This window comes from Eubacterium uniforme, from assembly GCF_900167115.1.
Classification (GTDB): domain Bacteria; phylum Bacillota; class Clostridia; order Lachnospirales; family Lachnospiraceae; genus Eubacterium_S; species Eubacterium_S uniforme.
Window position 1 is genome coordinate 115,343 of sequence record NZ_FUXZ01000008.1, and the last position, 55,729, is coordinate 171,071.

At 34.1% G+C, this 55,729-nt stretch carries 40 protein-coding genes, 6 tRNA genes and 1 rRNA gene (1 of these 47 only partly in view); 1 reads left to right on the top strand and 46 read right to left on the bottom strand.

All coding sequences use genetic code 11. The features are described 5' to 3' along the window. The 6 genes in view from B5D16_RS07265 to B5D16_RS07290 are tightly spaced (at most 21 nt apart) and all read right to left on the bottom strand, a layout consistent with a single transcriptional unit that may run on beyond the window. Window positions 1-1,652 carry the 5' portion of a DUF5702 domain-containing protein gene (locus B5D16_RS07265; RefSeq protein ID WP_078766331.1) on the bottom strand. It extends 325 nt beyond the left edge of the window, so only the first 1,652 of its 1,977 coding nucleotides appear in the window; its start codon is at window positions 1,650-1,652; its stop codon lies beyond the left edge, outside the window. Then, entirely contained in the window at window positions 1,652-1,852 is a 201-nt protein-coding gene (locus B5D16_RS07270; protein ID WP_078766332.1) for a Flp1 family type IVb pilin, read from the bottom strand. The genes B5D16_RS07265 and B5D16_RS07270 overlap by 1 nt, the downstream gene beginning before the upstream one ends. Window positions 1,853-1,857: 5 nt before the next feature. Then, the gene (locus B5D16_RS07275) at window positions 1,858-3,279 is read right to left on the bottom strand and encodes a type II secretion system F family protein (RefSeq protein ID WP_078766333.1); all 1,422 of its coding nucleotides are present in this window, start codon (window positions 3,277-3,279) and stop codon (window positions 1,858-1,860) included. 14 nt (window positions 3,280-3,293) lie between these two features. Further along, entirely contained in the window at window positions 3,294-4,121 is an 828-nt protein-coding gene (locus B5D16_RS07280; protein WP_159444327.1) for a type II secretion system F family protein, read from the bottom strand. Next, window positions 4,027-5,250: a TadA family conjugal transfer-associated ATPase gene (locus B5D16_RS07285; RefSeq protein WP_078766335.1), complete on the bottom strand. Its 1,224-nt coding sequence runs from the start codon at window positions 5,248-5,250 to the stop codon at window positions 4,027-4,029. The genes B5D16_RS07280 and B5D16_RS07285 overlap by 95 nt, the downstream gene beginning before the upstream one ends. A 21-nt stretch (window positions 5,251-5,271) precedes the next feature. Further along, window positions 5,272-6,264, bottom strand: coding sequence for a hypothetical protein (locus B5D16_RS07290; protein ID WP_078766336.1), 993 nt, complete (start codon window positions 6,262-6,264; stop codon window positions 5,272-5,274). 365 nt (window positions 6,265-6,629) lie between these two features. On the opposite strand from B5D16_RS07290, the gene trhA reads away from it, so the two are divergent. After that, window positions 6,630-7,319: a PAQR family membrane homeostasis protein TrhA gene (gene trhA / locus B5D16_RS07295; RefSeq protein WP_078766337.1), complete on the top strand. Its 690-nt coding sequence runs from the start codon at window positions 6,630-6,632 to the stop codon at window positions 7,317-7,319. 87 nt (window positions 7,320-7,406) lie between these two features. On the opposite strand, the gene B5D16_RS07300 is transcribed toward trhA, so the two are convergent. The 40 genes from B5D16_RS07300 to B5D16_RS07495 all read right to left on the bottom strand — a co-directional run bounded on the left by B5D16_RS07300 (window position 7,407) and on the right by B5D16_RS07495 (window position 55,625). After that, window positions 7,407-17,168: an InlB B-repeat-containing protein gene (locus tag B5D16_RS07300; RefSeq protein ID WP_078766338.1), complete on the bottom strand. Its 9,762-nt coding sequence runs from the start codon at window positions 17,166-17,168 to the stop codon at window positions 7,407-7,409. Window positions 17,169-17,201: 33 nt separating this feature from the next. Beyond that, a complete protein-coding gene (locus tag B5D16_RS07305; RefSeq protein WP_078766339.1) occupies window positions 17,202-23,846 on the bottom strand; it encodes an MBG domain-containing protein in 6,645 nt (2,214 codons plus the stop codon). Window positions 23,847-24,100: 254 nt separating this feature from the next. Next, complete coding sequence (atpC, locus tag B5D16_RS07310; protein WP_078766340.1) at window positions 24,101-24,502, bottom strand: ATP synthase F1 subunit epsilon; 402 nt, start codon at window positions 24,500-24,502, stop codon at window positions 24,101-24,103. A gap of 45 nt (window positions 24,503-24,547) precedes the next feature. Further along, on the bottom strand, window positions 24,548-25,948 hold the full coding sequence (gene atpD / locus B5D16_RS07315; protein WP_078766341.1) for a F0F1 ATP synthase subunit beta: 1,401 nt from the start codon (window positions 25,946-25,948) through the stop codon (window positions 24,548-24,550). Between the two features lie 63 nt (window positions 25,949-26,011). Continuing rightward, window positions 26,012-26,875 (bottom strand): ATP synthase F1 subunit gamma, encoded by an 864-nt coding sequence (gene atpG, locus B5D16_RS07320; protein ID WP_078766342.1) that lies wholly within the window; start codon window positions 26,873-26,875, stop codon window positions 26,012-26,014. A gap of 75 nt (window positions 26,876-26,950) precedes the next feature. Next, window positions 26,951-28,495, bottom strand: coding sequence for a F0F1 ATP synthase subunit alpha (atpA, locus tag B5D16_RS07325; RefSeq protein WP_078766343.1), 1,545 nt, complete (start codon window positions 28,493-28,495; stop codon window positions 26,951-26,953). Window positions 28,496-28,511: 16 nt separating this feature from the next. Beyond that, window positions 28,512-29,066 (bottom strand): ATP synthase F1 subunit delta, encoded by a 555-nt coding sequence (gene atpH, locus B5D16_RS07330; protein WP_078766344.1) that lies wholly within the window; start codon window positions 29,064-29,066, stop codon window positions 28,512-28,514. Then, window positions 29,051-29,572 (bottom strand): F0F1 ATP synthase subunit B, encoded by a 522-nt coding sequence (atpF, locus tag B5D16_RS07335; protein ID WP_078766345.1) that lies wholly within the window; start codon window positions 29,570-29,572, stop codon window positions 29,051-29,053. The genes atpH and atpF overlap by 16 nt, the downstream gene beginning before the upstream one ends. Before the next feature lie 18 nt (window positions 29,573-29,590). Next, window positions 29,591-29,845: an ATP synthase F0 subunit C gene (gene atpE, locus B5D16_RS07340; protein WP_078766346.1), complete on the bottom strand. Its 255-nt coding sequence runs from the start codon at window positions 29,843-29,845 to the stop codon at window positions 29,591-29,593. A gap of 259 nt (window positions 29,846-30,104) precedes the next feature. Then, the gene (atpB, locus tag B5D16_RS07345; RefSeq protein WP_078766347.1) at window positions 30,105-30,815 is read right to left on the bottom strand and encodes a F0F1 ATP synthase subunit A; all 711 of its coding nucleotides are present in this window, start codon (window positions 30,813-30,815) and stop codon (window positions 30,105-30,107) included. A gap of 56 nt (window positions 30,816-30,871) precedes the next feature. Next, window positions 30,872-31,261 (bottom strand): hypothetical protein, encoded by a 390-nt coding sequence (locus tag B5D16_RS07350; RefSeq protein ID WP_143405077.1) that lies wholly within the window; start codon window positions 31,259-31,261, stop codon window positions 30,872-30,874. Between the two features lie 23 nt (window positions 31,262-31,284). Beyond that, window positions 31,285-31,656, bottom strand: coding sequence for an AtpZ/AtpI family protein (locus B5D16_RS07355; RefSeq protein ID WP_078766349.1), 372 nt, complete (start codon window positions 31,654-31,656; stop codon window positions 31,285-31,287). Window positions 31,657-31,688: 32 nt separating this feature from the next. After that, a complete protein-coding gene (locus B5D16_RS07360; RefSeq protein ID WP_078766350.1) occupies window positions 31,689-32,177 on the bottom strand; it encodes a deoxycytidylate deaminase in 489 nt (162 codons plus the stop codon). A 51-nt stretch (window positions 32,178-32,228) separates the two neighbouring features. Next, a complete protein-coding gene (gene rpiB / locus B5D16_RS07365) occupies window positions 32,229-32,657 on the bottom strand; it encodes a ribose 5-phosphate isomerase B (RefSeq protein WP_078766351.1) in 429 nt (142 codons plus the stop codon). A gap of 60 nt (window positions 32,658-32,717) precedes the next feature. Further along, window positions 32,718-33,173, bottom strand: coding sequence for an arsenate reductase/protein-tyrosine-phosphatase family protein (locus tag B5D16_RS07370; protein WP_078766352.1), 456 nt, complete (start codon window positions 33,171-33,173; stop codon window positions 32,718-32,720). 10 nt (window positions 33,174-33,183) lie between these two features. After that, window positions 33,184-34,266 carry an L-threonylcarbamoyladenylate synthase gene (locus tag B5D16_RS07375; RefSeq protein WP_078766353.1) on the bottom strand — a complete coding sequence of 361 codons (1,083 nt, stop codon included), beginning with the start codon at window positions 34,264-34,266 and terminating at the stop codon, window positions 33,184-33,186. A gap of 231 nt (window positions 34,267-34,497) precedes the next feature. Continuing rightward, window positions 34,498-35,358, bottom strand: a complete 861-nt coding sequence (locus B5D16_RS07380) for a hypothetical protein (RefSeq protein WP_159444328.1) — start codon at window positions 35,356-35,358, stop codon at window positions 34,498-34,500. Between the two features lie 277 nt (window positions 35,359-35,635). Continuing rightward, window positions 35,636-36,088, bottom strand: a complete 453-nt coding sequence (locus B5D16_RS07385) for a LytTR family DNA-binding domain-containing protein (RefSeq protein ID WP_078766355.1) — start codon at window positions 36,086-36,088, stop codon at window positions 35,636-35,638. Between the two features lie 103 nt (window positions 36,089-36,191). Next, a complete protein-coding gene (locus B5D16_RS07390; RefSeq protein WP_078766356.1) occupies window positions 36,192-36,473 on the bottom strand; it encodes a type II toxin-antitoxin system YafQ family toxin in 282 nt (93 codons plus the stop codon). Beyond that, window positions 36,470-36,742, bottom strand: coding sequence for a type II toxin-antitoxin system RelB/DinJ family antitoxin (locus B5D16_RS07395; protein WP_078766357.1), 273 nt, complete (start codon window positions 36,740-36,742; stop codon window positions 36,470-36,472). Before B5D16_RS07395 ends, B5D16_RS07390 begins: the two co-directional genes overlap by 4 nt. A gap of 123 nt (window positions 36,743-36,865) precedes the next feature. Continuing rightward, the gene (locus tag B5D16_RS07400) at window positions 36,866-37,651 is read right to left on the bottom strand and encodes a TatD family hydrolase (protein WP_078766358.1); all 786 of its coding nucleotides are present in this window, start codon (window positions 37,649-37,651) and stop codon (window positions 36,866-36,868) included. 74 nt (window positions 37,652-37,725) lie between these two features. After that, on the bottom strand, window positions 37,726-38,589 hold the full coding sequence (rsmA, locus tag B5D16_RS07405; protein WP_078766359.1) for a 16S rRNA (adenine(1518)-N(6)/adenine(1519)-N(6))-dimethyltransferase RsmA: 864 nt from the start codon (window positions 38,587-38,589) through the stop codon (window positions 37,726-37,728). Window positions 38,590-38,693: 104 nt separating this feature from the next. Further along, on the bottom strand, window positions 38,694-40,637 hold the full coding sequence (metG, locus tag B5D16_RS07410; RefSeq protein WP_078766360.1) for a methionine--tRNA ligase: 1,944 nt from the start codon (window positions 40,635-40,637) through the stop codon (window positions 38,694-38,696). Between the two features lie 196 nt (window positions 40,638-40,833). Continuing rightward, window positions 40,834-41,685, bottom strand: coding sequence for a 16S rRNA (cytidine(1402)-2'-O)-methyltransferase (gene rsmI / locus B5D16_RS07415; RefSeq protein ID WP_078766361.1), 852 nt, complete (start codon window positions 41,683-41,685; stop codon window positions 40,834-40,836). Window positions 41,686-41,700: 15 nt separating this feature from the next. Next, window positions 41,701-42,015: an Ig-like domain-containing protein gene (locus B5D16_RS07420; protein ID WP_159444329.1), complete on the bottom strand. Its 315-nt coding sequence runs from the start codon at window positions 42,013-42,015 to the stop codon at window positions 41,701-41,703. Then, window positions 41,975-42,976, bottom strand: coding sequence for a hypothetical protein (locus tag B5D16_RS07425; protein ID WP_078766363.1), 1,002 nt, complete (start codon window positions 42,974-42,976; stop codon window positions 41,975-41,977). The genes B5D16_RS07420 and B5D16_RS07425 overlap by 41 nt, the downstream gene beginning before the upstream one ends. A gap of 33 nt (window positions 42,977-43,009) precedes the next feature. Next, window positions 43,010-43,783: a tRNA1(Val) (adenine(37)-N6)-methyltransferase gene (locus B5D16_RS07430; RefSeq protein ID WP_341465203.1), complete on the bottom strand. Its 774-nt coding sequence runs from the start codon at window positions 43,781-43,783 to the stop codon at window positions 43,010-43,012. A 158-nt stretch (window positions 43,784-43,941) separates the two neighbouring features. Then, entirely contained in the window at window positions 43,942-44,850 is a 909-nt protein-coding gene (locus tag B5D16_RS07435; RefSeq protein ID WP_078766364.1) for a PSP1 domain-containing protein, read from the bottom strand. Between the two features lie 91 nt (window positions 44,851-44,941). Continuing rightward, the gene (locus B5D16_RS07440) at window positions 44,942-45,973 is read right to left on the bottom strand and encodes a DNA polymerase III subunit (protein WP_078766365.1); all 1,032 of its coding nucleotides are present in this window, start codon (window positions 45,971-45,973) and stop codon (window positions 44,942-44,944) included. A 46-nt stretch (window positions 45,974-46,019) separates the two neighbouring features. Then, entirely contained in the window at window positions 46,020-46,619 is a 600-nt protein-coding gene (locus B5D16_RS07445; protein ID WP_078766366.1) for a guanylate kinase, read from the bottom strand. Window positions 46,620-46,708: 89 nt separating this feature from the next. Then, complete coding sequence (locus B5D16_RS07450) at window positions 46,709-48,115, bottom strand: aminotransferase class I/II-fold pyridoxal phosphate-dependent enzyme (protein ID WP_159444330.1); 1,407 nt, start codon at window positions 48,113-48,115, stop codon at window positions 46,709-46,711. A gap of 19 nt (window positions 48,116-48,134) precedes the next feature. Then, a complete protein-coding gene (locus B5D16_RS07455; protein WP_078766368.1) occupies window positions 48,135-49,271 on the bottom strand; it encodes an endonuclease/exonuclease/phosphatase family protein in 1,137 nt (378 codons plus the stop codon). A 172-nt stretch (window positions 49,272-49,443) separates the two neighbouring features. Then, entirely contained in the window at window positions 49,444-51,663 is a 2,220-nt protein-coding gene (locus B5D16_RS07460) for a leucine-rich repeat protein (protein WP_159444331.1), read from the bottom strand. Window positions 51,664-51,789: 126 nt separating this feature from the next. After that, window positions 51,790-51,862, bottom strand: a tRNA-Phe gene (locus tag B5D16_RS07465). 174 nt (window positions 51,863-52,036) lie between these two features. Next, window positions 52,037-52,118: transfer RNA gene (locus tag B5D16_RS07470), tRNA-Tyr, on the bottom strand. Window positions 52,119-52,136: 18 nt separating this feature from the next. Beyond that, a tRNA-Thr gene (locus tag B5D16_RS07475) sits at window positions 52,137-52,209 on the bottom strand. A 121-nt stretch (window positions 52,210-52,330) separates the two neighbouring features. After that, a tRNA-Met gene (locus B5D16_RS07480) sits at window positions 52,331-52,404 on the bottom strand. Window positions 52,405-52,438: 34 nt separating this feature from the next. Next, a tRNA-Val gene (locus B5D16_RS07485) sits at window positions 52,439-52,511 on the bottom strand. Between the two features lie 64 nt (window positions 52,512-52,575). Next, window positions 52,576-52,649 (bottom strand) — tRNA-Asp (locus B5D16_RS07490). Window positions 52,650-52,737: 88 nt separating this feature from the next. Next, a 23S ribosomal RNA gene (locus B5D16_RS07495) occupies window positions 52,738-55,625 on the bottom strand. Window positions 55,626-55,729: the final 104 nt, after the last annotated feature.

Here is a 55,729-nt window from a genome sequence, read left to right on the forward strand (position 1 = left end):
CCCAGCGATAATTTAAAATCCGTTCTTTTCTTTATCAATTTGCATCTTCCCTTCGCTAGCAAATTCCTCACATCCAATACGGATTCAGCATAACCCCAGGCTGCAACAATAAGCACCTCTCCAAGAACAGTAATCGCAGGAACACCTGTAAGTCCAAAGGTAGAAAGTGCAAGAGTTCTTGCTTCATTCAACATATCCGGATTACTTAATATAGCAATTACATTAGTCGCTTCACGAAGAGCAAGCAACTTAGCAACACTTTCAGATAAATTTTCTTTATCACCTTCATGACCACATAATATGTATTCCATCTCGTAGTTTAATAAAGAATCCTCTTTTTTATCAGTATATGAAGCAAATACATCAGCACAATATAAACTAAAAAGAGCTTCATCTATTTTTTTAATATTACCTTTTCCTTTATCCTTTATATTCGAAGGGCTCTCATCATCTCTATTAATTTTCAAGTTAGAAACTTTGGATACATCCATAACCTGTCCTAAAATAATATCTTCTGAAATATTCTCAACATATTTCACAATATCCTTTCCACTAACTCCATATCCATTTTTCTTTCCCATGCTTTTATTTGGATTATTTATAATACTGTCTAACTTTATGCCTTTTGTCAGATTCTTAATTGTTTTTGCTACATCAATGCTCTCTGTTAATTTATCTAATTTTCTTTCAATTATTTTTATCGCATTTTCCTCTGCAAGTTTTTTTGTTTTATCAAAATCTGATAAATCTATACCTTCTATAACCTCGATAACATCTTTAACATCATCATAGTTATCTAAAAGTTCATCTTCTGTTTCCGGTGTTTCTTCATCTGGCCAAATCTGTCCATAAATACTTTGTGCTTCTTCTTTGCCTTCCTCATATTCACTTTTACTATCTGTTGCTTTCTCTCCAAAAGATGATATATCTTCTAAATCCTTCTTTAGATTATCAACTTGACCAACCAAAATATTATATGCTTTTTCTAAGTCCTCAAACTCACATTCAGCTGCCTTGTAATCCTCAATTACTTCCCGCATATTTTTTACTGCTTTTTTTATTCCTCTTATATCATCCTTTATTTCATCGGCAGTATTCTTAATGTTTTCATATGCGTCATATAAATCAGAAGCTGCTTCTGCAACTCTTTCAATCTTTTTCTTTGCACTTTTCACACTTTTTATAAAAGAAGAAATATTTCCAATAGCTGTGGAATTACCATACTTATCTATTAATGCACTAGCTGCATCTTCTCCCACCTTAATCTTCATATAATCCGAAACTTCCTTAGCCATAAAACTTCCACCATCATCGGTTATGTGTTTTATTTCTTTACTAGGTATTTCATAATTTGCAACAGATAAAAGATCTATGTAATCACCTTCAAACCCACTTATATTTGCTAAAACATATTCATCGATTTTTCCGACAAGTTCATCATCCGTATTTACATTTAAAAACAAACCATATTCATCCACTAATTCATTTGCATAATCCCCCATGGCCGACTCGACTGCATTGTTAGTTACTATTGAAAGATTAGCCCCACAATACTCATACCTTCCCGCTTCTATAAGTGTTAATACAAGAGCAATTATGCAAGTAAAAGAAATGGCCGCATATATACTAATCGAACCTTTTTCTTTTTTCATTAAACATTATTCACCTTACTTCTTAAGCTCTTAAATACAATTGCTGCAACTGCTTCAATCTCTGATTTAAATAAAATCGCAAGACCAACTAAAACAACCACAATCAAAGTTACTTCAATTACACCCATTCCACATTCATCCTGTAAGCTTTGTTTTAAATACTCCTTAAGTTTTATAAATACCTCGTCAATTTTTCTCATAAATTTTACACTCCTTTCATGGACATAAAAGCAGGAACAACTATCATTACAAGAGTAATAATAAGTATTAAAATCATTGGTATTACAAGTTTCGTTCCAACTCTTTCTCCTTTTATCCTTAATACATTTTCTCTTTCCTTCCAAGCTTTATTAAGTTCATCACTTAATTCGTCACCCAGATTTAAATTTCCCCTTCTCAAATTTTCCGCTAACATCCCAGCAAATTTCGAATAACACATTTCATTACATCTTTTAGCGTAATTCTCATATGCTTTTTCTTCACCTTCTCCTAATCTAATTCTATAAAGCATATACTTTATTTCTTCATATGCATATCTATATTCCCCCCTTGCATCATACTCAAGAATAATCCTTTCTAAAGCCTTAACATTACCCAAACCTGCCCTAAGTAAGAGAGCAAATTTATTAAGTATTTTCGGATAGTCAGATACCATCTCTTCATGCCTATCCCTAAGCTTATCCTTTATATCCAAATCTCTTAAGAAAAACATAGCAAATGCATACAAAACTCCAATACCCAAAATAAAAATCCAAAGAATATTTTTCTTACTTCTAAACCCAATCTTTTCCTCATCAAGTTCTTCTGGTAAAACAACATAATCACTCGTCCTATCCTGTTCATCAATATAATTTTGAACCTTATCCTGTATGGATTGTTTTACATTTCCGACAGTTATATCAACTTTATAGTCTTTAGAAAAATCTTTATAGCTTATTGTTAGTATCATTTCACTACTAACCTTATTACTATCTATCACATCTATATTTATGCTTCCATCATAATTTATAACTTCACCCTGTACTTGCCATTGAGCAAGCATACCATCTGAATACTCAACATCCTCTATATTAAGCGATGTATTCACCTTATCCAAAGACTCATTTTTATTAAGCATGCGCTTTATGCAATCGCCTTTTCTTTTATCAAATAATTTATATGCTTCTTTTTTTGTGTATTCCTTTGATCCAATTAAAAGATTAATGTTCTCTTTTATATCTCCATCTGCAGTTAAATAGTACTTACTCTCAGGCATGTCTTCGCTTGGTCTTTTTATTCTTTTTATGTCCTCTCCCCCACTACTCTTAAGTAAATACACAACTACAAACATCAATACTAAGATTAGACAAATTAAACTTTCACATATCTTCTCCGCAACATACAGATAACACTTATTTTTCACATCACTAGTCACGTAAATCTGCCTATACTTATTAGCAAGTTTTCTTATATAGGGTTTTATAATCTTCTTAGGAATAAGGTCAACAATAAATAAACCACTTCCCAAGATTACATATAATTTATACTCCTTTTTATTAGCGCCTTTTAAAAATTTATTCTTATACCTAAATGTTGCAATGAAAAATATTAAAATCAAAATAATAAAAACGCTTATAACCTTACTCAATTCCTACTCCTTATCTATTCAAATTTAGTTTTTCTAAGTAATTTTATCCCTATATAAATAGCAAACACATACCCAGCCAGGCATATTGTCATAATAAATCTTCCAAATCCAACATATAAATACTTCATTATCTCTGGTGCTGCTACTCTCATATACAACATCATAAATATTGGAACGACGCACATAATCAGGTGTTCATATTTTTTCGAAGATATCAATACTTCAATTTCATTCTCAACATTTGTCTCACTAGATATATTATTAGAAACCGTTTTTAGAACATTACTTATGTTATCACCATATCTTTTGGTTATTTTAAGAGCACTAGCTAGATCATAGGCTTCAATTAACCCACTTCTTTTTGAAAACTCATCAAAAACATCCTCAACCATTACACCTAAGCGTAGTCTACCCTCCATTCTAACTATTTCCTTATACATCAGGCTGTCTCTACCATAAAGTATTTCTATTACATCCTTAGCCTTACTTACACTACCTTCTATGCTATACCCACTATCAACAGCATTCGCCATGGCATTAAGACATTCCATATACTGCATTTTTAAATTCTTTTTTCTAATTAGTATCAATTCGCCACTAAGTACTCTGATATATGGATATGCAAGCGGAATCAAAAATATGCAGAATAACAAATTATCATAAAAGATAAAAGAAACAACTGCAGAAAGAATCGCATAACTTAATAACATCAAGCCTAAATCCACAACAGATATCCTTATTATTTTTCTAGCACTTTCTTTCGTTTTTAATTCCTGCTGCTCTAAGTTTTCCTGTGTTTTTAAGTTCCGAGCATTTAACAAACTTTCCCAGGATTCTGCCATTTTTATCCTCTCCTTCTTCAACATATTTATATAATGTCTTCATTTCGATTTCTCCATCTTTAACACCTAATACTTCACATATAGATAAAACCTTCCTGCTACCATCTCTTAGCCTTCCAATATGAATTAAAATATCAAGACTTGCAGCTATCTGATTTCTAATCGCCACTAGCGGAATATCCATTCCAAATAAACACATAGTTTCTAATCTTGTTAACATCTCCTTCGGTGAATTACCATGCCCAGTACTCATGCTTCCATCATGTCCTGTATTCATGGCAGATAACATATCTATGCACTCACTTCCTCTTACTTCACCTACAATTATTCTATCCGGCCTCATACGAAGCGATGCCTTAATCAAATCCCTTATTGTAACTAAAATATCCTTATCAACATTTCCCGATCTTGCTTCTAACCTTACAAGATTTCCAATACCTTTAATTTGTAATTCAATGGAATCCTCAATGGTTATAATTCTCTCGTCCTTTGGAATAAAGTTTGAAAGAATATTTAAAAAAGTAGTTTTTCCAGTATTCGTTCCACCGCTTATAAAAATGTTATATTTTGCCCTAACGATCTCACTTAAAAATTCTGCAATTTCCTCATTCACACTTCCAAGTTCAATCAAACTATCAATATCCATCAAGCCCTTCTTAAACTTTCTAATAGTAAGAATCGGACCATTAATAGCTATAGGTGGCAAAACGATACTAACTCGAAACTTACCCCGAATACTTGCATCAACTATGGGACTTCTTTCATTAACTCTTCTGTTTACATTTCCGACTATTCTTTGAACAATATCCGAAAGTTTCTGAGTATCAGCAAATGCCTTCTCTATCCTTTTTACCTTCCCATCACTTTCAACATATATTTCATATGGCCCATTAACCATAATCTCAGTTATTCTCTCATCATTAAGAAGATCTTCTAAAATATCAAGACCTCGAATCTTATTAAATAGCTGACGTCTTGCTTCTATTCTCTCCTTAACAGACATCATAACTTTTTCACCGTACTCCTTTATACTTTCATCAATACATTCAAAAATATCATCATCTGTTATGTCATCAAAACCGTCCATACGTTCAAGCACATCAAGCTTTATTTCTTCAACATCAACCATCAAGCAATCCCCCAACACGTTTTAAACTATGCTAACTTCATCAATCAACTCCCTAATAAACTGACCAAAATCTCCTTCCTCTAATTCATAGAAATCATCAATTCTATCTGGAGCTTTGTACTCTGGTAAATCCACCGTAACAACCTTCTCCAAAAGGCTTTCATTACCACTCCCCAAAACATACTCAACAAACTCCTTCATCCTCTTTTTTTCATAAGTATGCTTAGGTGTTAAAATATAAATCACCTTACATAAATCCATAATGTAAAATGGATCTTCAAGCATATTTCCAAAATCAACAACAACCCTCTTATAGCCATGCGCTATGGCATACTTATTAATCGCATCACCCCACACACCAGAATCTATGCTTCTCAAATCCTTAGCATACCTAATAGGTAATATCACATCCAAGTCATCCTTTTTATATATGTTTTCAACATACCTAACGTGATTCCCCATTTTTAATTGTTCATACTCATACATTAAATCTGCCAAATCCTTAATATGTCCTGACTCATTCTCCAATATATAAGTACCAAGTCCAGAAAATTCTTCCAAATTTATGTAAAGTGTCTTACATTTCTTCGACAAAGAAAGCGCGTATCCCAAAGAAAAATCAAGTTTCCCGCTCATCGAGTATGGACTATACACACCAATCATTCCTTCAAAGCCATTCTTATTATGTGTATTTAAATATCCATACATTCCAGAAATCTGACTCACTATTTTATCCATGGAATCATACTTATATATAGAGAACTCATTCCCTTCCGAAACCATAGACCCATCGCTTAAAACAATCTTCCTGTCAATGTCATAATCATCAAATAAGCCCAAAATATCCTTTCTCCCAATTAATACATTAACCTTTTTATTCAAAAGAAAATCTTTAAGCAAATCCAAATTTGAAAAAACATATACATCAAAAGCCAGCACCTTTTTTCTATTTAAATAATCAGCAAATGCACTCGTATACGAGACATCTTCATCGAAAAGTGCCAAAATGTCCAAACCACACACCTCCTTTTATACATAGGCATACTTCCCCTGTGTCAATATTTGCAAGTTACTTCTTGACTTGTTAGGCACATTATAAGCCCAAGCGAAAAAGATGTCAATATTACTTATCGACATCTTTTAACCCAAGTTATAAACATTAATTTTTTGACACAAAATCATTTGTGGATAATTTGTGGATACAATTTTTTGACACCATTCTGATTTCTTAAGAAATTCTTTCTTTCCTTGACTTTGAACACTATTGAGTTATACTATATGATGTAGTATTCATTACTACATGTTGTGACACACTTGCAAAAATAGAATTTGCTGATATAATAAAACTTATCACGAATACAATGAGAAGAGGTAGGATTATGGCTAAGAAAAAAAGAACAAAATTAGCAGACAGAGTTCTTCCGAATTACACAAGAGGGGAAGAAATCTTTAATATGGTTTCGCATATCGTCGGTGGCGGATTTGCGATTATTTATATGATACTTTGCATTATTATTGCAGCTGTATATGGTGATGTCTGGGGTGTTGTAAGTAGTTGCGTTTATGGAATTACAATGGTAGTACTTTACTGTATGTCATCTATTTATCATGGACTTCCAAAAGGAACTCCAAAGAAGGTTATGCAGATTCTAGATCATTGCACAATCTACTTTATGATAGCAGGAACTTATACACCAGTCATTCTTGTTTCAATAAGAAGACACTATCCTGTAATTGCTTGGACCATGTTTGGAATTATATGGGGACTTGCAGCAATCGCCACAGTATTTACTGCAATAGACTTAAAGAAATATAGTTTGTTTTCAAACATCTGCTATCTCGGCATGGGATGGTGTGCTATTCTTTTTGTAAAACAAACTTGGAATTCAATTGGCCAAACCGCATTCATTCTTATTCTTGCAGGCGGAATTGCCTATACAATTGGTGCTGTATTATACGGCCTTGGTAAGAAACACAAATACATGCATTCAGTATTTCATGTATTAATTGTTATTGGAACATCATTTCAGTTTTGGGCAATTATTAGATATGTATTGCCTGTGAAATAAAAATAATTCACATTAAAAGGGTGGGGAGTTTTCTCCCCACCCTTTTATCTAATTATCACATATTGTGATTCAATATTTAATTGTATTTTAGCTAGCTCTATTATTTCCTTTAATATCCTTAATAGTTCCGCCGTTGATTGGCTTAATATCCATTAATTCATTATTAGTTCCTGATCCATTACTAAATGTACCATTCTCGAAATCTTTAGTAGCTGTGCCTTCGAATGTAAGGACATTCGTTCCCTTTCCACCTGTACAAGTTACATTGTTAATTGGCATGTATTTTGAGAATTTGCTTGTATCCACTGTAACATTACTATAATTACTAACTAATTCATCAAATACTACTGAGAACTTAACCTTATCACCCTTCTTATAATTTGTAGTTGCTGCTGGTGCAATACCAATCTGATCTGGGCCTATTGAATCAGTAAACGATAATGTAAACTCATGTTTCTTTGTCCAGAAACACATATCTCCTAAACACTCATGATCTGTTTTACCATAGTAATAAACCTTACCATTATCTAACTTATCCCAAGGAACATATTTTGGACCACCTACATCAGCCCATTGATCACCAGCATCTTCATCTAACCATTCACCACCCCATCTTTCAATATTAAAATCATTACCAATCTTATAACCTAAATAATATTCACACTCTGTAGTATCCCAATCCTCATCAGAATCAGCATAAACTCTAATCTTTAACTGAGCATTTGTACTAGCCTGTCTTAGATAAACTCCTCTTTCTGAGTTCGTTATATCACTAATATCAATAGGATTTGATGCCGTACTTTGAGCTTCATTAAATTTCTTATTTCCATTAGGATCATCCTTTATACTTACCATATTTTTGTAAATTATAGAATCGGTTAATAATTTATTCGTTGGCATAGTCATTGTTCTTTTTGCTTCTTTAGTTCCATAAAGACCCGTTACAGCACCTCTAGCACTTTCAATTCTATATATTTCTGCAGTATAATATCTAGTATTTGTTCCATTTAGATTATATAAGTGTGCATATATACCATTCCTGTCTGCTGGAGTTTCATGTCCATAGTAACGGATAGATGCTTTTTCACGCTTAACAGTAAATTCAACTTCTGCATTACCTGTTGCTGAATCAATTGTACCCATATGTTTCTCATTATTCTCTAATGAATAACACTCATTCATTCCATCAAAGAATGCATATGTATTTTCTCCACCAACGTGGTAGAAGTTATTCGCTGATGTTTTGTCTTTTTCTTCTCCAGCTGCGCCAACTACTTCAACTGTTCCACCAATTGCAGTTCCATTAACTGTTCTATAGTATACTCGCTGTGGATCATCTGTAACCTTAACACCAGTAGGGATAGTTCTAGTAATCTTAAATACTGAAGTTCCATCACCTGTAGGTGTCTGAGCCGATGATGATTTAAGTGCAATACTATATGTACCTGCATATCTCCACTGTGCAGTTAATGTTTTGTTTCCAACTTCACCTTTAAGTTTAAGTGTTCCGCTTTCAATCAATTCACCACTTGCATCGCTCCAACCTAAGAATTGATAACCTTCCTTGATTTCTCTTGGAACATTCAATGTCCAGTCTTCGCTTTCTACAGAATAGGCAACTGGATTACTTGTACCATTCTCATCTACGTCTGCTCCTACTAGAACCGATTTATAAGTAATTGAATAAGTAATCAAGCTCCATACTGCATATAGATTTACTATCTCTTCGCCATTATATAATTCATTATGACCACTTGTAAATGTATAACCATCTTCGAAAGCAACGTCGCCGCCCTGTGTCTTTGACCAACCTTCAAATGTATATCCATTTCTATAAAGTCCTAAAGAACTAATAGTCTTTAATGATTTCGTTTCATCAAAAGTAAATATATTGTCTTTATCTGTATTAAACTCTAAACCTTTTGAATCTTTTCCACCATTATAATATAAGTTAATCTTATATTTTCTTGGAATCCATCTAGCATATAATCTAACATTATTAGCTACTGGTTTCATACGTTCAACACGGTCATCTTCATTATATTCATTAGTCTTATACCATCCTCCGAAATCATAGCCATATCTATTAGTTGTTGGTGGTTGAACTTCAAAATTATTATCCTCAACAGTCCATCTGATTTCATCAACCTTTGCGCCATAGAGATTTTCAAATATAATTCTATATTCTATCTTTTCCCATTGAGCCACATAAGTTAATTCTTTCTCTGGCATTGTCTCTGGAAGACTATCAATGATTTCACCACTATTAACATCTTTCCAACCTGTAAATCTATAGCCTTCATTCTTTGGAAGAGCTATCTGTGTCAAATCTTCTCCGTATTCAAAATACTTAACGAGATATAATCCGCTATAGCTATATAACTGTAATGCATATTTAATTGATTCCCAATTAGCTGTAAGAACTATGTCAGGATCAGCATCTGCTGCGATTACATATTCCATGTATAACTTATCACTCTTGCCATCTGACCATCCTAAGAATTTATAACCTAATCTTTGTGGAGCCTTAATTATAGTCTCCTTACCAAGTTCAACCATTGTAGGATTATCATTAACATCAGTATCATTAATACCTATATATGTAATTCCTGCCTGAACATATTTCCAACTAGCATATAATAAATGATTGCTTGCGTTAGAAACTACAGTATCATTAGTTACCTTGTTTCCACCCTCTGCCTCATCATACCATCCTAAGAATTCTGCATTAACCTTAGTTGGAGTTGGTAATTCACCATATTTATCTCCAACATTTACGATTCTCTCCAATTCGCCCTCAACTATGCCATCCATAGTATCAAATGCAATCTTGGTTTGTTTTGCAGTCCATATAGCACTATAAGTTACATCTTTCGCTCCCATTGTACCTTCTGGTGTATTATCCCAAACATATGAATAGTTATCTCTTTCCATAACTGGAACAACTATAGCTTGTCCATAGAATACAGTGCCGCTAGTATAATCATTAGTTGCACTACCACCATTTAAGTTCCAAGTAAGCTTATATTTATCACGTGGATATCTAACATCCACACTAACTACTCTTCCCTCAGCAAATGCTACTGTTTCAACATTTGCAGGTTTACCAAAGTGTTCATAGTTCTTTACAACTGGAGTATATTCATCACCATCATTACCTGTAACAACTTCTCTATCTGCAAGTATAGTATATTCTCCATTTGTATCCTGTTTGTAATGATTTACAATTATACTTCCTTCTGCATTTGCCCAAGCAGCTTTAAGAGTTAAATTACTATTAGGCATTACAGAATCTGTATATTTCTCACCATCATTTAACCATCCAGCAAATACAAATCCATCTTTTTGTGGAGTTGTAACATCAATGTTTTCACCATAGTATAGATTGATTTCTACTGTGTCCTTACCAGAAATGCTTCCTCCATCTAAATTCAATGTGAGTTTGTACTGCTTTCTTGTATATACATAATCTACTGAGCTAGATCCATCACCATTAATTGTTACTGTCTTTGCAGATGGTGAATCAAATCCTTCAATATTTTTAACACTTGGAGTTACTTCAGCACCCGTTTCTCCTGTAAAGCTTTCTGTAGCATAAAGTGTTCTTCCTTCACCGCCAATATCCTGTGTATAGTGGTTAACCACATAATGCACTCCTTCAATTGGACTCCATTTTGCAACAAGGTTTAAGTCACCTTTTCTTCCACCTGAAAGACTTACAACCTTTTCATCACCTGAGAACCATCCCTCAAATGTATAACCAAGCTTCACTGGATATGCCAATGCCTTAGCAGGTTTATCTGAATAGTATGTATCAGGATTTGCTCCTTCTTCAATGGTTCCACCATCAAGATTATAAGTTACTGAATATGCTTTTGATTTCCACTGTGCAACAAGAGTTATCTCAGCATTTGCTAAAGATGTTAAGTTAATAACTTCTTCCTTAGCCTGATATGTTTTACCACTTGCATAGTCTTTCCAACCAGCAAATTCTACATCACCACTTGCTGCCGTAGGTGCATCATATAAATTAGCTTTCTCATCGAAAGTTAATACCTGCGATGCATTACCTGTTAACATTCCACCATTAGCATCGTATGTAACTTTGTAGCTATTAGCCATAAGTCCGTCCGTTGTGTATGTAACATCATTCTTAACTGTTACAACAACGAATCCATTCTCTTCATTTACAAATACATCATTACCTGATGCATCCACTGAAATACCATCAAGGTAATCTCCGTTTACATCCTTAAATCCAGGGAATGTATATCCTTCCTTAACTGGAATAGGAAGTGCAATCTTTCCACCGTAACATACGTCATAATCACCATAAACTGGACTTTCATCAGTTCCATTAGTTGTAAGTTTTACTGTACGCATCTTACGTGAATAATATACTTTAACTACTCTTGATCCATCTGCTTTAATTTCTGCTGGATTACTTTCAGATACTGGTGCGCCATCTGTCTTCATTCCATCATAGAATATAACATCTTCATCACCATCTTTTTGTGTAAATAACTGATCAGCTGTTCCAACCTTTTCACTTTCTGTACCATATTCATCAACCATGTTAAACTTCATAGTCTGATTTCTTACAGCATCTTCAGTGATAGCATCTCCTGCTTTTCCTTGTCCATAAGTAATAGACTGAACTGTATATGCACCGCTCAACTGCTGTACATAATATTCAACACGATAAAGGATGTTTGTTCGAGGCTGCCACTGTGCAATATATGTTGTATCCTTTCCGTCAGCTTTCTTAATTGCACCTGCAATACCATTCTTATCCTTATCTTCGCTATTTTCATTGTTACTTATGATTTCATCAAGGTTAACTACTTTTCCAGTCTTTTCATCCTTCCATCCTGTAAATTCATATCCATATGCTGAATATTCAGGTGCAAATATTGGATCACCATATTTTGTTGTTAATGTAACATCACCTAATAATCCTTTATCACCTGTCTTAAAAGTAGTTTTACTCCTGCTAATATCATAATAGTATCTAAGTACTGCCGCTCCACTTGGAAGTATTGTTACTTCCTTGCTTTGTGGAGTATCATATTTAGCATATTTCTCTTCTTCACCTTCAATGGACTTCTTGTATGCTCCTGGTGCTAGTACTTCTGGAGTAACTGTTGTATCAGTTGTTCCTCTGTAAACCTTCTTACCATCAAGAATATATTCGCCATCCATATCCGGATTTTCAATATAATAATATACTGTGTATGGTGTGTCTGTAGCTGGTTTCCAATGAGCATAAATTTCTACATTCTTATCCGGCATTGTTTCTGGGAATTCATAAGATGTTCCATCTGATAAGTACCAACCATCAAATACATAACCTTTCTTTGTTGGATCTTTAGGTTTTCTTATTTCTGTTCCAATCTTACCTACTATTGCTTCAACATACGAACCACCATTAGTGTTTGGAGTAATAGCATATCCATCTAAATAATTATCCCATGTTATATGAATAGTTCTTGTCATCTTAGCATATGATAACGGAATTGCTCCATTCTTATAATAGAATGTTGCATCAGTTTCTGCTTCCATGCCTTCGAAACCGTCTTTTAACTGAATAATGTGTTCTTCTGGAACATATTCAAACCACTTATTTGTAAGTTCAACACCATAACTATCATCATCATATGTTACCGCTGAGAAATCACCTTCATCAAGTGTTAATGTATTAATTTCATACCAAGCATCAGGTACTTTAAACTTAGTAACATACTGTCTTAAACTTATATCAGGCATATCTTCCTGAAGTGTATTAAAGTCAAGTGGTACTTCATTCTCTCCCCAAGACTTTAATGGGAACTTCTTTTCAAACAAGGTTGTATCCCATGAATATAGTTTGCCTTTAACTAACTTAGTATTCTTTCCAACTGATGCTCCAGCACCTAGTTCTAAGTAAATGCCAACTTCTACAAATAGTGCACCTGCTGCATTTTCCTTCTTCTTTCCATCTTTTATATTAATGTGATAGTAGAAGAATCCGCACATATCAAGATATGCGCCTAATGCAACTGTAAGAGATGCCTGTCCAAGATAGCCCTCCACTAATTGCAACGACAGTTCTACCTCAAAACCTACTTTCAGTTCAAGGGTTCCCATTACATAGAACTTAAAATCAAGTTCTGCCGGAATTATTTCTACTGTATTAGTATCACATTTTCCTTTCAGTACATGAATTGCATATACCGTCTTCTTACACTGAATATTTGAAAATTCAATACCTAATGATACAACAACATCTACTGTTACAACGAACTTAACTTCTAAGCCAAATTCAACAATACCTGGGAATAATTCATATTTTGCTTCAAATAATGTTTTTTCCACAAGAGTTATTGCATCATGCTCTTGTTCAAGCATTTGCTTATACCTAAGAGCAATCCAACTTGTTACTTCTTCTGCTTCATCAGCATCTTCAACTTCATCAGAATCCATCAAAGATTTCAATTCTTCAGAAATATCACTATACATTTCCTTAACATCATCAGCAACAACACCCATACCATCATCCTGGCCTGCTGTATAAACTAATGCGTTAACATCAATTCCTGTATATGTTCCAGTTGTAAAACTTGGTGAGAATACAACATCTTCTGGAAATGGAACTAAGTAACTTGTATTCCATTCGATGCTTGCATCAAATCCCATGTCTAACTGGATTTCCTGTACGAAGTCTGCCTCAACTTCAATCGTTAACTTATTCTCTTCTTCAGCTTCTTCATCCTTGTCATCTTTATCTTTGTCATCTTTATCTTTGTCATCTTTGTCCTTATCATCTTTATCTTTGTCATCCTTATCGTCTTTGTCCTTACCATCTTCTTTACCGTCTTCTTTACCATCTTCCTTGCCTTCTTCTTTTCCGTCTTCATCATCTCCGCCTCCAAAAGATGGAACAGTAACTTCTATTTGGAATTTAACATAAAGATGAACACCTATACCACCTGGTAATTGATCTGCACTTCCAACTGATACATCAATATCCTCTAGTGATACTTCTACAGCGCCGTCATCATCATCATCGTCACCACCAAGACCAAACTGCTTGTAGGTTTCTAACATTTCTTTATACTTATCGCTGTAGTCCTTATATTTATCATAAAAGTCCTCTGACTTTTCTATAACGTCGCCGAGATCATCATTTCCGTCTTCATCATCTTCTTCGCCGTCGTCATCATCACCGCCAATATCACCTTTTACAACAATATCTTTATCTTTAAGTTTTTCGATTCCTTTTATATCCTTAAATCTCTTTGTTGCCAAAGCAGTTTTAGCTAAATACTTACCAGCCTCTTCAACAAATCCACTCTTCTTTGCATCCTCTAAAGACTGATCTTCTATCTTCTTAATCTGCTCCGGTGATAATTCATCCATAATATTAATAGGATTTGAATAACTTGTTTCACCTGAATCAGCTATATCACTTAATGAAGCTGCTTTAGTTTCAAATACAATATATTCGCAATCATCACCAACTGCATCTTTTGTAATACCAGTTCTAAGAATCTTTGTTACTTCTTCATAACCGCCAACACGCTGCATGTCATCAGTTCCATAGGTTCCCTTATAGAATGTGATAAAATCACCTTCATCTAAAGTAGTCTTTGAATCAAGTTTAATGTCAGCAAATTTATCATCAGACCACTCAAGTTCTGATAAAGGAATTTCACGAGTATTATCTAAATCATCAATTTCTAAATCCGAACCTGCAGGTATTGGAAGAATTTCAGGCATTCTGATAATATCTGAAATCTCAGCATTACCAAAATAATACTTATCATCTTCTACTTTTGTAATAAATACATAAGCAATATGATTTTCACCTTCATCAAATTTTTCTGGATTACTCATTGCTTCTACTGGATCCATTCCACTATAAATTGCAACTGTAGTTCCAGCCTCAATCTTTTCTTCCTTACCATCCTTGAATACAAAGTATCCATTAAGGCCATTTTCATTCTCTGTTACATTACCTTCAGAATCAACTGAATAGAGCATGCTATCAATATTATCAAGCTTATTACCCTCAGCATCAGCTAGTGTATCAAGATTTGTAGTAGGAATCATTATTACATCACTACCTATAGTCATACTCTTCTTTTCCTTAGCAGCAACGTTAACATCAAACTCTCTAACAGAATTTGGTTTACCTTCAAATGACAATGTTGCGTTACCATTTTCATCTGCATCTGGAAGTTTAATTATATAACTAGCACCATCTTCAAATCCGTCTGTCACTTCACCTAATACAAATTGTTTACCTGAAAGTATATATGTACCATTCTCACCACTGATTGAAATATTATTATCTTTAATTTCGTAATCTTCAGAACCAGAATGAGTTACATTAGTTACTTCTATCTGACTTAATACTTGTTCCTTTGTTAAACTCTTATCTGTAGATTTAACAGTAAGTGTATAAAAAGGTGAAGCATCCTTAACTGCAGTTGTCTTTATGACATCTTCAGGAGTTTTTCCTAAAACCAACTCTGATTTAGCATAAAGTATTAATGTAGTATCAATTACATCATCATCAAGAGCTTTCATCATAAATTCAGAATCATAGAACCATCCTAAGAATGTTCTTGTTTCTTTATATGATGGTTTTGGAAGTGATTCAATGGTTGTACCTTCTTTAACCACAACAGGTTCAAGAGTACATCCACCTTCATTATCCACAAAACTTACATGGAATTCTTTTTCCTTATCACCTTCGCCGCCCTGACCTTGATCATCTTTATTTTCTGGGTCTCCTTCACCTACTTCTGCACCATTATCGTCAGTAGTAGGTGTTTCTATTTCTGTACTTTTTTCATCTACAGGTTTATTTGACTTACCATTAACAACAGTGACTTTACAACTATATGTTGCTCCACTTTCAACCTTTGCACTAATAGTTGCTACGCCTTCTGCCTTTGCAGTAACTAAACCCTTTTCATCAACAGATGCAATATTTTTATCCGATGTAGACCAAGTGATATGCTGTGAAGTACCAGCAAGAGTTAATGTTGCCTTTTGATCAACGTCCATATATAACTCTTTTGCACCCATAACTGGTTCTTCAACTTTTATCTCACAAGTATATGTCTTTCCACTTTCATCAATCGCACTTATAGTAACAACACCTGCTGCCTTTGCAGTAACTACACCTTTTTCATCAACAGATGCAATCTCACCATTCTCAGATGACCATGTTATTTTTTGTTTTGTATTTTTGATTTTTAGCGAAGACTTATCACCCTTAGCTAAAACAACCTTCTGTATATTAATTGAAGGATTTTCAACTGTAACCTTACATGTATAAGTCTTCTTATTCTTACCAACAACTTTTATTTTAGCAATGCCTTTTTTCTTGGCCATAATACTAACTTTGTATTTACCCTTTTTCTTGGCATTTGCTATTTTTTTATTCTTTGAATAAACTTTCTTAATCTTAGCTCCACAAAGCTTAATCTGAGCTGTTCTGCCCTTAGAAATATTAATTCTTTTCTTACTAAGACCAATTCGTACTTTTACTGTACAACTATACTCTTTACCATTAGTTCCTGTAACAATTATTGTTGTCTTTCCTGCCTTTTTGGCTATAATTGTTCCATCTTTTCTTACTTTAGCAACTTTCTTATTTTTACTTACAACACTCTTTATCATGTCACCATTTAGTGAAACTTGCTTTTTATCCCCAACAAGCATGCTTGCCTTACTAAAGCTTAATCCGATAGGTTCAGCTGCATAAACACGACTCATAGGTTCAAGTGATGAAGCCAACATGCAGGTTACTATAAAATAGCACAAGAACTTTTTAAACTGTTTTATACCCTTTTTCATACACTAGTCCTTTCTGCTAAATAAGCACACTACTTACCCTACAGTTACACTAATCTTTTTCTTCTTACCATTTCTTGCCATAACATAAATTATGCATTTTCCTTTTTTAATTGCATTAATTTTACCATTCTTAGAAACGGTAGCAATCTTATTGTCACTTGACCAGTATGTTAAATATGCTTTCTTTCCCTTTCTAATCAAAGTCTTAGTTTTGTTACTGTCTTTACCTTTCTTTACAACCTTTACTTTTGCCTTAATCTTCTTAGATGCACCAGTTGCTAAATTGATATTTGTAAATCCAACAACAACTCTCTTTGCATTAATGCCATCATCATTTAACTTAGAGCATTTAAGTTCGAAACTTCTACCAATAACAATTTCTTCACCATTTATTACCTTATAAGCTTCAACATATGCTCTATAAACCTTCTTCTTTCCTTTAAATTTGAAATTGTTTAATCCATCTTTCTTAACTACTTTTCTAAATTTACCTTTACTAGTTGCTCTATATACATAATAACCATCAGCGTCTATAGCCTTTCCCCACTTAAATACAAACTTATCACCTTTATATCTTAATGATAATTTCTTGTTCATACTTGGAGTTGCGTTACTATATACTTCCATTGCATTTTCATCTGTTACATTATATGTAAAGTTATAAACCTGACCTATAATCTTATCTGATAAGTAGTAATTAGCATTATTAAACTGCTCAACTCTTGCAACATATTCGCATCCAACCTTTAATTCCTTAGGATCTAATGCCTTCTTAAATTTTGTATCTTCTTTACCATAAATACAAATTACAAGTTTACCAATATCATCACCATTAACTATTCCACCTGCTTCTAAAAGCTTAGCTTCTGGAAGCATTTTAGTCTTATTAAAGCTCCATCCAATTGCTGTAAGTTCTGCAGGTCTAATTTTAGCCATTACTTCTGTCTGCTGTTCATCTTCTGCTAAGCAATAGTTGTCAGCATTTGTATTTTCATCACCTGCAACTAATCCTGCAATTGTTAATGCAACTTTCTTATTTAATACCTTACCATCCTTATCTAATAATACGTCCTCTGCTTTAGCCTCTTTGCCTGTTATAATGAATTTGCCTGTAACTTCTACTGCAAGTTTTTCACCTTTAATTCTTCCTGCAAATTCTGCCTTTGATGTATCAAGAGTTGCTACTGCATTACCATCATATGTTTTATCCTTAGCTGTAATTCCTGATACCTTAACAGCTCTCTGTAAAATCTTACCTCTTAATGAGTTAACACTTTCTTCATTATCAATAACATAATTATATAAAACATCAGGTGTATCCTGATTAAGAATAAATGCGAAATTGCCTGTTGTTACTTTCATGTCTGTTGCGATTTTTTCTGATGTCTTTCCATCTGTTGACATCTTTTCAACAAGCATTACATCCTTCTGTTCATAATTTGCTTTATATCTAATAAATGTATCGTTTGTATTTGCTAATATTTCATTAACTGCTTCTATATCAGAATCTTTTATTCCTTCAAAGTTTGCATTTTCAAAGTTAAGAATAGCAACGTTGGTTCCGTTATAAACCTTATCAACTACTCTTACTCCATGAGTAATGCTTACTGTAGCTGGAACAATTTCAAAATCAGCAGTTGCACTTACAGCATAGAATCTATCTGTTTCTTCCACTGTTACTCTTACACTATACTTTCCTGATTCAACAGGTTTTTCATCACTAACATACTTCTTACCACTTAGTGATGTACCAATGTATCTATAACTAATTTTTTCAGAAATTGATCCTGATTCTTCGGTAACTTCTGCATCATTATATAATAATTTTGCATCCGGAATAGTTTCACCGTATTCAACCTTAATAGCTTTTCCATCATTACCTGTATAGTTAGTAATCTTTAATGTAGCATCCTGTTTATTAACGTGATATACAAATCTATATGTAAGGCTTTCATCATCTGTGCCAACCGAATAATTTCCACTATCAGTTGCCGTTACCTTAGCAACATATTCCTTGTTATCTAATAAATCAGATTCTGCTAAAGGATTCTTAAAATCTGTATCATATACATTGTAGAATTTAACTACAGGTGCATATTCATTAGTATCTCCTTCAATTGTTCCACAATCAGAAGTAAATACTGCTTCTGGAATTTCAAAACGATTATCATCATTAAACTTCCATTCTATTCCTGAAAGCTGCTTTGGAAGGATTTTGCCCTTAAAAACAACATCACCATATGTGTAATTTGTTTTTTCAAATACACCATTAAGTTCAATTTCTTCCATAGCAAATGCTCCAGTCTTATCACAAACTTCATCATCATCACCGTATTCAACGAGACCATCTGCAAAGTTTGCTGTTTCTGGTAATTCTGATTCCTTATTAACTACAATTACATCACCTTCTTTAACGCCGATACACTCTGCGTTATTCCAGTCAAGTGATACTTCACCATTACCATCATATACCTTATCTTCTGCAACAACTCCACCTATTGATAAATCAGCTGGTGTAATAATTGCATTAGTTTCCTTCTGTTCGCCATCACTTACTATTGTGTAGTTAGCGATATCTGTATTTGCATTTGCTGAAGTAATCTTGTAGTTTGAAATAATTACTTTCTTCGCTACTGCGTTGCCTTCTTCATCAACTCTTACGTCTTCTGCTTCTTTTTCGTTTCCTGTTACAGCAAATTCCGCTGTTGCAGAAATTTTAATCTTCTCACCTGTTGCAACACCTTCAAGTACCATGTTTTCCATATCAAGTGTTGCTACCTTACTTCCATCATAAACCTTATCAACTGCCTTTATTCCTGAAACCTGAAGTTCCATAGGTAAAATCTTACCCTGTAATGAAGTCTGATTTCCTGAATCAGCAATAACAAAGTTCTGTAAAATATCAGGTGTATTCTCACCATAAATAATTGAATAATTGCCTGCTGTTACATTCTGAATATCAACTACCTTATTATATTCATTATCAAGTGTCCACTTAACATCCTTTCCTTCAAAAGTTGCATCATATGAAATGTATCCTTTTTCTGGATTATCAACGGTTGTAAGTACATCCATAATTGCATAGTATTCATCTTCAGTTACGCCTGTTATCTTTACATTTGTAAAATCTAATACAGCATTAGTTTCGCCATTATAGAATCTATCAACAACCTTTACTTTATCGCTTAAAACGATAGGTTTCTGCTTAATAACGAATGGCTTAACTACAACACTTTCTAAGTAGTGATCTGTCTCTTCAAGTGTTACTGTTAATGTATATTCACCTGCTTCTGTAGGCACTACATCTGAATCATATTCTCTACCATTTTTCATTAAGCCCTGATAACGATATGTAAGATGATTTTCCAATGTATCTGAAAGATTCTTCTTAATATCTTCATTTATAAAACTAAAGTCTGGTGTATCAAGTACTTCATCATAGAATACTGAATAAGGCACGCCATCAACTTCTTCATAATTATTTATTACTAAACTACTTGGAAGTTTATCAATATTCCAAGGAATAAGACTTTCGCCTGTATAATTTCCTTTACCTGTAATCTTTACATATCTTCCGTTCTTGTCATACTCTAATGCCCATACTGATTCTGAAGGAGTATAGTCTTTTTCCTTAACTAGTGTTTCTCCTCCATCCTCTGTACTCCAAATAATAGTTGGTTCTTCAACTCTTCCTGAATAAGGAATCTCTTCTGCCCAAATTTCCTTATCTTCATCATCCCATTTACCAACCTTTAATTCTGACAAATCACGTGGAATTACAGTAAATGTAGATGTTAAACTTCCCTCTGCATCTGAAAGAACATAATTTGGATTACTAATTTCAGTTACGGTAATTGTTACTTCACCATCACTTACATTAACAACTCCACTTCCCTGTTTATAAGCATTACCAAATACGTCCTTACCTTCAAAAATCCAATTGGTAACTTCACATGTATCTTCAACACCTTCTTCATTACTACATAAGTTTTCAACTGTAGCTTCTGGTGTGAAATCTTTAGCACTATATGTATAAACTGCTCCATCCTCTGCCCAAGCAAGATATACAGGAGCTGGTGCAACATTATATTCATGTGAAGGTGTTGCTGTTGAATATGCTAATGTTTTATCAATTGTATAATTCGGATTATCAACGCCAACTGCCTTTACAACATATTCGCCTGCTTCATATGGTGCTACAGATGATGCATTATATTCATATCCACCTTTTGTAACTCCGTTATATGTAACGCCTGTAACATTAACATCATCACCATCACATGCATTATTAACTGTTCCTATAAATGTATTCTTTGTACCATTGTATTCAAGTTCTGATGGATTCAATTCTGTTTCATCAACACTTGCACCTGAAACAGTCCAATCTATAGAAACTGTCTTTGGATAGATTGTATATACAAATGATTTTGATGCTGCTGTATATCTATTTGTTTCATTTACAGAAACAGTAACGATATATGTTCCAGCATCTGTAGGAGCCTGTAAGCTCTCTGCATATACCGTACTTCCTGTACCCTTATACATAACTTTAAGATTTGAACCATCTTCTAATAGATTTGTAACATCTCTATTATTATCAATATCATTAATTACAAAGTAGAAATTACTACTATTTTTACCTGCTGTTATGCCATAAGGATTCTTATCATAAGCCTTTTCTTCTGACTTAACAATTTCAATTTCACGTACTGCTCTATCAATAGACCATGAAAGTCTCTTAACACCAGTATAGTTACCTGTACCAGAAATTCTAATCTGATACTGTCCAACTTCTTTGATAACTACTGAATTTGGGTTAACAATATAATCTGTATTTGCTTTTAATGTTTTAAGCATTTCAGGATGGTTAGGTGTAATTGCTGAACTATCCTGTACAGACTTAGTTATATCATTATCTTCAACGTATCCTTCTTCTCTCCATTTAACCATTGATGGACTAATATTACATAAAACTGTATCATCCTCAATTGATCTTGGATAAATATATTCCTTACTACTTACCTGACTTTGTACCTTCTGCATATTCTGCAAAGTTACCTGCTCTGTAGGTGGAACAACTTCATAATTAGGATCACTAAGTGAAAGACCTGTACTTGTAAAAGTAGAACCTTTATCAACAAGACCAACATTTAACTGTGTTTTACCCTGATCGATAACTACTATTTTCTCTGCTATATCCCCAAGAGTTGTGTCATCTGTTCCAACATAGGATACATCTGCACTCTTCTTATAATTCTTTCCATCAGCAAATGGATTCACGTAAACACCTGATGTATCTGCTCCATTATACTCAACAGTAAAATATGCCTTAGCATAAGGAACTATTTCATTACCTAATTTAGCTACATCAGAAGCTACAATACCTGAAGTATCATTTAGGCTATCATTTACACAGGTAATTTCCATACCACTATAATCTATCTTAGCATCAGCCCAACCATCATAAGTTTTTCTTTCTGCCTTAAGACCATTTATTACAACTTTTCTCTGAGAAATGTTAAAGTATGTAAGAACCTTATTGTTATTCTTAATTGCATATCTAGCTGCGTCTTTTGGTTTATCTGTTGCAGCAGCAGTAAATGCTGCATACTGTGTTTCAACTGATTCTAATTCCTTATCTCTATAATCAGAGTTCTCATCATTTAAATATTCGCTATATTTTGATTCATAATACTTAAAATTCTCCGGCACAATATCTATAGGACTAATATTAATTGCATTTAATCTAGTTTCATCATTGTTAACTATAATTGGATGCTCATTTCCATCATATGTCCATGTATAAGTATTATCACTATTATTTCTAGAAAGATAACTATATTCACCGTTTTCATCACTTACTTTACCAACAGCGAATGACATCATAGTCAAATTGTGTAAATTAACACTTTCAATATTTTTCTGACTCTGTTCGATAAGCAATGAAGGATTTGTAGTAGTATTTTCAAACCAAACTAATCTTTCTTCGTTACTAACTCTAAATCCTTTTGCAACACCGACATTTTCACTATCAACATTATTATTAATATTTAACTGAACTACACTCTTTCTAACTACATTAAGTAAAGCCTTAACATTAGCCTCATTTGAATAAGGTTCAGTAGCATTACACATAATACAATTATCTCCACCATTAACCTGAAGAATTGTATTATCTGTAACAGTCAATGTTCTCTTTTCTTTAGCTTCAGGATTCTGCATCTTAATACCATAATACTTGTATCCTATCTCGCTACTCTTTTTGGTAGTAATCTTCAAAAAGCCGTTGCTACCTTTCTGTGTCTTAACTGTTAAATTACCCAAAGCCTCAATACCAACCTTATCAGTATTAATTTCCGCACTACCCATAAGGACTATAGTTGTATCAGCTTTTACTTTCAATGCACTTACACTATCTCCACCGATATAATTAATCTTAAATCCATCTGATAGTGTAAGAGTATTGGTACTATTATTCCAGTTATAGCCATCGTCTGACAAACTACCAACATCTCCTGTTATCTGCTTAGTTAAATCAAGGTATGCAGTTCTTGTGATTCCTGCCGCCTTTACTGTTACTCCTGTCAACTGTAGATTTGCAACTACCATCGTGATGCTTAATACTACAGCCATTATCTTTTTAGATAATGTACTTTTTTTGCCTATCCCTATCATCATATATTACCCTCCTTTTTGGTAATTAATCCTTCCTACGTGTTCGATTTTTTCTTTCTATACTTTATACCTCCAAAATATATTTTCCGATCATCATTACATAATTCTATTGTACAACATTCACAAAAAAAAAGAAAGAATTGTTTGATTTTTGACAAATCGAACAAAAACACGCAAAAAAAGAAAGAATCCTACTGGATTCTTTCTTCTTTCGTAAACGAACATTAACTGTTACTTCGTAGTTTTCTTGATGAAAACTACTTCGCTGCCTCCAAACGTACCAACGACTTCTTAAGGGCCATTTCAGCGTGTCTAAGCTGGCTTCCTGAGCCACCTTCCTTAATCTTACGTTCTGCGCGAATCTTAGCCTCCATAGCACGATTCTTATCGATTTCATCTGGCCACTCAACAATCTCTGCCATTATTCTAACTTCATCAGGAAAGATTGTAATAAATCCTGAATGAAGCGCTGCTTTCTTTACTTCACCATTCTGATGAATCTTTACAAGACCGGGCATAACCACGGCTGTAAGAGGAATATGATTTTTATATATACCTATATCTCCTTCTGATGTTGTAAGTTCCAAGAACTCAACTTCATCCTCAAAGAAGACTCTCTCTGGCGCTATAATTTTTAATTTAAAATTCTTATTTGCCATAGTCCATACCTTTCAAAACTTAGTATCAATCTGATACTATCATCTCTAATCTTCCTTCTTGCTTTCCTTATACTTTTCAATAACACTATCAATGTCACCAGCATTTAAGAAATAGCTTTCTGGAATATCGTCATGCTTACCTTCAAGAATTTCCTTGAAACCTCTAATAGTTTCTGCAATTGGAACATATTTACCAGGAAGACCTGTAAACTGGCCAGCTACATGGAATGGCTGAGATAAAAATCTCTGAACCTTTCTTGCTCTTGCAACAACCATCTTATCGTCTTCTGATAATTCATCCATACCAAGGATTGCGATAATATCCTGAAGTTCCTTATATCTCTGTAAAATCTCCTGAACGCCACGAGCTACATTGTAATGCTCCTCTCCTACAATTCTAGGATCAAGAATTCTTGATGTAGATTCAAGCGGATCAACAGCTGGATAAATACCAAGCTCAACAATCTGTCTTGATAAAACTGTAGTAGCATCAAGATGAGCAAATGTTGTAGCTGGAGCTGGATCAGTTAAGTCATCGGCTGGTACATATACAGCCTGAATAGATGTAATTGAACCTTCCTTTGTTGAAGTAATTCTTTCCTGTAATGCACCCATTTCAGTCTGAAGTGTAGGCTGATAACCTACGGCTGAAGGCACACGACCAAGAAGGGCTGATACTTCTGAACCTGCCTGTGTAAAACGGAAGATGTTATCGATGAATAAAAGTACATCCTTACCACCTTCATCTCTAAAGTATTCAGCCATTGTAAGACCTGTAAGACCAACTCTCATTCTGGCTCCAGGTGGTTCATTCATCTGACCAAATACCATTGTTGTTTTATTAATAACTCCTGATTCAACCATTTCATAATAAAGGTCATTACCCTCACGAGTTCTTTCACCTACACCAGTGAATACTGAATATCCACCATGCTCTGTAGCAATATTTCTAATAAATTCCTGAATAAGAACTGTCTTACCAACACCGGCACCACCGAAAAGACCAATCTTACCACCCTTCTGATATGGGCATAAAAGGTCAACTACCTTGATACCTGTTTCAAGAATTTCTGTTTCTGTACTCTGATCAGCAAATGTTGGTGCCTTTCTGTGAATAGGCATAAACTTCACACCACTAACCTGAGCTTTATTATCAATTGGTTCACCTAATACATTAAACATACGACCAAGTGTAGCTTCACCAACTGGTACACTAATAGGTGCGCCTGTTGCAATGGCTTCCATACCTCGTACAAGACCATCTGTTGGACCCATGGCAATACATCTTACAACGTCATCACCAAGGTGCTGTGAAACTTCAACTGTTAAAACCTTGTCGCCATTGTTAATTCTAATGGCTTCATTGATTTCAGGAAGGTTACCTTCCTCGTATTTTATATCTAGTACGGCACCAATAACCTGCGTTATTTTTCCTTTGTTTTCCACGCCTTACTTCCTCCTGGTATATTTATATACACTTATATACTTTTATCTTTATCTTCAGTAAGTTTATCCTATTGATTCTGAACCAGCTATAATTTCTGTAAGTTCCTGCGTAATAGCACTCTGTCTAGCTCTATTAAATTCTAGTGATAACTTTTCTATCATATCTTCAGCATTCTCTGTAGCAGAATCCATAGCTGTCATTCTAGCACCATTTTCACTAGCCATTGCCTCAAGCAATGCACCATAAATAATGCTTGTAACATACTTAGGAATAATAATATCAAGTGATGTATGCTGATTAGGTTCATAATTCATCTGAACGGCACCTTTTTTCTTTTCAATTTTTTCCTTATCAACAGGAAGCAATTTAAGAAGTTTTGGCACCTGACTTACAGTATTTTTAAATTCAGTATATGCTATATAGATTTCGCCGAACTCACCATCCATAAAGTCTGATAAAACTTCAGCACTAATCTTCATTGCATCTGAATAAAGTGGCTGTTCAATAACATCTAAGAATTCTGTATCAACTTCAAACCCTCTCTTACCAAGGATTTCTGCGCCCTTAAGTCCGACTGCATAAATCTTTGTTTCACTAGGTATAAAGCTTTTATCTTCTAAAACAGTCTTACAAACATTATTATTATAGCCTCCTGCAAGTCCTCTATTTGAAGAAATAAGAATTACTGATTTCTTTTTATTATTCTGTATATTTGGAGAGCTTAAGTATTTGCTGGTAAAAATATCTGTAATTGAGAGCATGTCCACAATAACGTCATACATATTTTCAAAATATGGCTTGGCATTCTCTGCTGCCTGTCTTGCTTTTTGAAGCTTAACAGTGGACACCAGTTTCATAGCCTTAGTAATCTGGCTAGTACTCTGAATACTGGTTTTACGTCTCTTAATATCTCTCATCGAGGCCATAGCGACTCTCCTTTCAATAATCTACTTAGTAGCACAATGATACTTACATATCACTGTATCATGCATTCACACTTCTTACTTATCTTCTTCTGAAGCTTCCTCGCCCTCTTCCGGCGCAGTGAAAATAGCCTTAAACTCATTAATAGCCTGAATGAGTTTTTCTTCCATCTGAGGTTCAAGTTCCTTCTTCATCTTAATGATAACTGGAATGTCTGAATACTTTGTCTTAATAAATTCAAATAAACCTTCTTCAAATGCTGCGATTTTATCAACAGGAATATCTAAAAGGAATTTATGTGTTGCAACATAAATGATAATAACCTGATATTCAACTGGAAGTGGTTTATACTGAGGCTGCTTTAATACCTCACGAATTCTTTCACCCTGATCAAGTTTCTCTTTTGTGTCTGCATCAAGTTCTGATCCAAACTGAGCAAATGATGCAAGTTCACGATACTGAGCAAGCTCAACTCGAATAGGTGCTGCATACTTCTTAATAGCCTTAATCTGTGCAGAACCACCAACTCGCGATACTGAAAGACCTGCGTTAATAGCTGGTCTGAAACCTGCATTGAAACTTTCTGCTTCAAGGTAAATCTGTCCATCTGTGATTGAGATAACATTTGTTGGAATGTAAGCTGATACGTCACCAGCCTGTGTTTCAATAATTGGAAGGGCTGTAAGTGAGCCACCACCAAGTTCATCCGCAAGTCTTGCTGCTCTCTCAAGTAATCTTGAATGTAAGTAGAATACATCACCTGGATAAGCTTCACGTCCTGGTGGTCTACGTAAAAGCAATGAAAGTGTACGATATGCAGCTGCATGCTTACTTAAGTCATCATATACAACTAATACATCCTTTCCCTGCTCCATCCATTCTTCACCAATTGCACAACCTGAATATGGTGCGATATATTGTAATGGTGCAAGTTCACTTGCAGTAGATGCAACTACTGTTGTGTAATCCATTGCGCCGTATTCTTCTAAAGTTTTAACGATATTTGCTACTGTAGATGATTTCTGACCAATAGCAACATAGATACAAATTACATCCTGACCCTTCTGGTTGATGATTGTATCAATTGCGATAGCTGTCTTACCAGTCTGTCTGTCACCGATAATAAGCTCACGCTGTCCTCTTCCGATAGGAACCATGGCATCAATAGCCTTAATACCTGTCTGAAGTGGTGTGTTAACTGATTTTCTTGAAATAACACCAGATGCTACTCTTTCAATCTGACGATACTTAGTAGTTTCAATTGGTCCCTTGCCATCGATAGGCTGACCTAATGCATTAACTACACGTCCAATCATAGCATCACCAACAGGAACTTCTACAACTCGTCCTGTGGTTTTAACCATATCGCCTTCGTTGATACTACCCTTATCACCGAGTAAAACAACGCCGACATTATCTTCCTCAAGGTTAAGAACCATACCCAATACTTCGTTAGGGAATTCTAAAAGTTCACCCTGCATTGCGTTATCAAGTCCGTGAACTCTGGCAATACCATCAGCAACCTGAATAACCGTACCAACATCGGCAACGTCTAACTTGGTTGAGTATTTTTCAATCTGTTCTTTTATAACCGAGCTAATTTCCTCCGGTCTTAACTTCATGGAGATATCCTCCTTCTTATTGCATTTCTAACATTATCTTTGAAAGTTCTCTTGAAATCTTCTCAAGTTTTGTTTTAAGGGAACTATCCACAACCCTGTCCCCAAGTCTAATAATAAGTCCACCTAAAATGTCCTTATCAACAACATACTTAACTTCAAGAGATACATATTCTGTAGTGGATAAAATCTTCTGCTCGATTTCATCCTTATTTTCTTTACTTAATTCTTCTGCAGAAATAACCTTCACAATACCAATTTTCTTAAGTTCCTTTATTTTCGAAATAAAGAAATCAAGAACACCAATCATATTCTTCTGACGATTATTCTTTACCATAAGCTTTATAAGTCCTATCAACTCACCATCTAGCTTATCAGCAAATACTTTATCAATAATATCATTCTTCTCTTCTTCAGTAATTCTTGGATTATTAAGCATTGTTAAAAGATCTTTTTCTTTCACTAAAATATCCTTTAGTGAAATGGCTCCATCATACAAGTCATCTACTTTGCTTTTCTCTACTGCCGCATCAAAAAGAGCCTGTCCATATACTTTTTCTACTGATTTTGCCATGTACTTTCACCTATCTCTCTAAGTGTATCATCTATAAGACTCTTGCTCTTATTCTCATCAACTTCTGCTTCTAATACCTTACTTGCAAGAACTGTAGCAACATCGATGATTTCATTCTTAATATCATCAGCTGCTTTCTTCTTTTCAAGTTCAATCTGATTATCAGCTCTCTTAAGAATTCTACTTGCTTCTTCTTTTGCCTGTGCAATAATGAGTTCTTCATTTTTAACTGCACTCTTTCTTGCCTTAGCAAGAATTTCATCAGCTTCCGCTTCTATATTAGCTATTCTGTTTTCATAATCCTCTTTTAAAGCTTTTGCATCTTCCATATCTTTTTTAGCCGAATCAAGCTCTGCTGCAATTCTCTCTTCCCTCTTCTTAAGGAGGTTTCTTGCAGGTTCAAAAAGATTATATGATGCAACCAAAAACAAAATAAATATATTAACGGCTAATACAACTGCATCAAATAAGAGCTGTGGATCTAAACCAAACAGCCTTTCTAACATAACTGTGCCTCCTTAGATTTATTTAAATGGCTTAACGAACATCAAAATAATTGCTACAGCGAAACCATACAAACCTGTTGTTTCTGCTACAGCCTGTCCAAGTAACATAGTTGAAGTAATATCTGATTTTGCTCCTGGATTTCTACCTACAGCTGCTGCTGCCTGTCCTGCTGCATAACCCTGACCAACACCAGGTCCAATACCAGCTATCATTGCAAGTCCTGCACCTACAGCTGACATAGCATTAATAAATTCTGCTCCACTAATATTCATTTTTGTTTCCTCCTGAGATTTTTTATTTCATTTTCCTATATTTTTTCCTTTTATTGAAATCAGTGATTAAATTTGCTCCGCAAATTTCACTGATTATTTTTTGAGTGATTACGGATTGTTACGTTGCTTCGCAACTCACACAATCCTACATAAATTCGGATTCCGCTGATGCTTCGCATCGCTACTTCCTCATTTATGTTTAATTTTCAAGGTCCCAATCTCTTTCTTGCAAGCAAGAGAGCTTGTGACTTTGAAAATACTAATCACTAATTTTGTCATTAACATAAACCATCGTCAACATACAGAATACATATGTTTGGATGCATCCTGAAAAGATGTCGAAGTAAACGTGAAGTGCCGCTGGCATACCAAGTTTTACAAGCAATGGTAACATACCATAAATAAGTCCCATCATAACCGTACCTGATAAAATATTACCGAAAAGACGGAGTGATAAGGAAAGTGGTACTGCAACTTCACCAATTAAGTTAATTGGGAAAAGCAAAGCAAATGGCTCAAAGAGCGATGTGAAATGCTTAACCTTATTCTTTTTAATACCATTGTAATGAATTATTCCAAATGTAATAAGACCAAGCGGAAGTGTAACACCATAATCCGCTGTTGGTGGTCTAAGACCAAATAATCCAGATAGGTTTGAAAGAATCAAAAACATAAATAATGCACCGATGTAATTTCTAAATCGTGCACCGTTCTCTCCCATGATTCCTTGCACCATGTTATCTATGAACTCCACAATTAACTCAACGAAATTTTGAAATCCTTTAGGTGCTGTATCTGCCTGTGCTGCTAAGAGAACTTTCTTCGCAGCAAATACAAAAATCAAAAAGACTATTGATATTAATAACAAGCTAATATGTGTTGTTGTAATGTACAACTCTTGTCCAAATAACTTAAACTTATAAAAGCCGTTTATCATAAAATCGGCTTCTGCCACAATAGGCTTAATCATATTAACCTCCTTTTATAATTATTTCTCTATCACATAAATTCCTATATTATTCATTTCTAATCATTTATAAACTTTCCAACTATTCTATCCATAAGTGGTTGCATATATGTTGAAAACTTAAGAGCAAATACCCCGATGATAAATGTTACTGCATTCCCAAAATCAAATATCCAAAATAACACTAGTAAAACTACCAACACTATTACTCTTAATATGTACTTTATTCTTGTATGCTTTAATGCTTCACTTTCTGTCATGAGAACCGAATCCTCCACCGAAGCATTGATTCCAAGGAGCATAAAATATGCATACATTAATCCAACCAAAAGTCCAATACTATTGTATATCTTCTTATCCGGTATGATCAAAATGATTATCTCGGTAATTAATCCACAAATAAGTATCCCTACTGCTAAATCCATGAACATTCGGCTATACTTTTTCACTATTTTCTCCTTTTAAAGTAAAACTACTTATCTATTTCACCATCTTCCTCAGATGATTTTTCTGTCGAATTAACATTTCTATAAACTCCACCTCTACGAACAGGAGTTTTTTCATGCTTCTCCATGAACTTCTTCATGATTTCTTCATCTTCAAGTTCTTCCTTAGTTTTCGCTTGATTTTTAGCATTATCAAAAGAACTCATCACTATACGAAATGTATTTCTATATCCAGCTATAATTCCAAAAACTAATCCAATTATTGAAAAAACCATAATGTCAAAATGCTTATCAATTAAAAGTCCAATACCAACGCCTAAAAACACAGGAACCATCATACTAATTCCAAGTTGAGATATAAGCGCTATATTTTTAAACATTTCACCATTTTTCTTCATGATTTAATCCTTCAATTTAACTAATTGAAATCCTATAAGTCAATTTCAATCTTTCTTCCAGAGAACTCATATTTCTCATAAACAACACCTGCTGCATCAAGCATTTTCTTAGAAGCAACAACCGCTGGTGTGTCATCATATTTATCATCCGCATAAACAATCTTAGTTATGCCCGCTTGGATGATAGCCTTTGCGCATTCATTACAAGGGAAAAGTGTAACATACATCTTACTTCCCTCTAAACTTCCGCCTCTATAATTTAAAATTGCATTAAGTTCACTATGTGTAGTATAAAAATACTTATTTAAAACAGGATCTTTTTCGACCCTGTTCCAAGGAAATTCATCATCACTACATCCTATAGGAAGTCCATTATATCCCATTGATAAAATCTTATTCTTAGGGCTAACTATACACGCACCCACCTGAGTATTTGGATCTTTCGACCTCATACTAGATAGATATGCAACTCCCATAAAATACTCATCCCAAGAGATGTAATCCTCTCTCTTTTCGCTCATGATAAACCTCCATCATATACATAACTCTCAGCAAATGCATTACTGAAAAAACTAATCTTCAATCTTTGAAATTCTACGAATGTGTCTTTCTTCATTAGAAAATGGAGTATCAAGGAATGTATCCATAATCTTAATAGCAAGACCAGCGCCAACAACTCTTCCTCCCATGCAAAGAATATTTGCATCGTTGTGAAGTCTTGTCATCTCTGCGCAGAAACAATCTGTACAAACTGCAGCTCTAATCCCCTTAACCTTGTTAGCTGTAATTGAAATACCAAGACCTGTACCGCAAACCAAGATACCAAGTTCACATTCACCATCAGCTACAGCGTGAGCTACTAATTTACCATACTCTGTATAATCACAAGAATCCTCTGTATATGTACCGTAATCCTTGTACTGTATTCCTCTTTCATCAAGATGAGCCATAAGCTCCTTTTTTAATTCAAATCCGCCATGATCGCTACCTATTGCTATCATAAGATCCTCCTGTTTTTCCTCATTATTCTATCTGTTAAAATCTAAGTACCCACCTAGATTTTATTCACTATCTTCTTCACGTAATTTTTCAATTACCTTTTTAGTTAATTCCTCGAGATTTTCATAAACCCTTCCATAGTCCATAAGTTCACCACCGTATGGATTCTCCAAGTCACCATCATCTCCAACGAACTCCTTAACTGTATAGACATTAACTGCGTTAGTATAATCATCATAAATAACAGTCTTATATTTTTCATCCATTGTAAGAACCAATGTCTTAGAATCAAAATCCTCTTCAGTAAGTTGAACAGAAACTCTATCCTCTAGGTTGATTCCTTTACTTGCTGCTATTGCAACCATCTTTGGATTCATAGGTTCTGGAAATAAAACAACTAACCCTCTTGACTCTATCCCAGCATAACTGCCAAGCATCTTCTTCATAATCTCACAAGCAAGTGGTCCTCTTCCTGTATCAGTTTTTGAAACAAAAATTATCTTCGTAAAATCTAACATAACCTTTCTCCTAAACCTCGCATATACTATATCCGCACGCCTTAACAAGTCTATTCATAATTGCCATGCCAAGCCCCTCATCGGAATATGTTTCTCCCAAAATTACATCTACTCCTAATTCATCACACTTTCTTAATACAGCAAATAAATTATGAGCTATAGTTTTTTCATCCTCTCTTTCCCCAATAGAAAGAATGTAAAATCTCTTAGAATACTCCTCATTTCTAAGTTTATTCTTGTAAATATCCTTATCCTCATCGGTTGCAATTATTGCAACCATCTTACCTTGCAATATGCTTTCCTTACTTTCCTTAACAATGGCACTAATAACGCGATCACTCTCACCACTATAAAGGATAAAATCAGCTTTAGGTGCATAATGCTTATATTTCATACCTGGAGCCTTTGGTATTAAATCCTTATCTGGCTTTTCTAATATAGCCGGATCAACACTAACACTACCGCAGGTTTCCTTAATCATATCTTTAGTTATAAAACCCGGTCTAAGTATAACTGGCATTTCTCCTGTAACGTCAACAATAGTTGATTCAAGACCGATTCCAACATCGCCACCATCTATAATTAGAGCAATTCTACCTTCCATATCGTAGATTACATGCTCACCCTTTGTAGGTGATGGTCTTCCCGATATGTTAGCACTAGGTGCTGCAATTAATACTCCCGACTGCTTAATAAGACTTCTTGCAATCTTATTCGATGGCATTCTCACACCAACAGTATCAAGTCCACCCGTTGTTCCATTAGGAACAATGTCCTTTTTCTTGAAAACCAAAGTGAGTGGTCCTGGCCAATACTTTTCCATAAGCTTTGTGGCCATATCTGGAATTTCTCTTGCTACTTTTGATACATCAGAAATCTCTGCCACATGAACAATAAGTGGATTATCAGATGGTCTTCCCTTAGCCGCATAAATTCTTTTTGCAGCTGTTTCATTAAGCGCATCTCCACCCAATCCATAAACCGTCTCCGTAGGAAATGCAACCAGCTCACCGTCCCTTAATGTCTTACAGGCAATTTCCAATTTATCGTAATCTATATTATTTTCATCTAATTCTATAATAATCGTTTCCATATTTACTTAAAATATTCGTCCAATTAATCTTATCAAATGCTATATTTTTCAAGTGTTTTTTTACACTTTACATTTCTAAAATATCACTCGTTACAGTATATCATATTTTTAGTCAATATTCAATTTACATAAATGAATTGATTATAAGAAAATATGCCTATTATTTAACAAAAAGACGAGTATAAGAATACTCTTCTACTCGTCTTTCTAATTTAATTACATAAAATCTAACTAATATAATTTTTCATATATTTGGTTATCATTTTCATCTCTCACTGTTACTACGTCTCCTTCACAAGTAACATTTTCATCATCTGACATTAAATATCCTATAAAACTATATCCATACACATCTGTTATCTTATAGTAAATAGATATTTCTTTTCCTTCTACTTTTTTATCATATTTAAAACGACAACCATTATCTGAATATAATTTATTCTTATCCAGATTTTTCTCATCAACAATTTTTCCGTCAGACTCTACATATACCTTAGCCTCCTTTATTCCATTATCGCTAAGTTCTTTATCTAATCCTGCATAAATTAAAGCATTCAACTTTATCCTTTTACCATTAGCCGACTTTGACTCCTCTTCTTCTTCCATTGAATAATACGTATCTAAAAGGAATTTTGTGTAAATAAAACAATCATCATCCTCGAAATCATTCATAAAAAAAAGTATGTCCTCGCTATAATCATCATAGTTTGGTACAATTTTCTCACTTTCTTTATTCCCCTCTGAGTCCTGTTTTACACAAACTATTCTTCCATATTCACCAAATATATCCAAACCAACACTTCCCTTTAAATCCCCATTTTCATCTTTAGTTAATGCTACTTTCTTTTTTTCTTTTCCCACCAAAAGATAATAATTTGAATCTTTATCGTATTTATTCAAACATACATTAAATATAAAATTTGCCGTTCTATGGTCACCTCCCAAAGCGCCAAAATCAACGTCTAATTCCGAAACCATATTATTCTTTCTGTTTGCATTTTCATTAGCTTCTTCAATACTAGCCAATCTATCATTAATTTCCTCTAAATGTTGCTCCGCTAAATATTGCTGATCATCCAATTTTTCTTTCACATCTGATATCTTTGATTGGATTGAACTTAGACTTCCCCAAAGCAATACAAACACTATCACCTTCGCTCCTGTATGAGAATCGGGAATTCGTCCATCTTGTATATCCGAATTATAACTCTGATTTTTTAATTTTTTATTAATATAATTTGAATAAAGCCTTTTATATGCTAACAGTATAATTGCGGGTATACCTATAATTATTACAATCAAATATAAATATACTAATCCTTCACCTATCATTTTTTAAATCCTTTCTATTCTTTCATTTTGATACACACTAAATATGAAATACATTTTTAAAGCTATAATAATAACCTCTTGTAACTTCTAATTTTTTCCCATCCACCATAATCAATGTAAACTTCATTGCAAACGATGGATTAATCTGCTTTATTTTTGCATTTGCTACAATAACTGACTTACTAATTCTAGTAAATTTCTTAGGTTCTAGCATCCCTTCTAATTGGTACAAAGGATCTTTTCCTAGATACAAACCATCATTAGTCCTTATCTCTATCTGATGACCAAAGCTTTCTATGTAGAGTATTTCATCTACCGAAATATAAGCTTTTTCGCCAGTCTTTTCATTTTTAGTTGTAATATGTTCCACATACTTATTATTCTGAATCAAAGTATATTCCGCATCATCATCTATCTCTATACCCTTAGATTCCAATAATTGTATGACTTCTTCCATATGCTCATCTGAAATGGCCAGTCGTATTTTCATCTATTCTTCTTCCATCCTTTCCAAAGCAACATTATACAGATTCTCAACAAAAAAGCAAGAAAATGGGCATAAGTTACACCTTATGCCCACATAAAATACATTATTATCTTTTAAACAAATCAGAATGTGAACCTACTCTGTTCAACACAAGAACCAAAATATCATCTACAATTTCATACATAAGCAGCCAATCCGGTTCTATGTGGCATTCTCTTACTCCCTTATAATTTCCACTCAATTCATGATCTTTATATTTTTCCTCTAATTTTTCACCATTTGCAATCTTATCAATCACCAAAAATAGCTTATCCAAATTCTTTTTTTGTTTTTTCGCTAATTTTATATCTTTCTTGAACTGAGTAGTCAACTTTATTTCATACTTCATACTCCTAAGTCTTCCCTCAATTCTTCAACACTATGATAACTTTTAGATTTCTTACTTTTTGCAATCTTTCTTCCTTCCTCTATAGCTGCAATTGTGGTTTCATTAGGTTCCTCTAATTTTAACGAAAATGGAATACCATGTTCCCTAATTGCAGTTCTTAAAAAAATATTTATTGCAGAAGTCATTGTCAATCCAAGTTCTGAGAAAATAGCATCAGATTTATCTTTTACATCTTTATCAATTCTTATATTTAAATTTGTTGTAGCCATATTTACACCTCCTCTTCTTAAGTACAGATTATCATTTTTTTCGTGCATTGTCAACACATCGTCAACATGCATAAAAAAATTGGCGCCACAATTTGTGACGCCAATTTTTTTATATATTTTTAACTACTTTATACCATATAACTTACACGCGTTTTCAAAAGTAACTCTTTCAACCTCTTCTTCACTAATTCCCTTTATCTCTGCAAGAGCCTTAACCACATATTTTATATATGTTGAATCATTACGTTTTCCTCTATGTGGCTCCGGTGCCATGTATGGACAATCTGTTTCAAGGACAATTTTTTCAAGTGGAATTTCTGCTGCTACTTCCTTTAACTTCTTCGCATTCTTAAAAGTAAGTACACCACCAATTCCTATATATAATCCCATATCCACATATTTCTTAGCCATCTCTACAGAATATGAATAACAATGCATAACACCCTTAAGTCCATGTTCAGCATACACCTTTAAAATCTCATATGTATCTTCAGCTGCATCTCTACTGTGAATTATAATTGGCATCTCAAGTTCCTGCGCAAGTTCTAACTGTTTTGCAAACCATTCTTTTTGCAAAGTACGCGATGGTTCCTCCCAGTGATAATCAAGCCCAATTTCACCAATTGCAACAATTTTTTTATCCTCTCTTGCACTGTCATCTATTATATACTTTCTAAGTGTTTCTATATCGTGTTCTGACATCTCTTCCACTTCACTTGGATGAACACCAACTGCTGCATATATAAAATCATAGTTATATGCAAGTTCAACAGCCTCCTTTGTAGAAACCATATCTGCCCCAACATCAACTATTTTATCAACATTATTTTCTTTCATACTTAGTAGCAATTTGCTCCTATCCTCAGCAAATGCCTTATCATCATAATGTGCATGTGTATCAAAAATCATATAAAACTCCGTTAATTACTATTCCTTATAAAAACATAATGAAATCAATTATTACATAAAAACATATCTATATATTATCTACTACCTAATATATCACTTAACTTAGCAAATTCTTCAAGACTTAATTTTTCACCTCTAATATTTTCATCAAGTCCCATTTCCTTAAGCGCTTCCACAACATCTTCTCTTGAATAACTTAATTCAGGACTATTCTTTATACCATTAGATAATGTCTTTCGTCTCTGATTAAATGATGCACGAATTAACCTAAACATTAACTTCTCATCATTAACATTAACTCTTTCATCCTTATGAAGAGTAAGTTTAATTACAGAAGAACCCACCTTTGGTCTTGGAATAAAACAATTAGGCGATACTTCTACTAATACTTCAGCTTTTGAATAATACTGAACTGCTAGTGATAATGCACCATATTCCTTACTTCCAGGTCCTGTTTGCATACGATCTGCAACTTCTTTTTGAACCATAATTGTGATACTTTCAAGTGGGACGTGTGATTCAAAAAGCCCCATAATAATAGGAGTTGTAATATAGTAAGGTAGATTAGCAACAACCTTTATAGGCTTTCCATCATTTTTCTCTTCAGCTATTTTCTTAATATCAACTTTAAGAATATCTTCATTTATGATTGTAACATTATCATAAGAACTTAATGTATCATTTAAAATAGAGATTAAATTCTTATCTATTTCAACAGTTACAACTTCTCTTGCTCTTTCACATAAAAACTGTGTCATCGTACCTATTCCAGGACCAATTTCAAGAACCATATCATCTTTTGTAATATTAGCTCCATCAATTATACAGTCTAATATATTTGCATCTATAAGAAAGTTTTGACCAAATTTCTTCTGAAAGGCAAAATCATATTTATTTATAATTTCAAGTGTTTTTTTAGGTGTTCCTAAATCCGCCATCCTTACTCTCCTTTACACAACTTATCAGTTGTTATTTTACCCTTTATTCATATGCATTTCAAGTAAATAAAAAAGGGCGATTTAAAATCGCCCTAATAAACATATTAACTAATCTCTGATCCGCTAATAATATCCTTATCAACTGTAAGTACTGATAAATTACCTTCATCATCACCTGCTGCAAGAATCATACCCTGTGATTCTACACCGCATAACTTAGCTGGCTTAAGGTTTGTAATAACTGCAACCTTCTTTCCAACCATATCCTCTGGTGAATAATAATTTGCAATACCAGATACAATCTGGCGTACCTCATTACCAACACGAATCTGTGAAACTAATAATTTCTTTGATTTCTTAAGTTTCTCACACTCTAAAACTTCACCAACCTGAATCTGAACTTTGGCAAAATCATCAATTGAAATTTCTTCTTTCTTCTCAACTTCTGGATACTTAACGTCATCATTTGCTCCATAAAGTTCATTTACCTTTGCCATAACTTCTTCAGCATCAAGTCTAGCGAATAAAATCTCTGGCTTATCAGTTACTTTATTTCCACTCTTATACTGTTCATATACATCCATCTTATCAAATGGTACTGCTTCTGTATTAAGCTGTTTATATATACTTGCTGCTGTATCTGGCATAAATGGTTCAAGAAGTGATGCACCAATTGTAATTGAATTAACAAGATTATAAAGTACTGTCTGAAGTCTTGGCTTTGAAGCTTCTTCCTTACCTAAAATCCAAGGAGTTGTTTCATCAATGTACTTATTACATCTCTTGAATAAATCAAATACTGCTGTAATAGCATCAGCAACTCTTAATTCTGCCATCTTATCCTTGGCAGTAATAGATGTTTTAAGTGCTACTGCCTTTAAGTCTTCATCAAATCCTTCGCTATCATGAACCTCTGTGTTAGTTACAACTCCATCTAAATATTTATTAGTCATTGAAATTGTTCTATTTACAAGGTTTCCTAATGTATTTGCTAAATCAGAATTGATACGTTCAACCATTAATTCCCATGTAATTGTACCATCATTTTCAAATGGCATCTCATGAAGAACAAAGTATCTAACTGCATCTCTTCCAAACATATCTACTAAATCATCAGCATAAATCACATTACCCTTTGATTTACTCATCTTTCCATCACCCTGTAATAACCATGGATGACCAAATACCTGCTTTGGAAGTGGAATGTCTAATGCCATAAGAATACATGGCCAATAAATAGTATGGAAACGAATAATATCCTTTCCGATAAGGTGTAAGTCTGCTGGCCAATACTTTTCAAACATGTCATCACTATTTCCATCTAAGTCAAATCCAAGACCAGTGATATAGTTTGAAAGGGCATCAATCCAAACATAGATTACATGCTTGTCGTCAAAATCAACTGGGATACCCCATTTAAATGAACTTCTTGATACACATAAATCCTGAAGACCTGGTAAGATGAAGTTGTTCATCATTTCGTTCTTTCTTGATACAGGCTGAATAAACTCAGGATGTGTATTAATATGCTCTATAAGTCTGTCTGCATACTTACTAAGTTTGAAGAAATATGCTTCTTCCTGTGCAGGCTGAACCTCTCTTCCGCAGTCAGGGCACTTGCCATCTACAAGCTGTGACTGTGTAAAGAATGATTCACAAGGTGTACAATACATACCCTCATAGTGTCCTTTATATATATCGCCTTTTTCATAAAGCTTCTTAAAAATCTTCTGTACTTGTCTTTCGTGGTCTTCGTCAGTAGTTCTAATAAATCTGTCATATGATGTGCCCATCATATCCCATATCTCCTTAATCTGACCAGCCACATTATCAACAAATTCTTTTGGAGTAATGCCGGCTTCATTAGCTTTTGTTTCGATTTTCTGACCATGCTCATCTGTTCCAGTCTGGAATCTAACATCATATCCTTCAGCTCTCTTAAATCTAGCAATACTATCAGCAAGAACTGCTTCATATGTATTACCGATATGTGGCTTTCCTGATGTATAAGCAATGGCAGTTGTAATGTAATACGGTGTTTTGCTCATAACTTCCTCCTTTGTAATATTTTTATATTTTATAAATTAAAATCTTCCTCTTGTATATAGCCTTTTTCAGCAAATGCTACGTATATACAACATCTATCTAGTTTACCACCTAAATATAATAATTTCAACTAATAGTAATATATTAAACCCTGATATCTATCCTATATAAGCTTAAGTTATCACTATAGTATTATCACTAATCTTCTTGTATGCACTCCTTATACACTTCTTTTTTTGAAATTCCTCTATCCTTAGCCACCATTTTCATGGCTTCTTTCTTCTGAATACCTTGATTTAAATAATAATCCATATGCTCAAGAATAGACATTTCTTCCCATTTCGAAATTTCTTCTTCCTTCTTTTCCTGATAAGACTTTCCTTCTATTACTAAAACATATTCACCCTTAGGTGTTTTATCCTCTTCATCATAAAGTTTCAAAATGCCACTAAGTGTAGTTGGAATCATCTCTTCATGAGTTTTAGTTAGTTCTCTACAAATACTAACTTTTCTATCACCAAGTGTTTCAAGTAATAATGAAACCGTTTTTAATAATCTATGTGGAGCTTCATATATAATAATTGTTCTTGTTTCATCTTTTAAATCTTCAAGAACTAAAGCTCTTTCTTTTTTATCACTTGGCAAAAATGCTTCAAAACAAAATCTTCTTGTTGGTTTTCCCGACATAATAAGTGCATTAATACAAGCTGCTGCACCAGGGCAAGGAACCACCTTTATTCCTGCTTCAATACACTGCTTTACCAATTCCTCACCCGGATCTGAAATACCTGGTGTTCCAGCATCCGTAACAACAGCAATGTTTTTCCCAGCTAATAATTCTCCCACAAGGTACTTCGCCTTATCTACTTTATTAAATTCGTGATAACTTGTCATAGGTGTCTTAATATCAAAATGATTTAACAACTTTATACTATGTCTTGTATCCTCTGCCGCTATTAAATCAACCTCATTTAATATCCTAACAACTCTATATGTTATATCTTCCAAATTACCAATAGGAGTTGCACACAAATACAAAATGCCGCTCATACATATCCTCCAAATTTATTTAATGATTACCTTTATTTTTTTACTATTTATTCCGTTATGTGCTTTTGCCCAAATATAGCATTTTCCCTTTTTTAAGGCTTTCATTTTTCCCTTTTTATTATTTATCTTTAACACTCTTTTATTCGAACAATACCATCTTATTTTTTTACTTAGTATCACTTTACTACTATATATGACTTTTGCACCTTTACTCTTTAGTTTAAACTTTTTTGCATTATCTTTTTTTAATACTATTTTTTTATAATTATCTAATGTGACTGCTATGGCGTTAGATTTCACATTTTTTGTCTGGAACTGCCCACACTTCATAACTAACATTACATACTTTTTTCCCTTTACCATTCTTCTTTTTCTTTGCAACTACTTTATATCTATATATTTCATTATTAACTATAGATTCTGAAAAACAATTATTATCATTACCATTTAAAGTAACAACTTTCTTATATTTATTTTTTTCATTATCATATTTATACACTATATAACTATTTGCTTTTTTTACCTTCATCCATGTAAGCAACATTTCTTTATCATTATTAATTGGTCTTACATATAAACCTTCTAATTTCTTTGAAGATTTATTATTTAATTTGATTGCGTTTTCTACATATGGTGTTCCATTTTTAATATACAAAGAATTATCTCCATCTAAAAAATAGTAATCCTTATTTTCCATATATATTTCCTTTTCCATATCACAAATAGAAACATCTGTTTTCCCACAAATTCCACTCGTTAAAAGGCTATCATCCTTATCTTCCAAGACAGTTTTTTCAGATAAAAATCCATCTAACGTATACCATATATCATTTGCATTCATGCATATCTCACATGAAAATTTCTGAGAAATTCCACTTATTTCAACCCTTTTCTTTATCATATCTATTACCACACTGGCTTCATCATTTAATGTTACTAAAACACTTCGATCCGAATTTGCATAACAAATTGCTACGTAACTATATCCCTTTGTAGCTTTCTTAATATAATATATGTCACTTTTTCTCACAGTTAAAACTACATCTGCTGGCATTGTAGCTGTATATTCCTGTATTAATATATTCATCGTCCCTGATAATTCACGCTTATCACCAATTATCAAAGTTTCTCCCTCTTTATTTGTAATCTCTATAGGGCAATCCATCGATAATTGGATCTCAGCTTTTTCAATTATATCAGCTTTTACATATACTGTATTTGCAAATATAAATGCTGTTACACAAATAATTGCTCTTATTATATAATTAACCACTTTTCCAATACTGTACATATATTTATGCTCCTTAATTATTTATTACTCCTATTATTTTTCCTTACCATATATTTCATATATCTCGTCCGTATATGAACCATCTTTATTATAAACAATTAAAGGTTCTTCAACCTTAAGAAATGGTTTACCTCCACGTATCCCCTCTATTAGAACCATATTAGCTTCTTTATCAACATACGGATAAACAAATCTAATTCTTTTTGGTTCAATTCTATATTGCTTCATAAGCATTATAATATCTAATAATCTATGCGGTCTATGAACCATATAAAATCTTCCACTTGGAACTAAGAGTGCTGCACTTTCTCTAATTAAATCCTCAAGAGTTAAAAGTAATTCATGTCTTGCAATCGCCTTAGGTTCATCTGGATTTTTTATACCATGGTTTTCATTCATATATGGTGGATTAGATGTAACTACGTCAAACTTTGCCTTCCCATATATCTTAGAGGCTTCCTTAATGTCACCCTTATCAATTTGTATTTTATCTTCTAATCCATTAAGCATAACCGATCTTTTAGCTCTATCAAAACTGGCTTCCTGTATTTCTAATCCAAAATACTTTTCACCTTCATTTTTCGCTTCTAAAAGAATTGGAATAATACCATTCCCACATCCTAAATCAATTGATTTTTCGCCTTCATTCACACTAGCATATCCACTAAGCAAAACAGCATCCATTCCAAAACAAAATTCTTTTGGATTCTGTATTATTTTATATCCATTTCTTTCAAGATCATCAATTCGTTCATTTTCTAAAATTTTAACATTCAATTTTAATATATCTATTCTTTTATCATCCATATTTTCCCTATATAGTTTAAAATACATATAATTAACTTAATAATTATATGTATTTTAAATCATCACTTATTTTATTCTACTGTATCAAATAATATACAAACACCTATAAGTCACAAATCCATCATTCAATACAGCTTAGTATCAAATCACTACTAACATTAATCTTCAAGTTTCTGCTTTGTTTTATCCTTACGTTCTAATTCTTCAAGAGCCTTAAGTTCAACATCACTAAGATCAACTTTTTCTTTTCTCTGTTTATGCTTAAACTTAAGTTCATCAACCTTATACTCTCTGATTTCTCTTTCATCATTTATCTCAACGATAATCTTTACACTCTGACGAAGAACATTTACACTCTGAACCTGTCCTCTTAATCCATCAGAGGTATTAACGTAATCACCAACATCTGGAAGTTTTGAATTTAAGTATTCATATGTTTCCTGTTCATTCTTAAGACAACACATAAGTCTTCCACATATACCAGAAATTTTAGTTGGATTAAGCGATAAGTTTTGATCTTTTGCCATCTTAATAGAAACTGGGGCGAAATCAGAAAGGAATGTCTTACAGCATAATGGTCTTCCACATATACCAATACCACCAAGTGTCTTTGTTTCATCTCTAACGCCAATCTGTCTAAGTTCAATTCTTGTTCTAAATACTGAAGCAAGATCCTTAACTAACTCTCTAAAGTCAATTCTTCCATCAGCTGTAAAGTAGAATAATACTTTGTTATTATCAAATGTATACTCAACTCCAATAAGTTTCATCTCAAGTCCATGTTTAGCAATCTTCTCAAGACAAATACCCTTTGCCTTCTTTTCTTTTTCTTTATTTTCAAGCACTTTCTCATCATCTTCAGGTGTTGCCACTCTGATGATATCTTTAACTGCTGCAACAAGTTCTTCTTCATTAACTTCACGTTTTCCTAGAACAACAGAACCATATTCAACGCCCCTTGCTGTTTCAACAATAACATGATCTCCAACCTTTACGTCTATATCCTTTGGTCCAAAATAATATATTTTACCTGCCTGTCTAAATCTTACTCCAATTACTTCTTTCATCTATATACCTCAATTCTTTATTATTTATAAATATTTTAATATTTATAATTTATATTAAATATTATATATTCCCATGTGATTTTGAATGTTTTTATCTTATATATCCATCCCTAATTGTCATATATAATATTTTAAATGCTGTGTCAAAACTAACATTAAGTGCTATTTGTGTTTTAGTATCTTCAATAGTTTTTAATATCATTTCAATGCTTCTATAAGAGTATCCTCTAGAAAGTTCTCTTATATTTTCAACTTCATCCCTAAATATAATCTTACTTTCATCACCACCACTTTTGGCTACCAAAATATCTCTAAACCACATGGTTAGTAATTCAAAATAATAATTTATATCATCCTTAAATTCCGAAGTCTGCTTAGTTATATTTCCAATCTCAGCCATATCTTTTTCATGAAGAAAACTCATAGTCTTAACAAGATGATCCTTCATTTCATTAAATGTAGGCGACTGGGAAAGTTCAATTGCCCTACCTAAATTTCCCCTAGCAAATGAAACCAATACATCCGCTGCATAATCAGGAATCATATTATTCTTCATAAGATAATTCTTAATAGTTTCATCATCTATTGATGCAACCTCAAGTCTTATACTTCTTGATAATATGGTTTGTAAGAGAGCATTTTCATTACTAGTGAGAAGAATAACAACACCATATTCAGGTGGTTCTTCCATTGTTTTTAAAAGCGCATTCTGTGCAGCAACATTAAGAGTTTCAGCTTCATCAATAATGTAAACTTTCTTTTTACAATGATATGGTTTTACTACTATATCATTATTAATCTGATCTCTTATTGCATCAACTGGAATCTCTTTAGCTTTCTTCTTTGTACCATCCTTATTATCCTTACTTTCCCTAACAATCCATCTAATATCAGGATTGTTTCCACTTAAAGACATCTTACATGAATGGCACTCCATGCACGCTTCACCATTAATTGGGTTTTCACATTCTATTGATGCAGCATACGCATTTGCTAACATCTTTTTACCTGAATACTTTTCTCCGCTAATGATATATGCATTAGAAATCTTTCCTAAACTAACAGACTTCCTAAAATGCTCTATTAATTTGTCCTGTCCTAGAATCTTCTCATAAACCGACATTTATATCCTCATATACTTAGTATCTTTATGATACTATCTAAATCTATCAACCAATATTTTTCATTATATCTTCTTTGATTTCAGCAAGACACTTATCGAAATCCATATTTTCATATTTTTTTGAAATGCCTGCCTTCTCTAAATTTTCCTCAGAGAAATCTTCGCAGTCAGCTAAAAATCTTCTACACATTTCTGCGTACTTAGGTGCATCCTGCTTTCTTTCTCTTTTTAAGGCTCTTGCTAATCTTTCACCATCTTCAACCTCTATGTAAAGTGGGATTACTATATCACTACCATAGTATTCCTTCATCTTTACAAATGATTCAACAGTTCCAATATATATGTAATTAATGTTTTGTTCTATGTTTTCCAAAATCTTTTCATCTTTAGCAGTAAAGTAATACCAATCACCATGAACAGTGTGATAACAACGTTCCTCAATAATCATGTCTTCATTTCTAAGTTTATTAAGTCCTGCTTCATCCGTAAAATGATATTCCACACCTTCACTTTCATGAACTCTTTTTGGTCTAGTAGTATATCCTACAATTGATTTTAAATTCAAATCTTTATCAGCTATTAACTCTTCAAAAAATGAATCCTTACCGCTTCCACTTTTTCCAATCAAAACATAAATCTTAGTCATATGCTTCTCCCAACTAAAACTAATATAGATAGTATCAATTAACTACTATGTCAATAATCATTATATATTTATCTCATAACAATCAATAACTATACTTGATAAAATCTAAGTCCTTCGGCCATATCTTCTTCTATATCAAAGATTAAATCTTTGGTTATTAAATCACCAACTGCCACTTTAGGCGATCCTGGTGGATATGCATAAATAAAGACTTCAGATCTTTTACCAATATTTTCTCGTAAATACTCTAAGTCTATAGTACTTGCCTTTTTGTTTATCTCATCAAATTTCTTTAACTTCTTAATATCTTTTTGAATACATCTATCTATATCATCAAGTGCATAAAATAATCTTTCAAAAGCCTTTGTCTTATCTGCGATTGAAGTCATCAAAACCACATAATCCGTTGTGGCCATTTCTACTTCTATTTTATGATTATATCTTAATACATTACTAAGAAGTATTCCAAATCCATCATTAAAAGTTTCTTTAAATTTTTCCTTATATTTATCATTTAAGCAAACTATTATTTTTGATTTATCATGAGCAAATGCATCCTTATATCGATTAAACTTAATAGCCTTATAATACTTAGTAGCATTTTGATAAAAAGTATCTATTCTATCAGAAAAATCTTTTAATTCTTCCCTGCCATGTTTTTCCATATATGATATGCAATTTTCTATACTTGCCATAAGAATATATGATGGACTACTACTTTGGAATATTCCTAAATATTCTTTTATTTTCTCAATATCAACTCTATCTGAATTAACATGAAGTAACGCAGTCTGAGTAAGTGAAGGCAATGTTTTATGAACACTTTGAATCACTACATCTGCACCACATTTTAATGCTGATTTTGGAAATCCATCCGCTAAAAAGTGTGCTCCATGAGCTTCATCCACAACTAATAACACTCCATTTTTATGGCATATTTCCGCAATTTTTTTAACATCTGAAACAACACCTTCATATGTTGGCGATGTGATTACACATACTTTATAATTTTTATCTATTGAATTATTATATTCAATTTCTTTTAAATTATTATCTGTTTCATCACTCTTTTTTAAATCAAATATGTTCCAAACTTCTTCAGCCTTTATCTCACCATTTTCATCAGGTGTTAAATAACTGGCTTCTATTTTTCTTAACTTTATCGCATTATAAACTGACTTATGACAATTTCTAGCCACTAAAATCTTATCGCCAATGTCAGTTAATCCGCATATAGCTGCAAGATTTCCACAACTACTTCCATTTACAAGGTAAAAGGTTTGCTTAGTTCCATAATATCTGGTAGCTTCATCCATATATTCTTTTAATATTCCTTCTGGATGATGCAAGTCGTCAAAGCCTTCTATTTCTGTAATATCAATACCGTACAAATTCTCGTAAGTATTTGCTGCGAGTCTTCTTTTATGTCCAGGCATATGAAATGGGTAAATTTCTGATTTGAAATTTTCTTCTAATTTATCAAATAAATCTCCCATCCTCATATCACCTTTCTTTTTATTCACTTAATAATTTAAACTTCATTTTAACTGGATTATGATCAGAATATTTAAAGTCTGCATCAATGTTTTCATAATTTATAATTTCAACATTATCTGAAACAATAAATGTATCCACTATCCAAACTTCATTCTCACCACGTTTATATGTCTTATCCGTATTTCTACATGTAGCAACGATTTCTTTCATCTGCTCATCATTTAAAGTCTTAAGTCCAATTGTAAATCCTTCCGGAATCAAATCTTCAGGAAATGGTGTTGTCCAACTATAATCACCTGGCTTATTACCAAATACTTCATCTGAATTACCAATCATGTCATGATTAAAATCACCACCACATACAACGTAATTTCCAGCTTCATATTCTTTCTTCATATCATCTACAAGCATCTTAACCTGATTAGTCCTAATGCTGTCATCATCAGTATAAGCTGACATATGAACATTAAATAAAACCAATTCCTTACCATCTACATTAGTTGGAATTCTTGATATACTATAACATCTATCAAGATCAAAATACTTATCAGGAAATCCTGTAGGAACAGGAAAACTTCTTCTTAATGAACTATCAATTCTATATTTAGAAAAAGTTGAAATACCTGCATTTGACTTTCCATGAGGTTCAGTTATTGGATAAAACAAATACGCTGAATGATAGTTTATAGCGTGTACACTTTCAAAATTAGCAAATGCGTCCTGTATCATCTCTAACTGATTTACATGATAACTTCTCGTTGAATCAGTATCAACTTCCTGGAAAAATGCAAAGTCTGCATTTTGATAAAGTATAGTGTTAATTGCACCTTCAGTATTATCTAAAACATGCTGTTTATCAATGGCTCTTGAATACTTACCGCCATCCATAAAGAAACTAAAATCATGTGAATATGCACCAAACCCAATATTATATGAAGTTATTCCAAGTTCCTGACCTACTGGAACTTTTCCTTCATCAGTTTGGATTTTCTTCTCAGCTTCTTCTGATGATGCTTTATTTACACTTAACTTAACATTATCCTCTATACGATTATAATCAACACATACATATAATACATAGCCAATTACTACTAGTATTACTAGAACAACAAGTAACAATGTGCATTTTAAAACACATTTCAAACATACTTTCATCTTTTCTCTCCTAAATCTTTTCTGCTTTATTTCAAGTATCTTATTGTCCTTTTTTATAAATAAACCCACGCCCCTATATTGTACCAATTATCAAGCTATATTGCAACTTTTGGCCATTTTCTAACCTTTAAATGACAAAAGGATCTCAACAAATGTTGAAATCCTTTTTGCTTTATTTTATTACATATTTATTTGTTTTCGCATTTTTAATAAGCTTCTTATACTTCTTCTTAACCTTCTTTGGTACAGTAAATGTAATCTTCTTACCAGCTTTTCTTCTAAATGCCTTTTTACCTATCTTAGTAATTTTCTTTGACTTAATAATTACTTTCTTTAGTTTCTTACAATTAGCAAATGCTTTCGATTTTATTTTCTTAACATATGCTCCTATAATTACACTTTTAACCTTTTTATTACCCTTAAAGGCCTTTTTACCTATTGAAACTACCTTATATGTTATGCCATCATACTTTATTTGTTTAGCAATTTTAATCTTTTTAACATTCTTTTTATTTAAGCCAATAACTTCTACAGTTCCTTTTTTCTTACCAGCAACACCCTGTGTAATTATTTTATAAATATAATTACCCTTCTTTATCTGTAGATTATTTACTTCTGTATCTGTCTTTGTTTCTGAATCTTTTTTTACATCTTCATTAGGCATAGAATCAACAATTTCAAATGTAAATACCAATTCACCTATTATTTTTCCCTTACCTGTAACGGTAACTGTACCTGTACCTACATTAATATTATTACTATAAACAACATCCACATCCTTGCCTATTCTTAAGGCTTTTAAATCTAGCTTTGGTTTCTTTTCAGTACCATCATAAGTTAATTTGTCTTCTAAAAGAGTTATTCCCAATTTATTGATGTCTATTTTCCTTCCACCATTTAAGTTTAATAAATCAACATAAATTTTTCCTCTTTTTAAATATCTATTATAATAATAATAAAATTCGGAATCGTCACTGTAGTTTCCATCTATCTTAGCATATGCATCTATAATCTCACTTGATCCTATAATACAGATAGAAGCATTTCTTGCTACTATTTCATCAGAAATCTTTACAATCGGATATGCTGCATATGATTCATTACGAGTTGCTTGTGAAACTTTTGCATATTCATAATATAAATCTCCGCCTATAATATAAGCATTTGCTGCATCTACAAGAATTAAACCATACTTCAATTTATCACTTACCGAGTATCTATATACAGAATCCGTCACATTAAATGAACCTGATCTCATTTCAAAATTATTTTCGCAAGAAAAAATTTTTAGTACATATGATTTTTTTGTAACATCATCTAACACTACATACTTAATATCAAAATTAGTACCATCTATAATACAATCATCTGAATAAAATATATCATCATTAGAAAATTTGTTTTCACTTTTATATTTACCATCTATATTAACCTTACCGCCAATAAATTGGATTTGATTAGATTTTATAAAAGGGCAATGCATATTATCAAAGTTATAATTTATCTCACCATTTTTTAATATAAATTTTTTAGCACTAATACAAATATTCTTCTCAAAATTCATCCTTGGACCATCAATTGTTAAATTCCTAGCTTCAGTGGCATCACATTTAGAATCATCACTTATAAAATCAAAATTTATAGTGCCATCACCTACATAAGTAAAATCGATATTATCACTTGTACCAACACTAGCTCTAATACAACTACCGTAGGCTTCTCCTGAAAAATTGTTTTCTCCAATAACTTTTACTTTAACATTTGCATTATTAGGTAAAACTTCAGATGGCATATAGTAAGTTACATTCCAAGATACTCCTATATCTATTCCCATATCCTTGATGCTAACATTGTTTAACTCAAGTGTATCCTCTTTCCAAAATATACCTAATTTATTATATGTACGTTCTGAAACCCCTGTTCCATAATATCCACCATATCGACTTTTTGAATATTCATAAACCGAACAACTATATTTTGGTCTTCCATAATTGTCTCCTAAATATTCCATTTTAAGTTCAACAGTCTTTGATATCCCACTCCTATAATTACCAATACTAATATAATACTCTTTGTTTTCAAACATAAAGAAACGATGTTCTTCTTGTACTTGAGCTGAATATGAATATTCAGAATCATTATAAAAGTCAAAATAAAAATCATTTGGTAGATTAATATTGTATACACCCGTTTTCTTTACTTTAAGCTTAATTCTTATACATTCTGATTCTTCAAATTTTCGTGTGAATTTAAACTCATCATTAAAAGTATAATCTACTTTTTGAGCTCCCCCCGAATAACTATCTGCTAATGTATCTTGTCTCATACATAATAAAAACAAGAATAAAATTATTATTGCAACCTTAGAAAATCTTAAACATATCTCTTTCATGATATACTCCTTAAATTTTTTTACGTTTAAACAAACATAATATAAATATCGCATTACTATACAAACTTGATATACCTGATTCGTTACCATACAAAAAAAGTCCATATCAACGATATGAACTTAAAGTGCCCAGAACCGGAATCGAACCAGTGACACGAGGATTTTCAGTCCTCTGCTCTACCAACTGAGCTATCTGGGCATAAAAATTTGTAAACGTAAATTAATGGATAAAATAAATAATTACGTTGAAAGTTTACTTTCATAAGGAAATATTTATTTTAGACATATTAGATTTGCATTTGCAAATCTAATCCATGAGGAATCTTTGATTCCGAATGGAAATTACGATTAATTAACTATCTTAAAATTTAAATGGGTGGAGGTGGATTCGAACCACCGAAGCAATGTGCAGCAGATTTACAGTCTGTCCCCTTTGGCCACTCGGGAATCCACCCATATATTAAATTTTCAAAAGCCGATGAACGGACTCGAACCGTTAACCTGCTGATTACAAATCAGCTGCTCTGCCAATTGAGCCACATCGGCAATTATCATAAGGGGAACCACCGTAGGTGGTGGAACCTTGTGATCGCACGAGCCATTCGCGAAGCGAATTTATTATGCGAGTGCAACCGCTTTTAAAATAGGACTCTTCCCATTTCATTAATTGCGGGGACAGGATTTGAACCTGCGACCTCCGGGTTATGAGCCCGACGAGCTTCCAGACTGCTCTACCCCGCGACGTATAAGTAGTCTACATAGTAGAACTTCTAAGTGGGACCTACAGGGCTCGAACCTGTGACCCCCTGCTTGTAAGGCAGGTGCTCTCCCAGCTGAGCTAAGATCCCATATGTTCATTATCAATATCTTTATACAGAAAAATCCCGAAAACACTCGCTCCGGTTACTTAAGCGACCCGAATGGGACTCGAACCCACGACCTCCGCCGTGACAGGGCGGCGCTCTAACCAACTGAGCCATCGGGCCATTAGAATGTTGTACACTCAAAACTACATATTAAAATCATCAAGTTCAAATTATCCTGGAATAACTTTCCATTAAAACCTCTAACCGTATGGTTAAGCCCTCGACCTATTAGTAACAGTCAGCTACATGTATTACTACACTTCAACCTCTGCCCTATCAACCTCATAGTCTTTAAGGGGTCTTACTACTTACGTATGGGATATCTCATCTTGAGGGGGGCTTCACGCTTAGATGCCTTCAGCGTTTATCCCTTCCAAACTTGGCTACTCTGCCATGCACTTGGTAATGCAACAGATGCACCAGAGGTTCGTCCATCCCGGTCCTCTCGTACTAAGGACAGCTCCTCTCAAATATCCTACGCCCACGCCGGATAGGGACCGAACTGTCTCACGACGTTCTGAACCCAGCTCGCGTACCGCTTTAATGGGCGAACAGCCCAACCCTTGGGACCTGCTACAGCCCCAGGATGCGATGAGCCGACATCGAGGTGCCAAACCACTCCGTCGATGTGAACTCTTGGGAGTGATAAGCCTGTTATCCCCAGGGTAGCTTTTATCCGTTGAGCGATGGCAATCCCACTTTATACCACCGGATCACTAAGTCCTACTTTCGTACCTGTTCCACCCGTCGGTGTCACAGTCAAGCTCCCTTATGCCTTTGCACTCTGCGAATGGTTTCCGACCATTCTGAGGGAACCTTTGAGCGCCTCCGATACCCTTTCGGAGGCGACCGCCCCAGTCAAACTCCCCACCTGACATTGTCCACTAGCCGGATAACGGCTACATGTTAGAAACCCAATACTACAAGGGTGGTATCCCAACAGTGGCTCCACGAAAACTGGCGTTCTCGCTTCAAAGCCTCCCACCTATCCTGTACATGCAATATCGAATCCCAGTATCAAGCTAGAGTAAAGCTCCATGGGGTCTTTCCGTCCTGGCGCGGGTAACCAGCATCTTCACTGGTACTTCAATTTCACCGGATGTATTGTCGAGACAGTGCCCAAATCATTACGCCTTTCGTGCGGGTCGGAACTTACCCGACAAGGAATTTCGCTACCTTAGGACCGTTATAGTTACGGCCGCCGTTTACTGGGGCTTAAGTTCAAAGCTTCGCTTGCGCTAACCTCTCCCCTTAACCTTCCAGCACCGGGCAGGCGTCAGCCCATATACTTCACCTTACGGTTTTGCATAGACCTATGTTTTTGGTAAACAGTTGCTTGGGCCAATTCACTGCGGCCTACTTGCGTAGGCACCCCTTCTCCCGAAGTTACGGGGTCATTTTGCCGAGTTCCTTAACAATACTTCTTCCGTCGGCCTTAGGATTCTCTCCTCATCCACCTGTGTCGGTTTACGGTACGGGTACAATATACACAATAGCGGCTTTTCTTGACAGCCAGCTCACCTACTTCGCTACTTAATTTCGCTCCTCATCACGTCTTCAGATTGCCTGGCGGATTTGCCTACCAGACTCCTACCTCGCTTGAACCAGTATTTCCATTCCTGGCTTAGGCTCTCTGTCTGTGTCCCCACAGTTCTGATATATTGTAGTACAGGAATTTGAACCTGTTATCCATCGACTACGTCTTTCGACCTCGCCTTAGGCCCCGACTAACCCAGAGCAGATCAGCTTTACTCTGGAAACCTTAGATATTCGGCCGTGAGGATTCTCACCTCACTCTCGCTACTCATTCCGGCATTCTCTCTTCTTAACAATCCACTGCTCCTTACGGTACAGCTTCGTCTCAGTTAAGAATGCTCCTCTACCAATGATAAAATCATTCCTCAGCTTCGGTGTAGTGTTTTAGCCCCGGACATTTTCGGCGCAGGACCTCTCGACTAGTGAGCTATTACGCACTCTTTGAATGAATGGCTGCTTCTGAGCCAACATCCTAGTTGTCTTCGAAATCCCACATCCTTTTCCACTTAACACTCACTTTGGGACCTTAGCTGGAGGTCTGGGCTGTTTCCCTTTTGACTACCCAACTTATCTCGTGCAGTCTGACTCCCGATCATCATCTTGACGGCATTCGGAGTTTGATATTCCTTGGTAAGCTTTGACGCCCCCGCAGAAATTCAGTGCTCTACCTCCGTAAGACTAAATCGAGGCTAGCCCTAAAGCTATTTCGAGGAGAACCAGCTATCTCCGGGTTCGATTGGAATTTCTCCCCTATCCACACCTCATCCCCACCCTTTTCAACGGATGTGGGTTCGGCCCTTCATTGCCTTTTACGGCAACTTCAGCCTGGACATGGATAGATCACCCGGTTTCGGGTCTACGTACACTGACTAGTGCGCCCTATTAAGACTTGGTTTCCCTTCGGCTCCGTACCTTAAGTACTTAACCTCGCCAGTAAACGTAACTCGCCGGACCGTTCTACAAAAAGTACGCGGTTCTGCTTTAAAACAGTTCCACAGCTTGTAAACATAGGGTTTCAGGTTCTCTTTCACTCCCCTCCCGGGGTTCTTTTCACCTTTCCTTCACAGTACTATGCGCTATCGGTCACTAAGTAGTATTTAGCCTTGGGGGGTGGTCCCCCCGAGTTCAGACAAGGTTCCACGTGTCTCGTCCTACTTCGGATACCGCTCGCTCCTTTGAGATGTCGAATACGGGGCTTTCACCCTCTATGGCAGGCTTTCCCAAAACCTTTCTTCTATCCGCTAGGTCACTTATTGCGGTCCATAACCCCGAGTTGCACGCAACTCGGTTTAGGCTCCTTCCATTTCGCTCGCCGCTACTTTGGAAATCGATGTTTCTTTCTTTTCCTCCGGCTACTTAGATGTTTCAGTTCACCGGGTTCCCTCTACATACCTATGTATTCAGTATGCAGTGACTAGAGTCTTTCTAGCCAGGTTTCCCCATTCAGAAATCTGCGGGTCAATGGATATTTGCTCCTCACCACAGCTTATCGCAGCTTATCACGTCTTTCATCGGCTCTTAGTGCCAAGGCATCCACCCTACGCTCTTATTAGCTTAACCATATTTACTAGGTGCATAGCGTTGCACCCATGGCTTGAGTTTAAATTTAATTTGTTCACATACTTGCGTATGTGCCTCGGATGTCTTGAAATTGGCGTTGACAT

What these genes read in the sequence shown, in the direction of transcription:
- B5D16_RS07270 (WP_078766332.1), bottom strand. Translation starts at nt 1,852, where the DNA reads ATGAGAAAAATTGACGAGGTATTTATAAAACTTAAGGAGTATTTAAAA.
- B5D16_RS07280 (WP_159444327.1), bottom strand. Translation starts at nt 4,121, where the DNA reads ATGGCAGAATCCTGGGAAAGTTTGTTAAATGCTCGGAACTTAAAAACA.
- B5D16_RS07285 (WP_078766335.1), bottom strand. Translation starts at nt 5,250, where the DNA reads ATGGTTGATGTTGAAGAAATAAAGCTTGATGTGCTTGAACGTATGGAC.
- trhA (WP_078766337.1), top strand. Translation starts at nt 6,630, where the DNA reads ATGGCTAAGAAAAAAAGAACAAAATTAGCAGACAGAGTTCTTCCGAAT.
- B5D16_RS07300 (WP_078766338.1), bottom strand. Translation starts at nt 17,168, where the DNA reads ATGAAAAAGGGTATAAAACAGTTTAAAAAGTTCTTGTGCTATTTTATA.
- B5D16_RS07305 (WP_078766339.1), bottom strand. Translation starts at nt 23,846, where the DNA reads ATGATGATAGGGATAGGCAAAAAAAGTACATTATCTAAAAAGATAATG.
- atpC (WP_078766340.1), bottom strand. Translation starts at nt 24,502, where the DNA reads ATGGCAAATAAGAATTTTAAATTAAAAATTATAGCGCCAGAGAGAGTC.
- atpG (WP_078766342.1), bottom strand. Translation starts at nt 26,875, where the DNA reads ATGGCCTCGATGAGAGATATTAAGAGACGTAAAACCAGTATTCAGAGT.
- atpA (WP_078766343.1), bottom strand. Translation starts at nt 28,495, where the DNA reads ATGAAGTTAAGACCGGAGGAAATTAGCTCGGTTATAAAAGAACAGATT.
- atpH (WP_078766344.1), bottom strand. Translation starts at nt 29,066, where the DNA reads ATGGCAAAATCAGTAGAAAAAGTATATGGACAGGCTCTTTTTGATGCG.
- atpF (WP_078766345.1), bottom strand. Translation starts at nt 29,572, where the DNA reads ATGTTAGAAAGGCTGTTTGGTTTAGATCCACAGCTCTTATTTGATGCA.
- atpE (WP_078766346.1), bottom strand. Translation starts at nt 29,845, where the DNA reads ATGAATATTAGTGGAGCAGAATTTATTAATGCTATGTCAGCTGTAGGT.
- atpB (WP_078766347.1), bottom strand. Translation starts at nt 30,815, where the DNA reads ATGATTAAGCCTATTGTGGCAGAAGCCGATTTTATGATAAACGGCTTT.
- B5D16_RS07355 (WP_078766349.1), bottom strand. Translation starts at nt 31,656, where the DNA reads ATGAAGAAAAATGGTGAAATGTTTAAAAATATAGCGCTTATATCTCAA.
- B5D16_RS07360 (WP_078766350.1), bottom strand. Translation starts at nt 32,177, where the DNA reads ATGAGCGAAAAGAGAGAGGATTACATCTCTTGGGATGAGTATTTTATG.
- rpiB (WP_078766351.1), bottom strand. Translation starts at nt 32,657, where the DNA reads ATGATAGCAATAGGTAGCGATCATGGCGGATTTGAATTAAAAAAGGAG.
- B5D16_RS07370 (WP_078766352.1), bottom strand. Translation starts at nt 33,173, where the DNA reads ATGTTAGATTTTACGAAGATAATTTTTGTTTCAAAAACTGATACAGGA.
- B5D16_RS07375 (WP_078766353.1), bottom strand. Translation starts at nt 34,266, where the DNA reads ATGGAAACGATTATTATAGAATTAGATGAAAATAATATAGATTACGAT.
- B5D16_RS07385 (WP_078766355.1), bottom strand. Translation starts at nt 36,088, where the DNA reads ATGAAAATACGACTGGCCATTTCAGATGAGCATATGGAAGAAGTCATA.
- B5D16_RS07390 (WP_078766356.1), bottom strand. Translation starts at nt 36,473, where the DNA reads ATGAAGTATGAAATAAAGTTGACTACTCAGTTCAAGAAAGATATAAAA.
- B5D16_RS07395 (WP_078766357.1), bottom strand. Translation starts at nt 36,742, where the DNA reads ATGGCTACAACAAATTTAAATATAAGAATTGATAAAGATGTAAAAGAT.
- B5D16_RS07400 (WP_078766358.1), bottom strand. Translation starts at nt 37,651, where the DNA reads ATGATTTTTGATACACATGCACATTATGATGATAAGGCATTTGCTGAG.
- rsmA (WP_078766359.1), bottom strand. Translation starts at nt 38,589, where the DNA reads ATGGCGGATTTAGGAACACCTAAAAAAACACTTGAAATTATAAATAAA.
- metG (WP_078766360.1), bottom strand. Translation starts at nt 40,637, where the DNA reads ATGAGCAAAACACCGTATTACATTACAACTGCCATTGCTTATACATCA.
- rsmI (WP_078766361.1), bottom strand. Translation starts at nt 41,685, where the DNA reads ATGAGCGGCATTTTGTATTTGTGTGCAACTCCTATTGGTAATTTGGAA.
- B5D16_RS07420 (WP_159444329.1), bottom strand. Translation starts at nt 42,015, where the DNA reads ATGAAGTGTGGGCAGTTCCAGACAAAAAATGTGAAATCTAACGCCATA.
- B5D16_RS07425 (WP_078766363.1), bottom strand. Translation starts at nt 42,976, where the DNA reads ATGTACAGTATTGGAAAAGTGGTTAATTATATAATAAGAGCAATTATT.
- B5D16_RS07430 (WP_341465203.1), bottom strand. Translation starts at nt 43,783, where the DNA reads ATGGATGATAAAAGAATAGATATATTAAAATTGAATGTTAAAATTTTA.
- B5D16_RS07435 (WP_078766364.1), bottom strand. Translation starts at nt 44,850, where the DNA reads ATGAAAGAAGTAATTGGAGTAAGATTTAGACAGGCAGGTAAAATATAT.
- B5D16_RS07440 (WP_078766365.1), bottom strand. Translation starts at nt 45,973, where the DNA reads ATGTCGGTTTATGAGAAGATTCTAGGACAGGACAAATTAATAGAGCAT.
- B5D16_RS07445 (WP_078766366.1), bottom strand. Translation starts at nt 46,619, where the DNA reads ATGACTAAGATTTATGTTTTGATTGGAAAAAGTGGAAGCGGTAAGGAT.
- B5D16_RS07450 (WP_159444330.1), bottom strand. Translation starts at nt 48,115, where the DNA reads ATGGGAGATTTATTTGATAAATTAGAAGAAAATTTCAAATCAGAAATT.
- B5D16_RS07455 (WP_078766368.1), bottom strand. Translation starts at nt 49,271, where the DNA reads ATGAAAGTATGTTTGAAATGTGTTTTAAAATGCACATTGTTACTTGTT.
- B5D16_RS07460 (WP_159444331.1), bottom strand. Translation starts at nt 51,663, where the DNA reads ATGAAAGAGATATGTTTAAGATTTTCTAAGGTTGCAATAATAATTTTA.